At 35.6% G+C, this 57,671-nt stretch carries 52 protein-coding genes (1 of these 52 running past the window's edge); 29 read left to right on the forward strand and 23 right to left on the reverse strand.

Annotated elements, in window-relative coordinates:
* Positions 1 to 413 precede the first annotated feature (413 nt).
* A complete protein-coding gene (locus BAZ10_RS19110; protein WP_165690101.1) occupies positions 414 to 569 on the forward strand; it encodes a hypothetical protein in 156 nt (51 codons plus the stop codon).
* Positions 570 to 606: 37 nt separating this feature from the next.
* Here the strand turns inward: BAZ10_RS19110 and BAZ10_RS15805 are convergent, their stop codons facing one another.
* Both BAZ10_RS15805 and lipB read right to left on the reverse strand, forming a co-directional pair.
* Positions 607 to 1,923: a dihydrolipoamide acetyltransferase family protein gene (locus BAZ10_RS15805; RefSeq protein ID WP_078772853.1), complete on the reverse strand. Its 1,317-nt coding sequence runs from the start codon at positions 1,921 to 1,923 to the stop codon at positions 607 to 609.
* Positions 1,924 to 2,405: 482 nt separating this feature from the next.
* Positions 2,406 to 3,119, reverse strand: a complete 714-nt coding sequence (gene lipB, locus BAZ10_RS15810; protein WP_059322596.1) for a lipoyl(octanoyl) transferase LipB — start codon at positions 3,117 to 3,119, stop codon at positions 2,406 to 2,408.
* A gap of 161 nt (positions 3,120 to 3,280) precedes the next feature.
* On the opposite strand from lipB, the gene BAZ10_RS15815 reads away from it, so the two are divergent.
* The 5 genes from BAZ10_RS15815 to BAZ10_RS15835 all read left to right on the forward strand — a co-directional run bounded on the left by BAZ10_RS15815 (position 3,281) and on the right by BAZ10_RS15835 (position 10,867).
* Complete coding sequence (locus BAZ10_RS15815; RefSeq protein WP_078772854.1) at positions 3,281 to 3,961, forward strand: response regulator transcription factor; 681 nt, start codon at positions 3,281 to 3,283, stop codon at positions 3,959 to 3,961.
* Positions 3,958 to 5,328, forward strand: coding sequence for a sensor histidine kinase (locus BAZ10_RS15820; protein WP_078772855.1), 1,371 nt, complete (start codon positions 3,958 to 3,960; stop codon positions 5,326 to 5,328). The genes BAZ10_RS15815 and BAZ10_RS15820 overlap by 4 nt, the downstream gene beginning before the upstream one ends.
* 78 nt (positions 5,329 to 5,406) lie before the next feature.
* The gene (locus tag BAZ10_RS15825; protein WP_078772856.1) at positions 5,407 to 6,654 is read left to right on the forward strand and encodes a TolC family protein; all 1,248 of its coding nucleotides are present in this window, start codon (positions 5,407 to 5,409) and stop codon (positions 6,652 to 6,654) included.
* Between the two features lie 3 nt (positions 6,655 to 6,657).
* Entirely contained in the window at positions 6,658 to 7,743 is a 1,086-nt protein-coding gene (locus BAZ10_RS15830; RefSeq protein WP_078772857.1) for an efflux RND transporter periplasmic adaptor subunit, read from the forward strand.
* Positions 7,744 to 7,768: 25 nt separating this feature from the next.
* Positions 7,769 to 10,867, forward strand: coding sequence for an efflux RND transporter permease subunit (locus BAZ10_RS15835; RefSeq protein ID WP_078772858.1), 3,099 nt, complete (start codon positions 7,769 to 7,771; stop codon positions 10,865 to 10,867).
* A gap of 95 nt (positions 10,868 to 10,962) precedes the next feature.
* On the opposite strand, the gene BAZ10_RS15840 is transcribed toward BAZ10_RS15835, so the two are convergent.
* From BAZ10_RS15840 to BAZ10_RS15860, 5 genes are all read right to left on the reverse strand, one after another.
* Positions 10,963 to 12,480, reverse strand: coding sequence for a carbon-nitrogen hydrolase family protein (locus BAZ10_RS15840; protein WP_078772859.1), 1,518 nt, complete (start codon positions 12,478 to 12,480; stop codon positions 10,963 to 10,965).
* A gap of 48 nt (positions 12,481 to 12,528) precedes the next feature.
* The gene (locus BAZ10_RS15845; protein WP_078772860.1) at positions 12,529 to 12,876 is read right to left on the reverse strand and encodes a DUF4180 domain-containing protein; all 348 of its coding nucleotides are present in this window, start codon (positions 12,874 to 12,876) and stop codon (positions 12,529 to 12,531) included.
* A gap of 6 nt (positions 12,877 to 12,882) precedes the next feature.
* Positions 12,883 to 13,725, reverse strand: a complete 843-nt coding sequence (locus BAZ10_RS15850; RefSeq protein WP_245803843.1) for a hypothetical protein — start codon at positions 13,723 to 13,725, stop codon at positions 12,883 to 12,885.
* Positions 13,726 to 13,922: 197 nt separating this feature from the next.
* On the reverse strand, positions 13,923 to 15,284 hold the full coding sequence (locus BAZ10_RS15855; protein WP_059322588.1) for an MATE family efflux transporter: 1,362 nt from the start codon (positions 15,282 to 15,284) through the stop codon (positions 13,923 to 13,925).
* A 3-nt stretch (positions 15,285 to 15,287) separates the two neighbouring features.
* Positions 15,288 to 16,472 carry a sigma-54-dependent transcriptional regulator gene (locus BAZ10_RS15860; protein WP_078772862.1) on the reverse strand — a complete coding sequence of 395 codons (1,185 nt, stop codon included), beginning with the start codon at positions 16,470 to 16,472 and terminating at the stop codon, positions 15,288 to 15,290.
* 143 nt (positions 16,473 to 16,615) lie between these two features.
* On the opposite strand from BAZ10_RS15860, the gene BAZ10_RS15865 reads away from it, so the two are divergent.
* From BAZ10_RS15865 to BAZ10_RS15880, 4 genes are all read left to right on the forward strand, one after another.
* Positions 16,616 to 18,601, forward strand: a complete 1,986-nt coding sequence (locus BAZ10_RS15865; protein ID WP_078772863.1) for an ATP-binding protein — start codon at positions 16,616 to 16,618, stop codon at positions 18,599 to 18,601.
* A 1-nt stretch (position 18,602) separates the two neighbouring features.
* Positions 18,603 to 19,235 carry a response regulator transcription factor gene (locus tag BAZ10_RS15870; protein WP_165689710.1) on the forward strand — a complete coding sequence of 211 codons (633 nt, stop codon included), beginning with the start codon at positions 18,603 to 18,605 and terminating at the stop codon, positions 19,233 to 19,235.
* Positions 19,236 to 19,370: 135 nt separating this feature from the next.
* Positions 19,371 to 19,820, forward strand: a complete 450-nt coding sequence (locus tag BAZ10_RS15875; RefSeq protein ID WP_059322584.1) for a hypothetical protein — start codon at positions 19,371 to 19,373, stop codon at positions 19,818 to 19,820.
* Positions 19,821 to 19,837: 17 nt separating this feature from the next.
* On the forward strand, positions 19,838 to 20,269 hold the full coding sequence (locus BAZ10_RS15880; protein WP_078772865.1) for a hypothetical protein: 432 nt from the start codon (positions 19,838 to 19,840) through the stop codon (positions 20,267 to 20,269).
* Positions 20,270 to 20,391: 122 nt separating this feature from the next.
* Here the strand turns inward: BAZ10_RS15880 and BAZ10_RS15885 are convergent, their stop codons facing one another.
* The 9 genes from BAZ10_RS15885 to BAZ10_RS15925 all read right to left on the reverse strand — a co-directional run bounded on the left by BAZ10_RS15885 (position 20,392) and on the right by BAZ10_RS15925 (position 28,816).
* Positions 20,392 to 20,862: a YdeI/OmpD-associated family protein gene (locus tag BAZ10_RS15885; protein ID WP_078772866.1), complete on the reverse strand. Its 471-nt coding sequence runs from the start codon at positions 20,860 to 20,862 to the stop codon at positions 20,392 to 20,394.
* A gap of 64 nt (positions 20,863 to 20,926) precedes the next feature.
* Positions 20,927 to 21,964, reverse strand: a complete 1,038-nt coding sequence (locus tag BAZ10_RS15890) for a DUF4303 domain-containing protein (RefSeq protein WP_078772867.1) — start codon at positions 21,962 to 21,964, stop codon at positions 20,927 to 20,929.
* A 153-nt stretch (positions 21,965 to 22,117) separates the two neighbouring features.
* Positions 22,118 to 22,534, reverse strand: coding sequence for a VOC family protein (locus tag BAZ10_RS15895; RefSeq protein WP_078772868.1), 417 nt, complete (start codon positions 22,532 to 22,534; stop codon positions 22,118 to 22,120).
* Positions 22,535 to 22,601: 67 nt separating this feature from the next.
* A complete protein-coding gene (locus BAZ10_RS15900) occupies positions 22,602 to 23,174 on the reverse strand; it encodes a Crp/Fnr family transcriptional regulator (RefSeq protein ID WP_078772869.1) in 573 nt (190 codons plus the stop codon).
* Positions 23,175 to 23,376: 202 nt separating this feature from the next.
* Positions 23,377 to 24,036 carry a YggS family pyridoxal phosphate-dependent enzyme gene (locus BAZ10_RS15905; protein ID WP_078772870.1) on the reverse strand — a complete coding sequence of 220 codons (660 nt, stop codon included), beginning with the start codon at positions 24,034 to 24,036 and terminating at the stop codon, positions 23,377 to 23,379.
* Positions 24,037 to 24,045: 9 nt separating this feature from the next.
* Entirely contained in the window at positions 24,046 to 24,399 is a 354-nt protein-coding gene (locus BAZ10_RS15910; RefSeq protein ID WP_078772871.1) for an MmcQ/YjbR family DNA-binding protein, read from the reverse strand.
* 315 nt (positions 24,400 to 24,714) lie between these two features.
* A complete protein-coding gene (locus BAZ10_RS15915) occupies positions 24,715 to 25,395 on the reverse strand; it encodes an SIR2 family NAD-dependent protein deacylase (protein WP_078772872.1) in 681 nt (226 codons plus the stop codon).
* Positions 25,396 to 25,430: 35 nt separating this feature from the next.
* Positions 25,431 to 26,993: a glycoside hydrolase family 16 protein gene (locus tag BAZ10_RS15920; RefSeq protein WP_078772873.1), complete on the reverse strand. Its 1,563-nt coding sequence runs from the start codon at positions 26,991 to 26,993 to the stop codon at positions 25,431 to 25,433.
* Between the two features lie 56 nt (positions 26,994 to 27,049).
* Positions 27,050 to 28,816, reverse strand: a complete 1,767-nt coding sequence (locus BAZ10_RS15925) for an AMP-dependent synthetase/ligase (RefSeq protein ID WP_078772874.1) — start codon at positions 28,814 to 28,816, stop codon at positions 27,050 to 27,052.
* Positions 28,817 to 28,936: 120 nt separating this feature from the next.
* Between BAZ10_RS15925 and BAZ10_RS15930 the strand changes: the two genes are divergently transcribed.
* Both BAZ10_RS15930 and BAZ10_RS15935 read left to right on the forward strand, forming a co-directional pair.
* Complete coding sequence (locus BAZ10_RS15930; RefSeq protein WP_009088054.1) at positions 28,937 to 30,076, forward strand: acyl-CoA dehydrogenase; 1,140 nt, start codon at positions 28,937 to 28,939, stop codon at positions 30,074 to 30,076.
* Between the two features lie 27 nt (positions 30,077 to 30,103).
* Positions 30,104 to 30,508, forward strand: coding sequence for a hypothetical protein (locus BAZ10_RS15935; protein ID WP_078772875.1), 405 nt, complete (start codon positions 30,104 to 30,106; stop codon positions 30,506 to 30,508).
* 49 nt (positions 30,509 to 30,557) lie between these two features.
* Here the strand turns inward: BAZ10_RS15935 and BAZ10_RS15940 are convergent, their stop codons facing one another.
* Positions 30,558 to 30,986 carry a hypothetical protein gene (locus BAZ10_RS15940; protein ID WP_078772876.1) on the reverse strand — a complete coding sequence of 143 codons (429 nt, stop codon included), beginning with the start codon at positions 30,984 to 30,986 and terminating at the stop codon, positions 30,558 to 30,560.
* 272 nt (positions 30,987 to 31,258) lie between these two features.
* Here BAZ10_RS15940 and BAZ10_RS15945 point away from each other — a divergent pair, with 272 nt between their 5' ends.
* From BAZ10_RS15945 to BAZ10_RS15970, 6 genes are all read left to right on the forward strand, one after another.
* Entirely contained in the window at positions 31,259 to 32,989 is a 1,731-nt protein-coding gene (locus tag BAZ10_RS15945; RefSeq protein ID WP_078772877.1) for a cellulase family glycosylhydrolase, read from the forward strand.
* A gap of 122 nt (positions 32,990 to 33,111) precedes the next feature.
* On the forward strand, positions 33,112 to 33,942 hold the full coding sequence (locus BAZ10_RS15950; protein WP_078772878.1) for a helix-turn-helix domain-containing protein: 831 nt from the start codon (positions 33,112 to 33,114) through the stop codon (positions 33,940 to 33,942).
* A gap of 117 nt (positions 33,943 to 34,059) precedes the next feature.
* A complete protein-coding gene (locus BAZ10_RS15955) occupies positions 34,060 to 35,370 on the forward strand; it encodes a TolC family protein (protein ID WP_078772879.1) in 1,311 nt (436 codons plus the stop codon).
* A gap of 52 nt (positions 35,371 to 35,422) precedes the next feature.
* On the forward strand, positions 35,423 to 36,556 hold the full coding sequence (locus BAZ10_RS15960; RefSeq protein WP_078772880.1) for an HlyD family secretion protein: 1,134 nt from the start codon (positions 35,423 to 35,425) through the stop codon (positions 36,554 to 36,556).
* 79 nt (positions 36,557 to 36,635) lie between these two features.
* Positions 36,636 to 38,249, forward strand: coding sequence for an MFS transporter (locus BAZ10_RS15965; protein WP_185116414.1), 1,614 nt, complete (start codon positions 36,636 to 36,638; stop codon positions 38,247 to 38,249).
* A gap of 100 nt (positions 38,250 to 38,349) precedes the next feature.
* Positions 38,350 to 39,051: a class I SAM-dependent methyltransferase gene (locus BAZ10_RS15970; protein WP_078772882.1), complete on the forward strand. Its 702-nt coding sequence runs from the start codon at positions 38,350 to 38,352 to the stop codon at positions 39,049 to 39,051.
* 19 nt (positions 39,052 to 39,070) lie between these two features.
* Here BAZ10_RS15970 and BAZ10_RS15975 read toward each other — a convergent pair whose 3' ends face one another.
* The 6 genes from BAZ10_RS15975 to aroB form a co-directional block, all read right to left on the reverse strand.
* On the reverse strand, positions 39,071 to 39,736 hold the full coding sequence (locus tag BAZ10_RS15975) for a hypothetical protein (protein WP_245803844.1): 666 nt from the start codon (positions 39,734 to 39,736) through the stop codon (positions 39,071 to 39,073).
* Positions 39,737 to 39,788: 52 nt separating this feature from the next.
* Complete coding sequence (gene metG, locus BAZ10_RS15980; RefSeq protein ID WP_078772884.1) at positions 39,789 to 41,822, reverse strand: methionine--tRNA ligase; 2,034 nt, start codon at positions 41,820 to 41,822, stop codon at positions 39,789 to 39,791.
* Between the two features lie 91 nt (positions 41,823 to 41,913).
* Positions 41,914 to 42,537: a porin family protein gene (locus tag BAZ10_RS15985; protein WP_045179223.1), complete on the reverse strand. Its 624-nt coding sequence runs from the start codon at positions 42,535 to 42,537 to the stop codon at positions 41,914 to 41,916.
* Positions 42,538 to 42,671: 134 nt separating this feature from the next.
* Entirely contained in the window at positions 42,672 to 43,304 is a 633-nt protein-coding gene (locus BAZ10_RS15990; RefSeq protein WP_009088080.1) for a porin family protein, read from the reverse strand.
* A 411-nt stretch (positions 43,305 to 43,715) separates the two neighbouring features.
* Positions 43,716 to 44,309, reverse strand: coding sequence for a porin family protein (locus tag BAZ10_RS15995; protein WP_078772897.1), 594 nt, complete (start codon positions 44,307 to 44,309; stop codon positions 43,716 to 43,718).
* A gap of 199 nt (positions 44,310 to 44,508) precedes the next feature.
* Positions 44,509 to 45,552, reverse strand: coding sequence for a 3-dehydroquinate synthase (gene aroB / locus BAZ10_RS16000; protein WP_078772885.1), 1,044 nt, complete (start codon positions 45,550 to 45,552; stop codon positions 44,509 to 44,511).
* A gap of 311 nt (positions 45,553 to 45,863) precedes the next feature.
* On the opposite strand from aroB, the gene BAZ10_RS16005 reads away from it, so the two are divergent.
* From BAZ10_RS16005 to BAZ10_RS16055, 11 genes are all read left to right on the forward strand, one after another.
* The gene (locus BAZ10_RS16005) at positions 45,864 to 47,033 is read left to right on the forward strand and encodes a proline dehydrogenase family protein (protein WP_078772886.1); all 1,170 of its coding nucleotides are present in this window, start codon (positions 45,864 to 45,866) and stop codon (positions 47,031 to 47,033) included.
* A gap of 91 nt (positions 47,034 to 47,124) precedes the next feature.
* Positions 47,125 to 49,566 carry a replication restart helicase PriA gene (gene priA / locus BAZ10_RS16010; RefSeq protein ID WP_078772887.1) on the forward strand — a complete coding sequence of 814 codons (2,442 nt, stop codon included), beginning with the start codon at positions 47,125 to 47,127 and terminating at the stop codon, positions 49,564 to 49,566.
* A gap of 147 nt (positions 49,567 to 49,713) precedes the next feature.
* Positions 49,714 to 51,180 carry a D-alanyl-D-alanine carboxypeptidase/D-alanyl-D-alanine endopeptidase gene (gene dacB / locus BAZ10_RS16015; protein ID WP_078772888.1) on the forward strand — a complete coding sequence of 489 codons (1,467 nt, stop codon included), beginning with the start codon at positions 49,714 to 49,716 and terminating at the stop codon, positions 51,178 to 51,180.
* A gap of 75 nt (positions 51,181 to 51,255) precedes the next feature.
* Positions 51,256 to 52,449: a glycine C-acetyltransferase gene (locus BAZ10_RS16020; RefSeq protein WP_078772889.1), complete on the forward strand. Its 1,194-nt coding sequence runs from the start codon at positions 51,256 to 51,258 to the stop codon at positions 52,447 to 52,449.
* Between the two features lie 113 nt (positions 52,450 to 52,562).
* Positions 52,563 to 53,018 carry a hypothetical protein gene (locus BAZ10_RS16025; RefSeq protein WP_078772890.1) on the forward strand — a complete coding sequence of 152 codons (456 nt, stop codon included), beginning with the start codon at positions 52,563 to 52,565 and terminating at the stop codon, positions 53,016 to 53,018.
* Between the two features lie 10 nt (positions 53,019 to 53,028).
* The gene (locus BAZ10_RS16030; protein WP_078772891.1) at positions 53,029 to 53,520 is read left to right on the forward strand and encodes a toxin-antitoxin system YwqK family antitoxin; all 492 of its coding nucleotides are present in this window, start codon (positions 53,029 to 53,031) and stop codon (positions 53,518 to 53,520) included.
* Entirely contained in the window at positions 53,504 to 53,995 is a 492-nt protein-coding gene (locus tag BAZ10_RS16035; protein WP_078772892.1) for a DNA-deoxyinosine glycosylase, read from the forward strand. The genes BAZ10_RS16030 and BAZ10_RS16035 overlap by 17 nt, the downstream gene beginning before the upstream one ends.
* A gap of 258 nt (positions 53,996 to 54,253) precedes the next feature.
* Positions 54,254 to 55,303: a tRNA preQ1(34) S-adenosylmethionine ribosyltransferase-isomerase QueA gene (gene queA, locus BAZ10_RS16040; protein ID WP_078772893.1), complete on the forward strand. Its 1,050-nt coding sequence runs from the start codon at positions 54,254 to 54,256 to the stop codon at positions 55,301 to 55,303.
* A 96-nt stretch (positions 55,304 to 55,399) separates the two neighbouring features.
* A complete protein-coding gene (rlmN, locus tag BAZ10_RS16045) occupies positions 55,400 to 56,443 on the forward strand; it encodes a 23S rRNA (adenine(2503)-C(2))-methyltransferase RlmN (RefSeq protein ID WP_078772894.1) in 1,044 nt (347 codons plus the stop codon).
* Positions 56,433 to 57,308 carry a hypothetical protein gene (locus BAZ10_RS16050; RefSeq protein ID WP_078772895.1) on the forward strand — a complete coding sequence of 292 codons (876 nt, stop codon included), beginning with the start codon at positions 56,433 to 56,435 and terminating at the stop codon, positions 57,306 to 57,308. The genes rlmN and BAZ10_RS16050 overlap by 11 nt, the downstream gene beginning before the upstream one ends.
* A 52-nt stretch (positions 57,309 to 57,360) precedes the next feature.
* Positions 57,361 to 57,671, forward strand: partial view of a polyprenyl synthetase family protein gene (locus BAZ10_RS16055; RefSeq protein ID WP_078772896.1) — the 5' portion only. It continues 667 nt past the right edge of the window; only the first 311 of its 978 coding nucleotides appear in the window; it begins with the start codon at positions 57,361 to 57,363; its stop codon lies beyond the right edge, outside the window.

Below are 57,671 nucleotides of genomic sequence, written 5' to 3' on the forward strand. Positions count from 1 at the left end.
ATCCAAAATAACTCAACTCAACTCAAATCTAACTATTAACCAACCAGAAGGTTATAATGGTTATGTAAGTTATGCAGGTTATAAGAGTTATAAGATTCACGGATGTTATAGAGGTTATAATACGGTTACAAAAGTTATGAGGCTTAAGGTCATAAAACTCTAATAATCTTAAACCTATAGACCTTAAAGGCTTATAACTTTTTGATTATAAGTAATATATAACTGAGAATAAGTAATGTAATTCTAATCCGTGAGAATCGAGTATGCTGATATAGGATAAGAAAACTTATTTTTATAGGATTCTCAGAGATTAATTATACAGCTAAATATTATTACTTGTTTATGGTTATCCTCAAAATAATAGAATAATGTTGCCATACTTTTGATTGTACAACAAATTCAATTTTAAAGTTATGACTACAAAATTTATTAAACCCGGACCTAAGCCTAATAAGCCAGACGGAACTCCGGATAGAAGAAGGAGGGTAACACCAGAAGTAAAATCCAAGCATCCAGAATTAAAACCACATAAACATAAAACCTGGAGCATAAATAAAAATCCCCGATAATCTTATCGGGGATTTTTTATAATGTATTGTGTTGATTTTAAACTTCTGTATTCAGATCCCAATTTTGAAGATAGTCATGAACATGCTTTAGGAACATCCCACCTAAAGAACCATCTACTACACGGTGATCGTAAGAGTGACTCATGAACATAAGATTTCTGATTGCGATAACATCTCCATCCGGAGTTTCCAATACAGCAGGTTTTTTAACAATAGCACCAACAGCTAAAATTGCAACCTGTGGCTGAGGAATAATAGGAGTACCCATTAAATTTCCAAAGCTTCCTACATTAGAGATAGTATAAGTTGCACCTTGTGTATCTTCAGGTCTCAATTTTTTATTTCTTGCTCGGTAAGCCAGGTCATTAATTGCCTTTGCTAAACCAGAAAGAGAAAGCTGATCTGCATTTTTAATTACCGGAACAATAAGATTACCATCAGGAAGGGCAGTAGCCATACCAATATTGATGTTTTTCTTTTTAATGATTTTATCACCATCAACAGAAACGTTGATTAACGGGAAATCCTGAATAGCTTTAACAACAGCTTTTATGAAAATTGGCATGAAAGTTAGTTTTTCACCTTCACGTTTTTCGAAAGCAGCTTTATGTTTGTTTCTCCATTTTACAACATTGGTAACATCAGTTTCAATAAATGAAGTTACGTGTGGAGCGATCTGCTTAGCTTTCACCATGTTTTCTGCGATAATTTTTCGCATTCTGTCCATTGGAACAATCTCATCTCCTGCAGCAACAGGGACTGTAGATGTCGGAGCAGATACCGGAGTGCTTTTCGCAGTTGGAGCAGCTGGTGTACTTGTTGTAGTATTTGCTGCATTACCTCTGTTTGGAAGGTATGCTAAGATATCTTCTTTTGTAATTCTGCCTTCAAGGCCGGAACCTTTGATAGACTTAAGTTCATCTTCAGTAATATTTTCCTGTTGTGCAATAGATTTCACAAGAGGAGAAAGATATAAATCTGTACCAGATAATGAATCTGTAGCTACAGTTTGTGCAGCAATAGGTTGCATTAGTTCTTTCTCTACTTCTGGCTCAATAACAGTTGCAGTTGCAGCAACCGAAGCTTCTGCAGTAATATCAGCATTTCCTTCCCCGGCAATTTCCAAAATAGCGATAGCCTCACCAACTTTTGCTACTTCGTCTTTTTGTTTTAAAATCTTTACAATTTTACCGGAAACAGGAGTCGGAACATCAGAATCAACTTTATCGGTTGCAATTTCTACAACGGAGTCGTCTTCACTTACAGTGTCGCCTTCGTTATACAACCATGTGATAATTGTCGCTTCCATCACGCCTTCTCCCATTGAAGGAAGTAATAATTTATATTCTGCCATAATTACTTTTTCTATATTTTACAAATATAATCAAAAAAACAGTTGTTGCAAATAATTTAATTTAGAGAGCTTTTTTTTGAAAAAAATATAATTAAAAATTCTAAATAAATAGTTCAAGTATTTGCAAAATAATTATTAATCAGGGGAGTATAAAACTATAATCTAAAAAGAATAAAAGAATTAGAAATGAAATAAATAATGGTATTTAATATTATTATATCTTCATTAAATAGTAAATCTATAGCTTTCAAAATTACAGTTTATAGCAGATGTCCTTTTTTATATTTACTGGTATTATGGGGTTTAACCTCTTTTTTTACTAAATGAATGTATAAGGATAAATGTTATTTTCTGATGATTCTTGAAACTGAATATTCTTAGATCAATATATTCCCCAAAAATTACGCTTACATTTACAATTAGGTCTAAAATTCCAAAAGTCATAATTTTCAGAAACAGGAATTCCTACATTTATATAGAGATTAAATCCATTCAGTTTGGAAGACTTCCTGAAAATGTTTTTTGATTTTTAATTTTACTTCTTCAATATCTACCTCCCTTTCAAGTTCTCTCTTAAGAGATGTTACTTGTTTGTCTTTTATACCACAAGGAATAATATATTCGAAATAACGAAGATCTGTATTTACATTTAATGCAAAGCCATGGATTGTAACCCAACGACTGGCTTTCACACCCATTGCACAAATCTTTCTGGCATATGGTTTACCAACATCCAGCCAAACACCTGTTTCTCCTGGAGAACGTTCTCCTTTTAGCCCATATTCGGCAATAGTCCGGATGATAATTTCTTCCAGCTCCCTCATATAACGGTGAATATCTGTATAGAAATTTTCAAGATCCAAAACAGGGTAGCCTACAATCTGGCCATAGCCATGATAAGTAATGTCTCCGCCACGGTTTGTTTTTACATAAGTTGCATCAATTTCTTTCAGCATATCATTATTAGCAAGCATATTTTCTTCGTGCCCGCTTTTCCCCAATGTATAAACGTGCGGATGTTCAACAAAAAGCAGATGGTTTTCTGTTTCTGTTGTGTCTTCCGGCTGAAGTTGTCTGTTATTTATTTTTATATCTATATTACTCTTCAGAAGCTTTTCCTGGTAGTCCCATGCAGACTGGTAATCTAATACACCAAGTTCCTGAAAAATAACATTATGATTAATTTTAGAATTCATTTTTCGTAAAAATTTCTATACAAATTTAAAGGTTTTGTAAAGGGAAAGCAAGTATATTCATTGGGAAAAACTATCTCTGTATTCGATAGCTTATTTTGTATAATTTTACAAAATAGGAATAGTAACAATGTTATTTTATAAATTTGTAAAAAAGACTTTCAATGCGAGTATTACTTTTGGAGGATGATTTAGTATTATCATCAGAGATTTCAACTTTCTTAGCGTCTAATGATATTCTGTGTGAGACATCATCTGATGGAGAGGAATTTCTGACGAAAACTACCGGGGCAGCTTATGATATCTATCTTCTGGATATTAATGTACCTAAGATAAACGGATTGGAGGCTACACAAATTGTAAGAGATACAGATCCTAATACTCCGATTATTATTATTTCTGCATATGATGATATTTCAGATAAAAAGGAAGCTTTTTTACGTAAAGCAGATGATTATCTTGTAAAACCTTTTTTACTTGAAGAACTCCTGTTGAGGATAAATTCTTTGCTAAGAAGAAGAGAGGTGCCTAAAAAAGAAGATGAAAAGATTATAATTGATGATCTTGAAATACTTCCTGCTGATGGAAAAGTTTACAGAGCAGGGAATGAAATTAACCTTACAGTAAGAGAATTCCAACTATTAAAGCTTTTGGCTGATGCCAATGGAAGAACTTTGTCCAAGCAACATATATCTGATCAGGTATGGCAGAATCATTTCCAGACAACCAATAATACTATTGAGGTTTACATTAATTTTCTAAGAAAGAAAATAGATAAAGATTTTAAGCATAAGCTAATTCATACCCGCCCAGGTTTCGGATATTATCTTGCCAGTCTGAAATGACTTTAAAGCGTAAAATAGCATTTAACTTTAGTATTGCATATTCTCTGATTTTTGCAATAGTAATGGTTATTATTTATTATACCAGTTATGATTTCAGGAAAGAAAAGTTTCTGGAAAGGATGCATAATAAACTGGAATTTACAATACAGCTTATTTTAAAAAATGAAAATGTTGATGTTAAGGGAGCTAATTTCGAAGTCGATGAAATTGAAGATGAACTGTTTCATGATGAAACACTAATTTTTAACAGCAACAAGAAACTTATATACAGCACTGTCAAAGACGAAAATATTACGTGGGATGAAGGTTTGCTGTATCAATTAGACCAGACGAGTGAAGTCCACACTCAGAATAAAGACCAGGAGTTACTGGGGACTCATGTAAAAATAAGGGATAAAGTCTATTATATTCTGGTAACTGCACGTGACCGCACAGGGCAACTTAAATTGGATTTCTTAAAATATGTATTGGTTATAACATATCTTATTACGACTGTATTTGTCTGGATTTTCAGTTATAATTTTGTAAAAAAACTTTTAACCCCCTTAGACAAATTTACTCAGCAAATTACAGAAATTACAGCTCACAAACTTACTACTAAACTGGAAGAAAATAAATCTGAAGACGAGATTAGTGTTCTTGCAAGAGCTTTTAATACAATGATGATTCGTATTAACGATGTTTTTCAGGCACAGAAAGAGTTTACAGCAAGTGCATCACATGAAATCCGGACACCATTAACGAGAATTACATTTCAATTAGAAAATCTGAGTAATAAAAGCGATATTCAGCCTGAGACTAAAACTACATTACAGAACGTTACAAAAGATATTCATCAGTTATCTGATTTGACAAGCTCACTTATTCTGCTTACAAAATTTGACAGAGAAAATATTCAGCAAATTTTTAAAGAAGAGCGTATTGATGAAATAATTTTTGATGCCTATGAAGTTGTTCTAAAGACTTATCCTCAGCTATATCTTGATTTTAAAATTAATGAAAATGAGGAGCTGACTTTAGCTGTCAGAGGAATAAGATCACTGCTTGAAATAGTCTTTATCAACCTGTTCAAAAATGCTGTTTTATACAGTGATAACGCAGAAGTATCTGTTTCTATACATGAAAACGATAATGAGCTCCGCGTTATTATGGAAAATAGTGGGCCTGTTATTTCTGATGAAGACCGTAATAAATTGTTTGAGGCTTTTATAAGAGGTAAAAATTCACAGAATATCAATGGTTCGGGTCTGGGATTAAAAATAGTACAACGTATATTAGAATATCACCAGGCAAATATTTATTATTCTGTGGATTCAAATAAGAATATTTTTACTTTAATATTTCCTACACGTTCGATAAATAAGTAATTTTAAGCATATTTTAAGGTGAAATTAAGATTGTTTTAAAATTGTAATGACACTTTTGTAATGTTTAAAAAGTATAACATGAAAAAATGTATTCCGTTTTTTCTAATGACATCCGTTTTTGTATACAGTCAGCAGCGGATGACATTGGAAGAATGCGAAGAGTCCTTTCAGAAGAATAATCTGCAATTACTTGCCGCTCAATATAATATTAGCGAAGCAGAAGCAGATATTATTCAGGCAAAAATATGGGATCTCCCTAATTTGTCCGTCGAACTTAACGCAATAGATCCTGAAAATAAAAAGATTTTCCATATCGGCAGCACCGGAGCTAAAGAAGTGGGAATAGAACAACTTTTTGTATTAGGAAGAAAAAGAAAAAATGAAGTCGCTTTTGCCAGATCGAATAAAGAAATTGCAGAAATGCAATTTCAGGGATTGCTTGTAGATCTTCGTTCCCAACTTAGAAGTACCTTTTATAATATTCTTTTTGAACAAAAAAAAGAAGAAAGTCTGGATGTTCAGTTGAAGTATTTTACAGATTTGTTGAATGCTTATAAAGTTCAGACACAAAAAGGAAATGTATCTCTGAAAGATATGGTAAGGCTTCAGGCATTGGTTATCAATGTACAGAACGATAAAATAGAGGTTAGTAATAATATTATTCAGCAAAAGCAGACCCTGAAATTATTAACAGGTAGCGATACAGAAGTTCTCCCGGAACTTTCTGATGAGAATATGAATCAGCAGCTGGAGAAGCAGCCGCTGATAAGTATTTCCGAATTGCAGCAAAAAGCATTGGAAAATAACGCCGATTATCTGACTGCTAAAAAAATCACACAGAGTAGTGAACTCAATTTAAAATGGCAGAAATCACTTAGTGTACCGGACCTTACTATAGGTACCCGTTGGACACAAAGAGGGGCTGCTTTCGATAATCAGTTAGCACTTAGCTTTGGTATTCCAATTCCTTTGTGGAATAAGAATAAAGGAAATCAGATGAAAGCAGAATATCAGATTCAGGAAAACAAAAAGACTGAAGAAAGGCTGAGACAGGAACTTGTCTCACAAGTAGATACTGCATATCAGACATGGAAGAATCAATATCAGCAATATTTTTCCTTGAAACCTCAGGACTTGCAGGATATGGAAACTGTATATAATGGAATTCTTAAGAATTTCAGAAAAGGGAATATAAGTCTTATAGAGTTCACAGATTTTATGGAGAGCTACAAGCAAAGTATTTTGCAGATCTATGAAATCCAGAAACATATTATAACATCCGCTGAAGAAATCAATCGTTTAACACAATCCAAAATCTTTTACTAAAATATGAAGCAGATAATTACAGGCTTATTGGCAATCTCAATACTTGCTGCATGCAGCAAGGAAGAGCCTCAGAAAAAAGAGAGTATTGTAAAAGGCTTTGAAATAAGCAAGGAAATGATGCAGACTACGACCCTGGCTGAAGCCCGGAAAGAGCAGATTAAAGAACAAATGAGCTTCTTTGGTAAAATCTCCGCAGACAGAAACAGCTATATCGATATTTATCCTTTGGTAGGAGGTAATGTACTGACGGTAAATGCCGAATTGGGAGATTATGTACATAAAGGCCAGGTACTGGCTACAATAAGAAGTACAGAAGTGGCAGGTTTTCAGAAAGACCTTAGTGATGCTAAAACAGATTTGGCAGAGGCAAAAAATAAGCTAAGAGTGGCACAAGAACTTTATGAAGGAAAATTGAATACCAAAAATGAAGTTTTAACAGCCAAAAGCGAACTTACAAAGGCGCAGGACCAGCTAAAACGTGCAGAAGCTGTTAGTACAATTTATAACGTAAAGAATGGTAATATTTACTCTGTAGTATCACCAATCAATGGTTACATCGTACAGAAGAACATCAATAAAGATATGCAGCTTAGAAGTGACCGTTCGGACAATATTTTCGACGTTGCCAATACAAAAGATGTTTGGGCATTAGTTAACATCAATGAAACCGATATTGACAGGATAGATCTTGGGATGAAGGCAGAGATTACGACACTAAGTTATCCTGATAAAGTTTTCCACGGCAGAATTGACAAGATATTTAAAATTATAGATCCGCAAACCAATGCTATGCAGGCGAGAGTGGTTTTGGACAATTCGGAAGGACTTCTGGTGCCGGATAGTAAAGCAACTATTAAAGTAAATAATACGCTGAATGAAACTGCAGTAGCGATACCTACTTCTGCGGTAATCTTCGACGATAACAGATACTTTGTTGTGTTATTTGCCTCCCAGAGTAATATAAAAGTTCGTGAAATAAAAATACTGAGACAGACCGGAGATACAACTTATGTAGCTGAAGGGGTGAATGAAGGAGATAAGGTTATAACCAATAATCAGTTACTTATTTACAGATCATTAAAAGAGTAAATAAGAAATATTAAATCTGAATTGAATGAATAAGTTCATTAAAAATATAATAGCATTCTCTATCAAGAACAAGGCTTTCACTTTTATCTGGGTAGGGATTTTGGCTATCGCCGGTATTGTAAGTTTCAGGAATATGCCAATTGAAGCTTTTCCTGATGTTACCAATACCCAGATAACGATCATTACACAATGGAATGGCAGAAGTGCCGAAGAAGTGGAGCGTTTTGTAACAACACCTATAGAGCTTGCAATGAGTCCGGTGCAGAAGAAAACCAGTGTACGAAGTACCACCATGTTTGGATTGTCCATTGTCAAAATTATTTTCGATGACGGTGTAGATGATACCTTCGCCAGAAATCAGGTCAACAACCAGTTAAGAACATTAAGTTTTCCGGATGATGTCGCACCCGAAGTACAACCACCTTACGGGCCGACAGGAGAAATATTCCGTTATACATTGGAAAGTTCGAAAAGAGATTCCCGGGAATTACTTACCTTACAGACCTGGGTTGTAGACCGTGCATTGCGTGGCGTTCCGGGGGTAGCGGATATCAATGTATTTGGGGGACAGGATAAAGTTTACGAACTGAGTATTGATCCGGTAAAACTGGAAAAATACAGTCTTACTCCTTTACAGGTTTATGATGCTGTAACCAAGAGTAATCTGAACGTAGGAGGAGATGTTATAGAAAAAAGCGGCCAATCTTACGTAGTACGAGGAATAGGCCTTGTAAAAACAATAGAAGATATAGGCAATATTACGATTGAAACTAATAACGGAAACCCTGTATTGGTAAAGAATATTGCTGAAGTAAAAGAGAGCTCTATGCCACGTGTAGGACAGGCCGGACTAAACAAAAAAGACGATGTGGTAGCTGGTACTGTGGTTATGAGAAAAGGAGAAAATCCACGTGAAGTTCTTGTAGCATTGAAAGCGAAAATTGCTGAACTGAATAACAAAACCTTGCCGAAAGATGTAAAGTTAGTCACCTTTTATGATCGTGATAATCTGATGGACTTTACGACCCGTACAGTAATGCACAACCTTATTGAAGGAATTATACTGGTTACGGTAATGGTATTGATCTTTATGGCAGATTGGCGTACAACTGTTATCGTATCTATTATTATTCCGTTATCATTGCTGTTCGCATTCCTATGTCTTAAAATAGCAGGAATGAGTGCAAACCTTCTTTCATTGGGAGCTGTAGACTTTGGTATTATTATCGATGGTGCTGTCGTCATGGTGGAAGGTGTTTTTGTAATGTTAGATCACAAAGCCAAAAGATATGGAATGGAGCGCTTTAATAAGTTGGCAAAAGGAGGTTGGATCAAGCAAACCGGAACAGGTTTGGGGAAAGCAATTTTCTTCTCGAAGCTTATTATTATCACCTCGCTAATTCCTATTTTCTCCTTCCAGAAGGTAGAAGGCAAAATGTTCTCTCCATTGGCTTACACTCTTGGGTTTGCATTATTGGGAGCACTGTTATTTACATTGACATTGGTTCCGGTACTTATGCATATTTTATTGAATAAGAATGTGCGTGAAAAGCATAATCCGTTTGTATCTTTCTGGGACAAGATTGTAGAAAAAGGATTTACATTTGCATTTAGAAATAAAAAAATAAGCCTTATTGCAGCGATTTCCTTAATGGTGGTAACTATTTTCTCAGGAAAATTCCTAGGAACAGAATTCCTGCCAACCCTTAATGAAGGATCACTATGGGTAACAGCAGAGTTACCGATGAGTACATCACTGAAAGAGTCGATGAAAAAGACTAATGAACTGAAAAAAGTTATTGCTTCATTTCCTGAAGTTACAGGAGTTCTTTCCCAGACAGGACGAAGTAATGATGGTACAGATCCTAATGGTTTTGGTTTCGTACAATTTGCTGTTGCATTACAGCCTCGTGAAGAATGGAAACGTAAGATTACTTACGATGAGCTCATCAATGAGATGAATACTAAACTAAAGAAATTCCAGGGAATTACATATAACTATTCGCAGCCTATTTCAGATAATGTTGCAGAAGCAGTAGCAGGTTTCAAAGCCGAAAACGGGATTAAGATTTATGGTGATAATCTGGAAACCTTAGATCGTTTGGCCAAAGAAGTTTATAAAGAGATCCGTAAAGTGAATGGTGTAAGAGAACCGGGAATTATCAAAAATATAGGGCAGCCAGAAGTAAGCGTTGTATTGGACAGACATAAGATGGCAGAATATGGTGTAATGCCGGCTGACGCACAATCTGTTTTAGAAATGGCTTTTGGAGGTAAAACAGCTTCACAAATTTATGAAGGAGAGCGTAAATTTGACATCAGACTTCGTTACGCTTCGGAATACCGTAAGTCGGAAGAAGATATTGCCAAACTGATGGTACCTTGTCAGGATGGGACGCTTATTCCTATGAAGGCTATTAGTGATATTATTAAAGATAACGGAGCTGCCTTTATTTACAGGGATAATATCAAACGTTATATTGGAATCAAATTTTCGATTAGAGATCGTGATTTAGGAAGCACAATAGCTGATGCACAGAAAAAAGTAGCTTCTATAAAACTTCCGGATGGCTATTCTATCGGCTGGACCGGACAATTCGAAAACCAACAACGTGCATCTAAACGTTTAGGACAAGTTGTGCCGATTAGTATTGTGATGATTTTCTTCCTTTTATTTATCCTTTTTGGAAATATGAAGGATTCATTACTTGTACTGGCTAACGTACCATTTGCCCTTATAGGAGGTATCATCGCACTTCATGTAACAGGTATGAATTTCGGTATTTCTGCAGGGGTAGGAATGATAGCACTTTTTGGAATTTGTATTCAGAATGGTGTAATTCTTATTTCCGAATTCCATAGTAATGTGAAGAAAGGTTTCCATATAGATAAGGCTATTCTGGAAGGGGTGAAGGTAAGAACCCGTCCTGTAGTTATGACAGCTCTAATGGCTTCTATAGGACTAATGCCGGCAGCAATGTCTACAGGTATTGGTTCTGAATCTCAGAAGCCACTGGCGATTGTAATTATCGGAGGTTTGGTTTCTGCAACTGTACTTACATTGCTTATTTTCCCAATTATTTTTTGGATCTTTAACAGAACCAAAAAAAGAGAAATTAATTAAACTCGTTTAATATTAAATATAAGCCCTGTCAGAAACTACTGACAGGGCTTTTTATATAATATGACTTTTTACCAGCGTGATAAATACACTTTAAACTATAAATTTTCTTTCTCTTTTATAGTAACATCATAAAGATCTAATCTTCTGTCTTTTAGTATTTGTACAGCGCCATTATGGTGAAGCTCTTTTAACAGATTAAGATCTACATCAACGATTAATGTCATTTCGGTATTCGGAGTGGCTTCTCCTTTTACAGCATTGGAAGGAAAGGCAAAATCTGAAGGCGTAAATACTGCAGCCTGTCCGAATTGTATATCCATATTACTTACACCAGGAAGGTTTCCTACACAACCTGCAATGGCAACATAGCATTCATTTTCTATTGCTCTGGCAGCAGCACAGGCTCTTACACGTGTGTAAGCATTTTGAGTATCGGTAAGATAAGGAACGAATAATATCTTCATACCCTGATCTGCAAGGATTCTGGAGAGTTCCGGAAATTCTACATCATAGCATACCATTATTCCAATTTTACCACAATCGGTATCGAAGGCTTTTACTTCATTCCCGCCCAGCATACCGTAGTATTTTCGTTCATTAGGAGTAATGTGTATTTTTCGGTATTCGTCGCGCTTTCCGTCACGATGGAGAAGATAACTAGTGTTATAGAGATTACCATTTTCAAGTATTGGCATACTGCCTGATATGATATTGACGTTATAGCTTACGGCAAGTTCCGCAATTTTATCTACAATCTCTGCCGTCAGCTTTGAAAGTTCTTCCATGGATTCCCTTTCATTCAGGTGATTATATGCCGCCAGAAGGGGAGTGTTGAACAACTCCGGGAAAACGCAAAAGTCGGATTCATAATTGCTGATTACATCCACAAAGAATTCTACCTGCTGATAAAATGCCTCAATATCTCTGAATTGTCGCATTTGCCATTGCACGAGACCAATACGGATGACGCTATCCAGCATTGTATTTTGCTTCTGCGTGTAATAGATATTATTCCATTGTAGCAAAACAGCATATTCTTCGGATTCAGTATCACCTTTCAGATAACCTTTCAGTATTTTAATAGGAGAGAAGTTATTGGAAAGCTGGAAAGACAAAACCGGATCATAAATTTCCTTTTTACGGACTTTATTAATGTACTGACGTGGTGTTAGCTCCTTACTGTGCGTGTGATAATTTGGAATCCTGCCGCCAATAATAATTGATTTCAGGTTTTTAATCTCACACAATTCTTTTCTGGCGTCATACAATCTGCGTCCTAATCGCAGAGATCGAAACTCAGGATGGACAAATACCTCTATACCATAAAGAACATTACCATTGTTGCTATGGGTATTGAAGGTTCCGTTTCCTGTAATCTCATCGTAAGTATGCTGATCTCCGAATAATTCGTATTGCACCATTATAGATAATGCAGCAGCAGCTAATTTGCCATCTACGGTAATACACAATTGCCCCTCAGGGAATATAGAAGTTAATTTTTGGATATTTCTTTTCGCCCAGGTATTATCCTCTATATCGGGATAAGCCTCTTGCATGGACTCTACAAGTTCATCATAATCATCTAAGCTTAATTTTCGGATATCTACTTGCATAATGCTGTATTTTGTTTGAATATAACCATCCGAAAATCTTTGTATGTTTTATACTAAAGCTTCGGACAGTGTCTTAACGAAGTTAACTAATTTACCTTTATTACACTCATAAATAAAATCTTTCAGGCTCTTGCTTTCATAGCTGAAACTGCCAATAATAGCAAGTCTCATTTTATAATTGGAAAACTTCTGAAGAATATCTCCTGCCATTTTGTTTTTTAAATCAAAAAAATCGGGTGTAATATTCTGTTCACTGATAATAATTTTATCGAAGCCCTGATAATAAAGATCTGCCAACAAATCCAATCCATCCTGCATTTGCTGAATTAGCACTTTGTCGGAGTTCAGTTCTGCAACTTTTATTCCATTAACGGTATGTTCCTGTAGAGTATACATTTTGATTTATTTATTAACTGGTTCAGCATAAACTTTATAATCAACATTTGATGAAAATGTTGTGTACTCCATCAATGCGACATTAGAAGTAGGGGTTATCCATATTGCTAATGGTTTTTCTCCATTTAGCTTTGCTGAAAAATGATCACCGAATCTTTTATCTAAAGAACCATCTGCTTCAATAGTATATATAGGTTTTGAATATAGTTTGGTAATATAATTCTTTAAAATGTTTTTATTTTGCTTTGTATAAAGCGGATTATCCGAACTATTCGGAATATCCCAGCGATTATAAAGTATGATGGACGGAGTATTATCCGTTTTTTGTTTACGGATAGAAAATGAGTGGGGTTTGGTTATATTGGAATATCCTGTATTTATTGCTTCCGGATTAAAGTCTTTCCAGTTTGTATTCAGGAAGTTTTTGCTATTCTTTATAGCTACCTTTACAGAATCTTTTAAAACAATTTTATTGCCTTTATAGCCATACAAATATGTAGTACTGGTTTCAGGAAGGTAATAATAATTGGACCATGTTAGTATCATTTTCAAAGAGTTCTCCTTGGCATTCAGAACAACAACTCCTTTATTTTCACCTTTTGTTTTTACAACTATTGAATCATAAGACATTCTCAGGTCATATATAGACACATTCTGATCTTTTACGGTTGGTTCAAGATAGAAGTTAACAACGTCAAAAATATTAGCTTCTGATTCCTTTGTCTTTAGACTAAGTTTAGCAAAGGGAGGTTTTGATTCTTCTTTGTTTTCAGATATTCCTTCTGTTGTTCTGTCAGAACAAGCGATAATAGAAATAAGAAAGGAAATAGATAATATATTTTTCTTCATTTTATAATACATAGGGTTTGTTACAAATATACTGCATTCATCGTGGTAACAAGCAATTTTTTAATTTAATTCCCTAACTGTAGACTTTTTAATAAAATTATCTAATCGTATTTGTAAAAATTGGATGTAATGTCATATAAATAAATAAGGCTGCCTAAACAGGCAACCTTATGAAAATCTATATATTGTAGCAATATTTATTTTGCAGCTAGTATTTTTCTGTTCGTTAATCTAAGGAATCTGGCAACCAGGAATAGGGCAGATATAGTAAGTCCTAAGCCTAGTGCAATCCACATTCCGAATGCTCCCATTTTAAGGGTATAACACAAGAAATATCCTAACGGAATTGTAATGATCCAATATGCAACAAAAGTAATAGCACTTGGAACTTTTACATCCTGAATACCTCTAAGACAGCCTAAACATGTTACCTGGATACCATCCGAAAGCTGGAAAAGAGCAGCAATAATAAGAAGCTTGGAAGCCAATGTCATTACATTGATATCATCGTTCTGTACGAAGAAATGCGGAAGTATATTTCTGCCCAGGATAAAGGCTAGTCCGCAAACAATCATAAACAAGAATGAAATTTTTATATTATTGATTCCTACATTTCGAAGGCCTACAAAGTCTCTTTCTCCCAATTTTCTTCCTACCATTACTGTAGAGGCAACACTAAATCCAACACACAGGTTGAAGGTAAAAGATGCCATTGATAATGCAATCTGATGAGCAGCAATATCAGTTGAACTAACTAGCCCACAAACAAAAGCCGCACCTGCAAAAGCACTTACTTCAAAGAATAACTGTAAAGCTGTCGGGAAACCTATTTTCAGCATTGTGCTGAATACACTTTTAGAAAATCCTGCAATTTTAAGATGGAAAGCTTTGATGTACTGAGAAGTTCTTGGATCTCTGTATAATACAATGTATAAGAATACCACCATGAATATTCTGGCAATAAGTGTTGCCAGAGCTGACCCTCTTACTCCCATTGCAGGTAAGCCAAGTTTCCCCTCAATCAGGATATAATTCAGAACAATATTCAGGATATTGGCAATAATTGTTGCCTTGGTTACTCCTAAAGTAAAAGATAAACCTTCTGAAACTTCTCTGAATGTCTGGAATACCATGAATGGAATCATACTAAACGCCATAATCGTTAAGAAATGTATGGTATCCGGAATAATTTCTGCTGGCTGGTCCATATGATAGAGCAATGGCATACCAAACAGAATAACAAGCATCATAAGAAGTCCTACAGCCAGGTTAATGATAAAACCATGACGAAATACACTATTGATTTTATCGTGGTCTAGTCTGGAGTGTGCTTCGGATACCAATGGAGGTATTGCATAAGAGAATCCCATCGCAAATACGAAGAACGAAAAAAAGGTGGCATTACCCAAAGATACAGAGGCTAACGCCTGTGCACCAAGGAGTTTACCTACAATCATATTGTCGAACAAGTTCACCGAAACTTGTCCGAGCTGTGTGATCATAACAGGTAACGCGAGCTTCAGAGAATCCCGCGTATATTTTTGATTTAAAAATTTCATAAATTATTTTTTTACAAATTTGGAGACGTCGTCTGCCGTAACGGGGCTTTGGCCTAAGATTATTAATCTTTCAACAACGTTCCTTAACTCACGGATATTTCCGGTCCAGCTAAAGTTTTGTAATGCTTTAATAGACTCATCACTGAAATTCTTTTTAGCAGTGCCTTGTTCGTCTGCAATGATCTTGGAAAAATGTTCCACCAAAAGAGGAATGTCATCTTTACGGTCATCAAGCTTAGGAACACGAATTTCAATTACAGAAAGTCTGTGATAAAGATCCTCACGGAATTTTCCTTTTTCTATTTCTTCCTGAAGATTCTTATTGGTAGCTGCAATTACACGTACATCTACTTTTATTTCTTTATCACTTCCGACAGGGGAGATTTTACTTTCCTGCAATGCACGAAGAACCTTAGCTTGTGCAACAAGGCTCATATCACCAATCTCATCAAGGAATATAGTCCCGGTATTAGCCAGTTCGAATTTACCTTGCTTGTCTTTTATAGCTCCGGTAAAAGATCCTTTTACGTGCCCGAAAAGTTCAGATTCAATAAGTTCAGACGGAATAGCAGCACAGTTAACCTCAATCATAGGACCTTTTGCACGCTCAGAAAGATCGTGAACTGCATGTGCTACTAATTCTTTTCCGGCTCCGTTTGGTCCGGTAATCAGTACACGTGCATCGGAAGGTGCTACTTTTTCAATCATTTCCTGAATGTGCTTCAAAGCTTCAGAGTCACCAATCATCTGATATTTCTTGGTAATTCTTCTTTTAAGCTGTTTGTTTTCAGTAAGCAAAACATTCTTCTGGTGTTGAAGTACTTTTCTGTCCAGGGCATTTCTTACACTGGTAATCAGTCTGTTGATGTCAATAGGTTTGGAGATAAAATCATAAGCCCCATCTTTCAAACATTTTACAGCAGTATCGATGTCTGCGTGGCCGGATATCATAACAAATGTAGTGTCAGGCTTTATTTCCAAAGCTTTCACTAATAGTTCATTACCCGCCATTTTCGGCATTTTAATATCCGAAATAACTAAGGCAAAATCGTCCTTCTCGATTAGTTTGAATCCCTCCAAACCATCTTCAGCAACTACGATATCATAACCTTTGCATTCATCTTCAAGAATGCTGGATAAAACGCCAGAAATAGCCTTTTCATCCTCAACAATAAGAATTTTTTGCATAGTAGCAAAGATACGGAATGCTTTTGAGTTGGGAAAGTAGGGCTATTAAATAATTTTGTATCTGATTATTACATTTTACCCTCCTAATTTTAGGTATTTTTAGTCTCATATGTTTTTGAGAAATTTGAATAACGACAATTTTTATGAAAATCATAAAATATAAATGGAATAGTATAGTAGAAAGGGGCATAATCTTTATCCTTTTCACTTTCTTGCAGACAAATATCTCCGGACAATATTATAAAAAAGCAGATAGTTTACTACGGGTTCTGAAAGTTGCTAAAAGTGATACCTCCAGAATTGTTCTTATGGGAAAACTGTCCAAAGGATATTTTTTGCAGAATGATTCTGCAAAAGCTTTTGAATATGCTTATAAAGCACGTGCATTAGCCCACCGAAGCTCTTTTATACTTTATAAAGCTTATGCTGACCAAACTATTAATTATTTGCATACAGGGCTTATGCATAAAGACAGTACATTTTTTTACAGCAATAAAGTGCTTGCACAACTAAAAGGTAATAATTCTTCACAGGCTATAAAGCTTATTGTTCCGGCAACCAATAGTTTGGCAGTTATGTATTCTGCCAGTGGGGCTATAAAGAAGTCTACGGAATTACTCATCTCTAATTTACCCAGATTAGAAAAAATAAAAGATTATAAACTACTAAGTACTATGCTACATAATATTGCCCATAGTTTTCTGGACATGGGAGAATATGAAAAAGCATATTATTATTTACAAAGAAGTCTCAATTTACTTGAAAAATATAACGGAGAACCAGGCTTAAAAGCACATTTTTATTTAACCGGAGCTACTGTATTGTACAATATGGATAGCATTAACAGAATGGGAGAATATCTTGATAAGGCAAAAGTAAATATGGATAAGATAGATATCCCAATGATTAGTTTTGGAAGATATTATGCTTACAGAGCTAAATATTATGCTAAAAAAAATCGAATTAAAGAAGCAGAGTTAATGTTGAATAAAGCCTTTATAGAATATCGTAAATTCAATACAAAGTATCATTATTACGATGTATACTGGGCTAAGGAGGAAATAGCAGTTGCAAAAGGAGATTATGTACAAGCCAGAGAAATTGCAAAAGATATTCATCAAAAAGCTATTGCGGAGAAATATGATGAATCGGCTTTAGCTGCTGCTAAGAAGGTTTCCGAATATTCAAGACGTTTGGGAGATTATAAAACAGCCTATCAGTATCTGAAAAAATATACGGTATATGAAGACAGTATCAAGCGTGAGAAGACTATAGTTGAAGTACACGATTTGGAAACTAAATACAAAACTTCTGAAAAAGAAAAACAGATAGCAATGCTTCAGTCGGAAAAAAAACAGACTCTTTTACAGAATAAGAATCAACAATTATTGAATTGGCTCTTAGGTATAGGATCTGTTATATTTCTTCTCATCATTGTATTCTTAATTTATTTAGTTAAAAATAATAAAAAGAATAATGCACAAAAGCTGAAGGAAGTGGAAAATCAACAACAGCTTAAAATGGCTCAGGCAATGTTGGAAGGCGAGGAACGCGAACGGGAGCGGGTAGCTCGTGATCTGCATGATGGATTAGGAGGCGCTTTATCCGGAATTAAACTGAAGTTATCCGGACAGCAAAAAAAGGAAAGCATACCAGTAATAGACCATGTTATACTGCAGTTGGAAGACTCTATAAACGAACTTAGAAATATCTCGCGGAACCTGATGCCGGAAGCATTACTAAGATCGGGACTGGAAGTTGCATTACACGATTTATGTATTTCTATGACAAGAGAAGATATGTTGATAGAGTTTCAGTCAGCCGGTATTCAAAAAATAAATCCGCTTAGCAGTCAAGTTAATATTTATCGTATTATTCAGGAACTCTTATCCAATGCCATCCGACATAGTGGGGCAAATAAGATTATTTTACAATGCATTCAGGAAGACAAACGCTTTTATATCACAATAGAGGATAATGGTTGTGGATTCGATTCCGGTAATATCCAAAATGCAAAAGGTTTAGGGTGGAGCAATATCCAAAACCGGGTAAACTATATGAAAGGAAAGATGGATGTAGATTCTATTATTCATCAGGGAACCACAATTAACATAGAACTTAATATTTGATATGAAAAGTATTATAGCAGTTGTAGACGATCATCCTATTGTTACAGAAGGAGTAAGATCGCTTTTGGAGGAAAATAAAGCTGGTAAACATATTATAAGTTTTACAAAAGGAAGGGATTTGCTTGTTTATCTACAACAAAATACCATAGATATTATATTACTGGACATCATATTACCCGATCTGGATGGAATGGATCTCTGCAAAGTAATAAAAGAAATCGCTCCACAGACAATTGTTGTGGGATTTAGTAACCAGGCTGAAAGAAGTATTATTTTACAACTCTTACAAAACGGAGCTTCGGGCTATTTGTTAAAAAGTGCTTCTGCTGATGAATTGCTGAATGGAATAAAGCAGGTGCAGCAAGGTGAAATTGTACTGTGCAATGAAGCTAAAAAAGTAATGGCAGCGGCACAATTTCCGGAACATAAAAGAAAGGTACTGCCTTCTATCACCCGTCGGGAGAAACAGCTTCTTCAGTTATTGGCAGAAGGAAAGACTACTGTAACTATAGCTGATGAATTATTTCTTAGCCGCTTTACAGTAGATACCTACCGTAAAAATCTCTTGCAAAAATTCGAGGTGAAAAATACCACAGAGCTTTTAATGCTGCTGGTACAGGAAAAACTCATTTGATTTCTCAATACCCCCCCCCCTAATGTTAGGAGGTGTAAAAAGCCGATAAATAGGTATTGTATCCCCACTTATGGGGATATAATTTTGTTATGACCAATCGTAAGAACCCGGGAACTAAATAACAAAATTATCGAGATGAAAAAAACACTTTTTTTGAGTATCGCTCTTACTATAATAGGCGTCTCTATAACACAGGCACAAAGTCTGTTAGATAAAATAGACAATATAGCCAATCAGGTGAATCGTGCTGCAAATACTACTGAAGGTGCTGCCAAAACCGGAGGGGGAATCCTTTCCTTATTTGGTAAAAAAGGTAAAAGTAAAACGGCAGGTAATCAAACCAATATTCTGATTACAGGAGGAAACCTTGCTTATGTCAAAAAGCTAAATACTCTTATACAGGGTATAGATGGAGTAACTGAAAGTCAAATGAAATTTAATGCTGAACAATCTGCTATAGCATTATTGTATAGTGGTTCAACAGAAGACTTGCTGGCTAAAATTCAAGAAAAAAGCAAGGACATAGTTAAAGATGAATATGTGACAGGAATAGAACAGGGCACATTAAATATTAAACTAAAATAAAAATAAAATTTACAATTATGAAAAAAAATGGAATGAAGAAACTAATGCTTGGGGCAGTATTAGTATTGAGCACAGGAATGTTCTTTATCGGCTGTAAAAGCAGTAATGATTCGGATAATAATCCCTCTGGTAGTATAGATCCTGTTGTCGGAACTTTTAAAGGAACTATTGAAGATGGTGAAAATCCTGACATAAAATATTATAATGCTTTTATTATAGTTAGTAAGGTAGATGATTCCCGTGTAAAGGTAACACCAAAATCAGGTGAAGCTTATTCCGGTTATACAGCAAAAACCATAAAAGTTACTAACCCTGTAGGGGCAAGTGTTGTAGGTTTAGACGAGCAAGGGAGTGTATCATATCTTATTGATACAAAATCTCTTAATGTAGGTACTGAGAAAAACTCAGCACAGGATAAAATTTACATTTTTAATGGTTCAAAGCAATAAAATTTAAGATCATATCATAAATTGAATTACATAACAAAACAAACGATGGATCAGATTCTTGTATGATGAAAAAGATTTGTTCATCAGAGAGACTTTGAAAAGTTTCTGAAAGTATCCCCGGCTTAGTACCGGGGATTTTTATCGATAATATCATTAATCATTTTTGCAATTCGGTCTGCTTTAGTCTGCTCAGATTTCGCAGCATATATCCATTCTGTGATTGTTTTCTTTTCACCATCAGTATAAGCCCTAAATTGGTCATACACATAAGGTTCCTCGAGAAGGCAAAGCTTTAGTTCCTCGGGGATTTCAAAAGGATTATGATCTTCATACAATACAATATGTACATAGTCTCCTTCCTGTTTTTTTATTCTTTTTCTGATTTCAGCTTTTATTGGAAGGAACAAACGGCCGTTTCCCATTGGTTGCAGATTATAATTTTTAATCTCATAGTCGTCAATTGTTCCATATACTTTTACCCAACCAAACGGCGTATTCTGACCTGGTGGTATTTCAGGGAGTCTTACAAAAGTCCATCCACCTTTTCCGCTGAATTTTTCCAGAAGATATATTTTATCTGTTAGAGGAATCATACTTAGTTTTATGTCTGCAAAAATAATGTAGCAAAAAGACAACAGTATGTCAGGAATTACCAGATTAACTGTGATCCTGTAAAAATATATTCTGATGCACCCATAGCGCTTCGTCTTCCGGAGTTACTTTGTCTGTTGTACTGTCTGTTCTGCTAAAAGTTGCAACAGGATAGTCGTATGGTAAACTTTCGTTGTAATAAGGTCCTACCACACCAAGCATCCAGCCATTTTCAGCAGCCCAGTGAGGTTCATTTATTCTGTATCTGAAAACTTCATAATGAAAAGCATCATCGTCCTCATCCGAATCGATACTTACCCGTTGCAGGTGTTCCAATTCGTCAGGAAATGCATTAAGTTCGGTAGGATAGACCAGCCAATTTACCAGATTAGATTCGGCTGCTTTTTCAATGGTGTAAAACTCCTTTGGAAACAAATCTGTCTTATTGTATTCATCCAGAAGCTGATAGGTAAGCTCTCGGGTAGAAGGTTTAACGGCAAAAGGGTACACGTCCTGTTCGGTAATCGTTTTATCACTATCCAAAAAATTCTGAAGATCCTGTATTGGTTTGTAGGTTCCCCAGGATTTCATCCACTGATAAAATTCTGCTTTATAATGATTATCGTTTAATCGTGAAATCAGATTTCTGATGTATTTGCTGTTAATCTCATAATCAGAAATTGTAAATGTTAGGAATACTTCTTTCCCGGTAATCTGAGTGAAGAAGCTTTCCTGTTTTAATTTTTCCAATACTTCAATACAGGTTTCATAAAGCTTGTCCTGAAAATCTAAAAACCAATCGTCGTCGTCACTATGTTTGTCCAGTTCTTCTCTCAATAAGTTACTTATTTCGTTAAACTCTTGATCTGCACCCTGCATTTCATATTTCCATTCTGCTGGTTCAAATTTGTAGTAGGTGATATCGTTTGTAGGAGTCTTTTCCAGATGTTTTAGGGTATTGGAAGAGGGACAAACGGTCATAGCACCTTCATCGCTATATAGAGCAAAGGCATAAAGACCTTCCGATCCAGCTTTTTCATATATTTCTAAGAATGCTTTTTTAGTTGCAGTTTCTATTTTATGTTTTAATGTTTCAAAATTCATATTGATGTTTTGTAGGTAACTAAAATACAAAAAATTCAATGTGATAAAGGCAGACAAAGGATTAATAAATAAAAGCCCTGCCAAAGATTTAAAACTCTGACAAGGCTATATACCAATACCAAAGCATTGGTGTAACATAAATTGAACTTTTGATTATATTTCCGAATGAAGACCTATTTTATTTCCTTCAGAATCAAGTATAAATGCGATAAGCCCGGCTTTAATATTTATAACAGGGGAGATTAATTCTCCGCCTGCAGGCTGGACTTTATCCAGAACAGATTGAAGATTGGGACTTGCATTAATGTATACTACTGTTCCGTTGGCAGACGGCGAGCTGTTTTCAGATTCTGTCAGCACTCCCGTTACTCTTCCCGATGTAGCTTGTATTACCTCCGGATCATAAGGGAAGAAGGTAAGGGTTTCTTTAGTTTCTTCAATAAATTGAGAGGTCATCTCAATGTCCAGAATTGTTTCGTAAAATTTTTTCGCGCGTTGTGTATTATTTACAGGGATTTCGAACCAAGTGATGATATTCGTTTCAGAACTGATCTTTTGTAATCTTTGCATAATGTCTTTTTGTAGAGACAAATGTCAAAAATATTGAGAAGTATAACCTGTGACAATTGTCACAAAATTAGCCGGTGGTTCTCCGTTTGCGTATTCTGCTGAGGGTTTCTCTTGCAACGCCTAAAAAAGATGCGAGTTGGAAGAGTGAAATTCTCTGCATCATTTCAGGATGCTTTTGTTCAATATATTCCAGGCGCTCCTGTGCAGAATACAGCTTGAATAGGGTAGCAAATTTTTCCTGCTTGGTAGCAATTAGCCGGACGCAATGTCTTCCCAGATTTTCTATTTCCCGACATTCCTGTGCTGCCTGATAAAGTTTGGCTTTATCAAAGACAATAACCGTTAGCGACTCTCCTGCAATAATATTATATGCTGATATCTGACCATTGCCAAAACTGTCAATATTGGTTGCAATCTCGTTTTCAAAGAAAAATTCGGTGTTTTTGTCTACACCGTTGATGTCATAAAAACTTCTGCAATAGCCTTTCTCAATATAGAATAATGAAGTACAGGTTTGTCCTTCCTGTAATAATAATTCGTTTTTATGGAATTTTTTTGCCGTTAGTGCTGGTTGGAGTATCTTCCAGCTTTCATCTGAAAATTCGGTAAGGGAGCGGATAAATTCCAAAAGACTATTCATGTTTCAGACTTTTCTTAGTACAAGGCTTATATTTCACTCTTATCTTTTAGTGTATTTTCTCATAAAATATTTTTTATGAGAAAATACACTTTATATATTAAGAGTCTGTTTAAGTTTTATAATTGATATTCTTCAATAGTTAGCAAGGCTGAGCTTAGTTTATTAGTTTATAGGAAAGCATGACGAATTATCGAAGCAGGTCCTAAATATTATAATCTCTTGCTCCGAAAATAGAAGAACCTATTCTTACAGAAGTAGAGCCACATTCAATAGCCAACTGATAATCACCACTCATTCCCATAGAAAGAGTTTCCAGTTTTTTCTGAATAGAAAGCTGGTCGAAAAGTCTTTTCAGAAATAGAAATTCTCTTTTAGTTTGTTCTGTATCATCTGTAAAAGTCCCGATTCCCATAAGGCCAGTGATTTCTATATTTTCAAAATGCCCTTGGATATATTTCAGAAAAAGCTCTTTCGTTTCCGAAACTTCCATTCCGGTTTTAGAGTCTTCTTCTGCTATTTTCACCTGAAGAAGAACTTTGATTTTACGATTGTGCTTTGCTGCCTGCTTATTAATTTCTTCCAAAAGTTTTTCAGAATCTACACTTTCAATAGTATCTACGAACTCTGCAACGTACTTTACTTTATTGCTTTGCAAATGTCCGATCAGGTGCCATTGGATATCATTAGGAAGTACAGGTTGTTTAGCGACCATTTCCTGAACTTTGTTTTCTCCGAAAACCCTTTGTCCAAGATTATAAACCTCCTGAATAGCTTCAGCAGGATGGGTTTTGGATACTGCAACCAGTTTCACATTTGCGGGTAAAGATTGTATAATTTCTTCGTAGTTTTTCTGTATAGACATGTTGGGTATTTATAATGAAAATTCTTCTCTTTTTTTCTTAGGTAAACCTTTTACTACCTGGTCGTAGGAATGCTGAATAAGTTCTTTTAGAAATTTTTCAGGAAGTTTTCCTTCAAAATTCACAGTATTCCAATGGTTTTTATTCATGTGATAACCAGGCTGGATATCATCATACTCTTCCCGAAGATCGATGATAAGTTCCGAGTCATATTTAAGATTAACAGTGAAATTGGGACGGTCTAATCCACATAAAGCAAATACCTTATCAGCTACCTTAAATACAAGCGTTTCCGGGCCGAAAGGAAAGTCTTCAGTCACTGCTTTCATCTGCAGACAATATTCTCTAAAAGTTTCTATATCCATGCGAAAGAGATTTGATAATCAAAATTACCGAAATATAAAGGTATAAAGCAAATTGAATCTGAATACTCTTAAAATCTTAATGCTAAAAAAATAGACCATTAAGAGCATATTTAAATCTTATAATCAATGCTCTTCGATAGTTCGTCAAGCTCTCTATACACTTAGCTCAGAGTGATATTTCTCATCCAAAATACTTTCCTTTATAGGTGTCAGACTGAGCTTGCCGAAGTCTAATATTATTTTAATTAAAGTTTAAACAAGCTCTCAGGGATTTAGTTTCTTAAGAAGAAATATAAAAGCGTTGCTGTATTTTATTTATCTTCGGTATATAGCTTCCCGGAATAATTTCATGCCCTCTGTAGCTGAGGTTTTAAAGAAATTTTTCTCATTAGTAACATTCTGACTAAGGTGAGGATCAATTACAAATATTTCACAGCCTGTCGGGACATAGTGGAGTAGTGATGCTGCAGGATATACCTGTAAGCTTGTACCTATTACCAGTAGAATATCGGCCGTAGAAGCTATGCTTGCTGCATTTTCCATTTCCGGAACCATCTCACCAAACCATACAATATGTGGACGAAGCTGAATTCCGTTTTCATCCAGGTCGCCAAGGTTCAGATCATTTTCCCACGGAATAATACTTTCCTCATCATTTACAGGTCTTGCTTTCTTTAGTTCTCCATGTAGATGAATAATGTTTTTGGATCCGGCTCTTTCGTGCAGGTCATCTACATTCTGCGTGATAATATGTACATCAAAATCCTGTTGGAGTTCAGCCAGGATATTATGAGCCTCGTTTGGCTGAACTTCATTAAGCTGGCGCCTGCGCAAATTGTAGAACTCCAATACCAGTTCCGGATTTCGGACAAAACCTTCCGGGCTTGCTACATCTTCAATTTTATGATTTTCCCAAAGCCCGTTAGAATCTCTGAAAGTTTTGATACCACTTTCAGCGCTAATGCCGGCACCGGAGAGAATAACTATTTTTTTCATTGGAAATTTTAAAAGTCTGTGAAATTTAGTTATAATTATTTGATTTTTTTAACCGTGATATCATCTAGGAATACAGCTGAATTACCTGTATTTTTTACAGAAATACGTATTGTTTTCATATTATAGGCCTGGTCCTTTCCTGTAATGAATTTCAGATGTTTTTTAGAATAACTGTTTTGTCCCGTAAACTCCAGAGTTTTAATAGGGGACAATGCTCCAGTAACAGGTGCTACATCCTCTACACTAATGATCCCTTTATTTTTTGAGGAGAACTCTAATCGATAAGTAGTTTCTGGCGTTAAATAAACATATTGTTCAATATTTTCTCCAGGATTTAGTAAAGCTGCCGTACTGTTTTTAATACCTTTTTGTGGAGCCAAAGTAGCATTACCTTCCCATGGGAGAAGACTTCCGCTATCTTCAAAACCAGGATTCGGGAGTTCATTACCTTTTTCCAATGGCCAGTTGTATGCCCGGATATAGTCAATATCCATATTTACATTTCCTTTGGAGCCGTAACTTCCCAGAAACACATTCATAAAATGGTTAGGTGAGTAGACCTGATGTTTGTCTGTGTATGCTTTAATAAGCTTGCCGTTAATATAATGTTTAATACTTGTAGGTGTCCATAGGATGCCATGTGTTACCCATTTATTTATATGATCAATTCCTTCTGCGATATGAGTAGCCAGATTGCGCTGAAAAACTCCTTTTTGGTCTACATGACCGTGTAAAACAAACTGAGCATTAAGATACTCGAATACATCTATCTCGAATAATTGCCCTTTAGGCCTTATACCTTTTGTACCGTTCAGATTAGTTCCCTCCTCCAGATAGTATCGTAAATCCGGACCCGGAGAGTCGAACCAGAATGCCGTATTAATTCCTTCCGGATTTCCACTACTGTTTCGCCTTACTTTTACTTCAAAGTAACCACCGCGGCTATTATCCAGAAGGTTTTCATTTTTTTTCCAATCGTAGGTTTGTATCGAAGAAATCTTTTGGCCCCCGTTTGGGCTATAAGACCGCTTTGGAAGAGAATCGCTGACATATAAATTGATAAACTTGCCATTGAGAGTATATGCAGGCTGTTGAAGCCGATCGGCCAGCATTTCCTGTTTAGAAGCTTCGGAAGTATAATTGAGAGACGAAAAGTAATTTGTAGTCCATTTATTTTTATTCAATAACTTATCGTTGAATTCATCCTGCCAGAAAATTTTCATGCCCTGGGGAACTGCTTCGGAACTAGGGTTGCTCTTTAATTCATTCAACTCCGAATTATCCAATGCCCATTGTCGTGAAGTTTTTACAATTTGCTTTTGCAATCCCTGTGACGTTTCTGCCCATACATAATAGGTAGTTTCTGGTTTTACATTTTGGATATAGAAAACTTCGCTGTTATTGATTGTAGCGTTGGGTGAGGTTGGTTTTGTATTCTCTGTTGACCAGAAAAGTCTATAGCTCGTATACTGCTGCATCGGGAGGTTTACCCGTATCCAACTTCTTGTTCCGAGTAACTGCAAAGTATTTCCCGATTTTGCAGACTGAGCAAATATGCTTCCGGTTGAGAAGCAGAATAATAAGATCGTTTTTTTCATGGTATAGTTTTGATAAAATAAAAGCCGAAAAATTTTTCGGCTTTTATTTTGTTTATTTAATGCTCATAGATTTTGTTATATAAATCTATGAACTTTTCTTTAATTATTTTACGTTTCAGTTTTAGAGTTGGCGTTAGCAGGCCTTCATCTATACTCCATACAATTGGAGTGAGTTCAAATTTCTTAATCTGTTCCCATTTTCCAAGATGTTTGTTTAGAGCCTCTATTTCCTGTCCGATGCGCTGTTTCACTTCTTCATTAGCTGCAATTTCTTCATTAGTAGAACCTATGTTCAGTCCTTTTCTCTCAGCCCATGCTTTTACGAACTGAAAATCTGGCTGAATAAAGGCTGCCGGCATTTTTTCACCATCGCCAATAACCATAATCTGTTCGATAAATTTAGATGCTTTCGCACTGTTCTCTATAACCTGAGGTGCAATATATTTACCACCCGAAGTTTTGAACATTTCTTTTTTACGGTCGGTAATTTTTAGAAATCCTTCATCGTCAATAAATCCGATATCACCAGTTTTAAAGTATCCGTCCTCGGTAAAAGCTTCCTTAGTTTTTTCTTCATCCATGTAATAACCTTTGAATACAGAGGTTCCTTTTACCAGGATTTCTCCATCCTCAGCAATTTTTACCTCGGCATTTTCAATAGGCCAGCCTACAGTACCAAATTTTCTGTGTTTGAAACTGTTTACTGCAATTACAGGTGATGTTTCTGTTAATCCGTAACCCTCCAGAATCGGAATACCCGCACCGTGGAAAATTCGGTTTAATCTAGGTGACAAAGCTGCAGAACCAGAAACCAGGGCTACGATGTTACCACCAAGACCTTCTCTCCATTTTGAGAAAACAAGTTTGTCTGCAATCCATCCCTTTATACCAAGGTTTTTTCCAAGATCATAATCTTCAACAAGTGATAAAGCCCAAAGAAAGATTTTGGTTTTCATACCACCGGCAGAGGCACCAGTATTGTAGATTTTATCATATACTTTTTCTACCAAACGCGGAACAACCGTCATAAACTGAGGTTTTACCTCCTTTAGGTTATCACCGACTTTATCAATGCTTTCGGCAAAGTAAATAGAGTAGCCGTTATGCTGATAAAGGTATAATAGCATTCTTTCGAAAACGTGGCATAATGGTAAGAAGCTAAGACAACGCATTTCTTTGTAATCGATTTTAACTTCAGGAATACGAGGGTTAGAATTTATTACATTAGATACAATATTTTCATGAGTAAGTGCTACGCCTTTCGGACGGCCTGTAGTACCGGATGTATAGATCAATGTAGCAATATCATCTGCTTTAATGGTATTGGCTATATCTTCAATTTCAGATTGTGTACTGTCGTCTTCACCCAGATCCAGAATTTCCTTCCAGTTTGGTGCCCCCTTTACATCATCAAATGCAAATACCCCCATCAGACTGGATATTTTTGGCTGCACAGAAATCAGTTTATTATATAACTCTTTATCGGAAACAAAACAGTATTTTATTTCAGCATTATTAAAGATATATTCATAATCATCTTCACTGATAGTAGGGTATACAGGTACACTGATTACACCTATCTGGGACATTCCGATGTCCATTACAGCCCACTCTGTACGGTTATTGTGAGAAATAAGTCCAATCTTGTCTCCGGGTTTAATACCCAGTTTAATTAGACCTCTTGATATTTTGTTTGCCTGAGTGATATATTGTAATGTAGAGGTTTTTACCCATTCGCCATTTTTTTTAGTGGCAAAGGCATCCTCTTTTGGATATTTTTCTAATGCTTTATGGGCAAAATCGAAAATTCTTTTTGCGGACATATGAAATTACTTTAAGGTGAGTTTCGTAAAGATAAAATATTTATTCTTTCTATCAAAAATAAAAATCTTTTTCGGATTTTTAAAAAATTGTATTTTTACGAAAAATAACTCAATAATAATATGGACTTTAATTTATCAGAAGAGCAACTGATGATTCAGCAGGCAGCAAGGGATTTTGCACAGAACGAACTTTTACCAGGAGTAATCGAGAGAGATGATCAGCAAAAGTTTCCGGCCGAGCAAGTGAAGAAAATGGGGGAAATGGGTTTCCTGGGTATGATGGTAGACCCTAAGTACGGTGGCGCCGGAATGGATAGTGTTTCTTATGTATTGGCAATGGAGGAGATCTCTAAGGTCGATGCTTCTGCAGCTGTTGTAATGTCGGTAAACAACTCTTTGGTATGCGCAGGATTAGAGCGTTTTGCAAGTGAAGAACAAAAAGTAAAATACCTTACACCTTTAGCAAAAGGAGAGGTTATTGGTGCTTTTGCTTTATCTGAGCCTGAAGCGGGATCTGACGCTACATCACAAAGTACAACCGCAGAAGATAAAGGGGACTACTACTTACTGAATGGTACTAAAAACTGGATTACCAATGGTAATAATGCTACTTATTACATTGTAATAGCACAAACTCATCCGGAAAAAGGACATAAAGGTATTAATGCTTTTATCGTAGAAAAAGGATGGGAAGGTTTTATCGTAGGTAAAAAAGAAGATAAATTAGGAATTAGAGGAAGTGATACGCATTCTTTGATGTTTACCGATGTAAAGGTACCTAAAGAAAACAGAATTGGTGAAGACGGATTCGGTTTCAAATTCGCAATGGCAGTACTGAATGGCGGTAGAATTGGTATTGCTTCTCAGGCTTTAGGTATTGCTTCCGGAGCTTACGAACTGGCTTTGAAGTATGCTAAAGAAAGAAAAGCTTTTGGAACTGAAATTATCAATCACCAGGCGGTTGCTTTCAAATTGGCAGATATGCATGTGAATATTACTGCTGCAAGAATGTTATGCTTTAAGGCTGCAGTTGAAAAAGACGCTGGAAAAGATATTTCTGAAAGTGGTGCTATGGCAAAGTTGTTTGCGTCTAAAACAGCAATGGATACTACAATTGAAGCAGTACAGATTCATGGTGGATACGGATACGTAAAAGAATACCACGTAGAACGTATGATGCGTGATGCTAAAATCACCCAGATCTATGAAGGAACTTCCGAAATTCAGAAAATCGTAATTTCCAGAGCGATTGCTAAATAATTAAATAAAACACTAAATTCTACTATTATGTCTGAAACAATCTATGAAAAAAAGAAAAGCGGCTTCGGAAAAATTATTTTCTGGGTTGTCCTGGTTTTACTTTTGGTTTTCGGAGGCTGGTTTTACTACAAATACTATTTTGTTTTTGGAGAAGGAGTAAAATCCGGAACTCTTAACTATGTGGTTAGGAAAGGGAATGTCTTTAAAACCTATGAAGGAAAAATTATTCAGGATGGTTTCGGACGGGCAAAAACCGGAAACGGAATCAGTAGTTATGAATTTGAATTTTCAATAGAAGATGAAGCTATATTCAAACAATTGGAAACCAATAGTGGAAAATACTTTGACCTGCATTATAAAGAATATCACGGTGTTCTTCCCTGGAGAGGAAATACGGTGTATATAGTTGATAAAGTTGTTAGTATGAAGTAAGTAAGAAGCTCCCGAAATTTCGGGAGCTTTTTGTTTATAATTCTATTCATTAAGGTTTATTACATTGCGAATAATCTACATCGAAGGTGTAATTTTTGTCACTTAATTTTTTAATATTAGGATTATTATTATGATCAGGCTTATAAGAGGCACCAGTACCAAGATCCACACCAATACCTATGATTCCCCATCCGAGAACAGTTAATATAAAGTTTCCTGTTCTGAATGCTTTGTCAAATGTCTGGGTTTTAGGTTCACAATCATTTTGCTTTACTTCCACTACTAATGGTTTGTTTCGGGGGAATAATTTTGTTGCCTGACCGGTGCCCAGTTTATTACCGCTCACATAAATATCAGCATTTGGATGATCTTTTACATTGATTGTACCAGAGTACTTACTACCGCCAAAGATAACGCCGCAACTGTTTAAGGAAAATACTGTTATTACAGTAATTGCTAAAAAAATAATTTTCTTCATTTTAGTTTAGTTTAAAAATTTCGTAATAAATATATAAAATATATTAATATTTGTATTATTAATTTTATTTTAAAGTAAATAATGTATAATTATATATGTTTTAGGTGTAATTTATAATTTTTAATAAAAAAAGTATAAAATCATTATTGATATTAAAAGAACATATGTATTCTGAAATTTTTCAGAAAGTTTTTATTTTTATTTAATATCTTTGGTTAGATAATAATTCGATTTCTAAAAAATAATCATCAAACTTTAAAAATATTTCCGCTATGAAAAGAGTAATACTTGCGTCCTGTTTTTTATTGTCTCAATTTGGGACATCTCAGTTACTAAAGATTGAAGGCCAGAAAATAGTAAATGATAAAGGAGAGAACGTTTTACTAAGAGGTTTAGGTTTAGGAGGATGGATGTTACAGGAAGGCTATATGCTGAAGACAGCAGATTTTGCAGGTCCACAGTACCAGATTAAGAATAAAATAGCAGAGCTTACAGGAGAGGAAGGCATGCATGCTTTTTATAAAAAGTATCTGGAAAACGGAATTACTAAAAAAGATATAGATGCACTGAAATCCTGGGGATTCAATTCTGTAAGATTGCCAATGCATTACAATCTTTATACTTTGCCTATTGAGAAAGAAAAGGTGAAAGGACAGGACACTTGGTTGGAAGAAGGTTTTCGTATGACCGATGATCTGTTGAAGTGGTGTACAGAAAACAAGATGTATCTTTTTCTGGATATGCATGCTTTACCTGGAGGGCAGGGAAATGATGTAAATATATCGGATAATGACAAGGCGAAACCTTCTCTATGGGAAAGTGAAGAAAACAGAAGAAAGTCTGTTGCACTATGGAAGAAACTTGCAGAACGTTACAAGGACAGTCCGTGGATTGGTGGATATGATATTATCAATGAACCTAACTATGGATTTACAGGAAAGAATCTTAATGGATGCGACGAAGAGTCTAATGCACCACTAAGAAAATTTATGGTAGATGTAACCAAAGCTATCCGTGAAGTGGATCAGAAACACGTGATTATAATAGAGGGTAACTGTTGGGGAAATAACTACAAAGGAATCTTCCCGCTATGGGACAACAATATGGTACTGAGCTTTCATAAATACTGGAATAAAAATGACCAGAACTCTATTAAGCAAATGCTGGATTACCGTAATCAGTACAATGTACCTATTTGGTTAGGAGAGAGTGGTGAAAATTCCAATGTATGGTTTACGGAAGCCATAAGCCTTATGGAAAATAATAATATAGGATGGGCTTTCTGGCCAATGAAAAAAATCGATAATATTGCCGGAGTAGCCAATGTTAAAATAACACCGGAGTATGAAAAATTATTACAATACTGGAAAAATGGTGGTGAGAAACCTTCTAAGGAATTTGCATCTAAAGCATTGATGAAGATAGCAGACAATTACAAATTCGAAAATACAGAAGTTAAAAAAGATGTAATAGATGCGATGTTCCGACAGGTAAATAGCAATGAGGTGCTTCCGTTTGCAGTGCATAAAATACCGGGAAGAATCTTTGCTACCGAATATGATCTGGGAAGAATTGGTGCTGCTTATTATGACAAAGACGCCATTAATTATCGTATAGATACCGGTGAGCAGATCAACTGGAACTCCGGAGATAAGATGAGAAATGATGGTGTAGATATATATAGCAATAAAGATAAAATTTCTAATGGCTATTATGTAGGAAAGATTGAAGATGGAGAATGGTTAGGCTTTACTTTACAAAGTGCGAAAGCAGGTATCTATAATCTGGAAATACGTTATGCCAATGCCGGTACAACAGGTATAATATCCATAATTGATGCTAAAGGACAAAAAATAACAGAAGCACAATTACCGGGAACAGGAGGAGACCAGGTTTGGAAAACTGCAATTATAAAAAATGTAAAAATTTCTAAAGGAACCGACAGAATAAAACTTCAGTTTGATAAAGGCGGGTTTAATCTGAATTATATAGATTTTAAATAGAAATACAGACCACTATCTATATCCATTTATACCGACCACAAGAGAATTATTTCTTTTGTGGTTATTTTTTATTTATAAAAAATAGCGGATCATAATTTCTTATTTTTGCTAAAAACAAGATAATGGAATTTAATGCCTTAAAGATCTTCACAGAACAGAATCTTCATGACAGTCTGACGATGGGGCATCCATACCATCCCAATAACCCATTGTTTTTGTTTTTGAAGAAAGGTAAAATGGTAATCAAAGAACAGATTAATGTATTTGAAATTATTGAAAATACCATTATTCTTATAGATTCCCGTTCAGTATATGAGATTATGGAAGTAAGTGAAGAGCTTGAAGTGAAAGTTCTTACTTATCAGCGTTCATTTATCAGTAAAATAGGATTGAAATTCAACAGACTGAATATATATCACAATATAAGAATGGAGCTCAGGAGAGGCTATACATTTACCGACAGAGAATTTGAGGTTTTCTGGGATATATTAAAAGGTATTGACTATTTTCTGGATGAAATAGATGATCTTGAATATGCTGTTGAAAGTATTGAAAGTCTTTTTAGTGCATTTATTTATAATGTGTCCAGTTTTGTTATGCGTAATCGGAAGAATACCAAAGGTATGATGACGCGTAATCAGGAAATTGTTCTGGATTTTATAGGTTTGGTAGGTGAGAATTATCTTAGCCAGAAAAGCGTAGAGTTCTATGCACAGACTATGATGCTTTCTACACGCCATCTATCTTCAGTTATTAAAGCAGAAACTGGTAAAACAGCCGGGCAAATGATTAATGAATTCATAATAAATGAAGCAAAAGCTTTATTAGCCTCTACTTTAAAGCCTGTTAATGAGATTGCTAACCGACTAAATTTTAGCGATCAATATTCTTTCAGTCATTTCTTTAAAAAGCATCAGGGGGTAAGTCCTACTGAGTATCGAAACCAGTTTTAGATAGGTAATCTTACTTTTGAACATCTTTATCTTTTCTTTAAGCATTACCTTGGGCATAATTTCAGCGTAAATTTGCATTGTAAATCTGATTTCTGAGATTTACGAAAAGCAAGGAAAATGAAAAACAAAGTTATAAACTATGCAATGGCAGCAATGCTTTTGTGCGGAAGCCTTATTGCCGCACAAGAAGTAAGAAGCATGACTGCAGATGAGGTGATGGCTCTGGCATTACAGAATCATCAACAACTTAGATTATCCGAAAAAAACATTGATATCTCAAAACAACAGACTGAGGTTAGCAAATTACAGAAGTTACCTACAATTACAGCATCTACAAGTCAGTTTTATTTAGGAAATGCCCTTATTATAGACAAGGATTTTTCTAATTCTACTAATGTTGCTATGCCGCATTATGGCAGTTCTTATGGCGTACAGGCTAGTCAGCTTATCTTTAAAGGTGGACTTGTAAAGAAGTCTATTGAAATGGCAGGTTTGCGTGAGCAGCTCGCAGCGCTGGATCTGGAAAAGAATCAACAGGATGTGAAATTTCTGGTTTTATCAAATTATCTGGATGTTTACAAATTAAAAAATCAGGAACAGATTTTTCAGAATAATAAAAAACTTGCTCAGGAGAGATTAAAGAATATTCAGAAGTTCAACCAGCAGGGAATGGTAACCAGAAATGAGGTGATCCGTGGTGAACTGGCAATAAAAAGTTTGGATCAGGGGATTCTTACGCTGACCAATAATAAAAAGATACTTAATTATAATCTGGATATTGCATTGGGACTCCCACAGGAAACAGAGATCAATCCAACTGAAAGCCTTGATGGTAAAGAGTTGGCACGTGGAGCAGACTATTATATAGAAATGGCATATCAGAACAATCCTCAATTAAAATCTGCCAATACCAATATTGCTGTGGCACAAAAGAATATTGAGATTATCAGTACCGATAAGATGCCTACACTGTCAGGATTTGGGGGCTATAATATGCAGAGACCTATTACAACAAGAACACCAGTTCTGGACATGTATTCCAATACTTGGCAGGCGGGAATTTCATTAAGCTATAACATCGATAATCTTTATAAAACCAAGGAGCGCCTGAAAGTTGGTGAATTACAAAAAGCACAGGCACAGGACGCACTAACGCTTACCAGACAGAGCATAGATATGATGGTAAATGCCGCTTATGTAAAGTACCAGGAATCTATAGATCAGGCAAAGCTAATGGATGATGCACAAAAGTTAGCTGAGGAAAACTATAAAATTACAGAAGCTAAATATCTTAATCAGTTGGCAGTACAGGCAGAAATGATAGATGCGCAAAATCAGAAACTACAGGCAGAACTAGATTTTGTAACGGCAGAGATCAACGTATTGTACCAATACTACAATCTTCTGAAATCTACAGGAAGTTTATAACTGAACTTTTTCTCAATCAATAACTAATAAAGAATAACACAAGGATACATATATGGAAAGCAAGAATAATGTACAACAAGAACAACCTACTCAGGTGACAGGGGCAAAAGTGCAAATGTCAACAAGGGTAGAGGAGAAAAAAAAAGCTAATAAAAAAAATAAAATAAGAAGCATTATTGCAAACTCAATTGTATTTATAATTCTTATTGCTGGTTTTTATTGGCTGGTTAGAGAATATTTTCATATCGGCGACAAAGATTATACTGAAGCTGCTCAGGTTGAAGAATTCATTAACCCTGTAAATACACGTGTTGCGGGATATATTAAAGAAATTAAATTCATAGAGCACCAACAGGTAAAAAAAGGTGATACGCTACTCATCCTCGATGACAGAGAAATACAGACACAATTGGGACAAGCTGAAGCAGCATATCAGAATGCTTTAGCGCAAAGAAACGCCACAAGCTCTTCGGTAAATACAGTTTCTAATAATGTAAATGTAATGGAGTCTAATATTGCAGGAGCAAAAGCACGACTATGGAATGCTGAACAAAACCTGAACAGATACAAAAATTTGCTGGCTGCAGAAGCTGTAACCAGACAACAGTATGATCAGGTAAAAACTGAATATGATGCACAAAAAGCAGCATACGAAACCTTGGTAAACCAGAAGCAGTCTGCAAATCTTTCTACAACAGAAGTGAAATCCAAATTAGGGATCAACGATGCAGAGATTAAAAGAACAAAGTCTGCTCTGGATATGGCTAAACTAAATCTTAGTTATACAGTGATTACAGCACCTTATGACGGTGTTATGGGGAGAAGAGTAATCTCAGACGGACAATTGGTACAGGCTGGCCAACAGATTGCAACAATTGTGTTGAATGGTCAGAAATGGGTAACTGCAAACTTTCTGGAAAGTCAAATGCCTAAAATTGCTGTAGGAAAGAAAATAATGATGTCGGCAGATGCACTGAGGGGGCAACAATTTGAGGGAGAGGTTACAGCCATCTCGGCAGCTACAGGTTCCAGATATTCCAGTGTACCTACAGATAACTCTACGGGTAACTTTATCAAAGTTCAGCAGAGAATACCAGTAAGAATAGAATTTACTTCGGGCAATGATAAGCAAAAGCTTAGTCAGCTCCGTGCCGGGATGAACATGATTATTAAACTGAAAGATTAATCTTATTACAAAGGTGAAATGCGAGGTGTAGAGTCTGATATGAAAACTACTTATTCCCTGCATTCACGATTTATATAAAATGTATAACAAAGGACTATTTGCCAATTGGGTTCCAAAACCGCTACAGTTACTTCTTATAGCGATATTTTCTACATTCACGATGTCGTTGTCGGGAGTGAACACAGGGAATATTACCTACATGTACAGTAGCATGGGGAGTATGTCGGAATACTTCTCCATGGCCAATTATGCAACAACAATCGGAATGGGAGCTGTAATGCCGCTGGTTATGCGGTTTAAATTCCGTTTTAAGATTAGAGATAAATTAACATTTGCATTTGTTTTTATTGCTGCGTTAAGCCTGCTGAGCGCAACAACCAATCAGCCGGAACTTATCGTATTTACAGCTTTTCTCGTGGGATTTATGAAAATGTTTATCATGATAGAATTTTTTCTGCCACTAATGATGATTCTGAGTCCGGACGGTAACAGAGGGAAATTCTATTCTGTTTTCTATCCGTTTGCTATTATTGTCAGTCAGGTTATCAACTATATTTCCGTAGATATTTCTGTACGCTATAATTGGGAACATTTTTATATACTGACAGCTATAGGGGCTTTGCTTATGGCATTATTATGCTGGATATTCATGCACAACCAGTATTTTTCTGTAAAGATGCCATTGTATTATATCGACTGGTTGAGTGTATTATTGTTCGCAGCAACTTTTCTGTTTTCCGCTTATGTATTTACATTTGGGAAACAGCAGGACTGGCTAAATTCACCGAAAATAATAGATGCCAGCATTGCTGCATTCGTATGTTTTGTAATGCTGGCCTTCAGACAGACAAGATTGAAAAGACCCTATATATCTTTTAAAATTTTTAAAAGAAAAAATGTTTACAGCGGATTATTGATGTTATTAATGCTCGGTATGTTCCTGGCTACCGGAACAGTACAGAATATATTTGCTGTAAGTATACTGGGATATGACCTTGTAACGAATGCGGAACTGAATCTGTGGATGATTCCCGGAATGGTAGCTTCAGGTGTAATGGGTATGATGTGGTTCCGACAGAATATAAATATTAAATTCTTTGTATTATCAGGCTTTGCAGCATTAATAGCTTATAGTATCATCATGTATTTCTCAATGGTTCCGGAGATGAACTTTGAAAGATGGTACCTGCCAATGATTTTAAAAGGTTATGGTATGTGCAGCCTGTATATTACGGTCTGGTTTTACATGATGGATAAACTGGACATTAATGATATGATGGCGGCTATCGGATTGGCACTTGTATGGCGGTCCTTTATCGCAGTAGCTGTTTTTAGTGCTTTGTTCTATTGGTTTCAGTACGATTTTCAGGTAACAAGCCTTGGAGATATGGCAGTATATCTGGATGGTATTAATCTGAGCCAGCCTGCAGCCATGCAAAACCTGAAAGTATTTCAAATCAATGCTATTTTAGCCGCTAATAAAAAGCTTTTTGGATATATTATTATCGCCGGAATAGGAATTATGATCTATGTATTGCAACATGGTTTTGGCAAAGAAAGATTTACTTCATACAACCGTTATGTACGCCTGATTAAAGGAAGAGGACTCATAGCACAACGAAGAAGAAGAGAACAGCTTATTCTGGAAAGAAGTGCTGAAGGTATAAAAGATGCAGCCGGATCTGCATTTTAGAAAAAAATTCCTTGTTTTTCATGTGAATCCCCAATGCTTCATTGCTGCGGGGATTCTTTTTTTGTAGTTTTGAAGTCTGAACTGATATTAGCTTAAAAGCATGAAAGATTTGATGGGAAAGGCAATCTGGGATTATTTTCATAATCAGAATCCTGAAGATTTGCAGACAGAAACCTCTATTTCCGAATTAGATGACTTACCAGTTGCTTATTTGTTTCGTGATTTTGATGAAATGAATGATCTGGAGCAGGCAGCTCTGGAACTTGCAACAGGAAAAATACTGGATGTAGGAGCCGGAGCCGGCTCACATAGTTTATATCTTCAGGACGAAAAGAGAATGAATGTGACAGCACTGGATATTTCACCAAAATCTGTTGAGATTTGCAAAGAAAGAGGTATCAGTAAAGCTGTATGCAAATCTGTTCTGGATTTCTCAGATGAAAAATTTGATACCATCTTATTGCTGATGAATGGTACCGGAATTTTTGAAAGTCTTACAAAGATTGATATCTATCTTCAAAAGCTGAAAACTTTGCTTAATGATGGCGGGCAAATCCTAATTGACAGTACCGACATTTTGTATATGTTCGACAGAGATGAAGATGGCGGTGTTTACATTCCGGCTGGAGGTTATTATGGAGAATTAGGTTATACGGTTCATTATAAAGGAGAGTCCGAAGAGCCTATTACATGGCTATATTTGGATTTCAATACCCTTAAAAATGCTGCAGAGCACAATGGCTTTTCTATAGAAAAAGTTTTGCAAGATGAAGATTCTTTCCTGGCAAGATTGACATTATAAATTACGAAGTAATATTATGTTAAGATGCTATTATCTTAGATAACAGATAATGCGAAAATAAGTTTTGCGGATTCATATAGATAAGTAATGCCATTGCAAATGCCAATAAGGCTGGTAATAGTAATGATTCGGCTCTGTAAGGAAGCTTTTTAGGCATTACTAATGCAGAAATTATATATAAACTTAAGCCTCCTGATGTCATGATAAATGTTTCAGGGCTATAGCGTGAATACATTTTATTCTCATTAAGTGTTGAAATTGCACCCAGTAAATAATCTTGAACAAAAGGATAAATAAACCCAAATAACAGAACAAAGATTACCGGAGTATATTTCTTTACTTTAATAAAATTTAAAGCTAATAATATAGCTCCCGGAATAGTACCAAATAATATACTTAATACAACAATATAAGTTAATGGGTAAAGCTTGACAGCATTGGGATCATCCGTGATATGGTCTTCCCAAATTTCATTTTCTTCAGTAGCTTCAGCTATTTCCGCTTCTTTTTTGTCCTGAACAATTTTCTGAACTAAAGTTTCTTGCTGATTAGAAAATTGATGTCCTCTTTCCTTAAGAATTTCAAGAGCCATTTGCACAGCTTCTGGAGTGAAGCGACTTTCTGGTGCTATATATATTTTCAGTTCTTGATCCGAAAGCTTTTCTAAAGTACTTTTCTTAACCATACTCATAAAAAATGGGCACCTAGTGCCCATTATATATAATTGTAATCAGAAATTATTTAATCTCAATTCCGTTTTCTACAGGTTCATCCGGAGTTACAAAAGATAATTTTCCGTCTGGTTTTGTTGTCAGAAGGAACATCCCCTGAGATTCAATACCACGGATTTTTCTTGGTGCAAGATTCAAAAGAATCATTACCTGCTTCCCGATTAATTCTTCAGGATTAAAGCTTTCAGCTACACCCGAAACTACAGTTCTGATATCTACACCTGTATCCACTTTGAATTTTAAAAGCTTGTCTGCTTTTTCTACTTTCTCAGCTTCAAGGATTGTTGCTGTTCTTAAATCGATTTTTCCAAAGTCATCAAAAGTGATTTCTTCTTTCATAGGATTAGCGTTAGGGTTGGTCTTTTTATTATCTTGTTTTGTCTGTTCCAGTTTTTGGATTTGTGCTTCAATCACATCATCTTCAATTTTTGAGAAAAGAAGAGATGCTTCATTGATCTGGTGTCCGCTGGCAATAAGAACATTATTATTTTCTAAATCTGCCCAGTCTGTTTTAGTAACGTTGAACATATTCAACAACTTCTCAGAACTGAATGGCATAAACGGTTCAGATAGCTGTGCTAAAGCAACCGCTAATTGAGCACCTACAAAAAGAGAATGTGCTGCTTTTTCCGGATTATCTTTAATGGTCTTCCAAGGTTCTTCTGTTTGCAGGTATTGGTTACCAAAACGAGCAAGATTCATCAATGCCGATAAAGCATTTCTAAATTCAAATTTATCTAAGAACTCAGCAATTTCTTTTGCAGCCTTGTTTATTTCAGCTAGTTCAGGTGCATTAACATCTCCCTGAGGAATAACACCATCATAGTATTTATGAATTAATACCGCAACTCTGTTGATGAAGTTTCCGAAAATACCCACTAACTCTGAATTGTTCTTTGTCTGGAAGTCTTTCCATGTAAAATTGTTATCCTTAGTTTCTGGTGCAGAAGATAGCAGAGCATAACGCAATACATCCTGTTGTCCCGGGAATTCTTCTACATATTCATGTGCCCATACCGCCCAGTTTCTGGAAGTAGAAATTTTATCATTTTCCAGATTCAGGAATTCGAATGCAGGTACATTTTTAGGCATAATATAATCACCATGAGCCTTCATCATAGCAGGGAAAATAATACAATGGAATACAATATTATCTTTTCCGATGAAATGGATCAGATTGCTGTCTTCATTTTGCCAGTAATCTTTCCAGTCCTTACCATTTTTCTCAGCCCATTCTTTGGTAAAAGAAATATAACCGATAGGAGCGTCAAACCATACATACAATACTTTTCCTTCAGCACCCGGTAACGGAACCGGAACTCCCCAGTTCAGGTCTCTCGTCATTGCACGAGGTTTCAACCCGTCATTTAGCCATGATTTTACCTGTCCGTATACATTTGGTTTCCAGTCATCCTTATGACCTTCAATAATCCATTCGTTCAGGAAATTTTCATAATCGTTTAATGGAAGATACCAGTTCTTTGTTTCCTTTAGAACCGGAACATTTCCACTTAACATAGATTTAGGATTGATAAGCTCGGAAGGAGAAAGGGTAGAGCCACATTTCTCACACTGGTCACCATAAGCATTTTCGTTGCCACAATTAGGGCATGTTCCAACGATATAACGGTCAGCAAGAAATTCTCCTGCCTGCTCGTCAAAGTATTGTTCAGAAACTTCTTCAGTGAACTTTTCTTTATCGTAAAGTGTTTTAAAGAAATCTTGTGAAGTTTCATAATGTTTTTTAGAAGTCGTTCTGGAATACTCATCAAATGAGATTCCAAGATCTGCAAAAGACTTCTTAATAATCTCGTGATATTTGTCTACTATATCCTGAGGTGTTACACCTTCTTTTTTAGCACGTATAGTAATTGGGATTCCGTGTTCGTCGGAACCACAGATAAAAGCAACATCTTTTCCTAATCTTCTCTGAAATCTCGCATAGACATCTGCAGGAATATAAACACCTGCTAAATGCCCAATATGAACCGGTCCGTTTGCATAAGGCAAAGCTGCCGTAATCATCTTTCTTGTAGACATTATTTTCTAGTTTTTTGCAAATATACGGATAATGCTAAAGAAAAAGGCCAAGCATTATACCTGACCTTTACTGTATTTAAATAATAAGTGATTAGAATGCTAAACCTAAGCCTACCTGGAATACATTATTTTTCGATTTGCTATAACTGTATCCGATAGGATTGTCCGTTTTACCAATATTCGTTAAACCTGCTACATAACGGGCATTGATTCCTAGATTTGGTGTAATATTGAAACCAAGACCTACTCCTAAACCAAAGTTGAATGTATTCAAATTATCTGTAGCTGTTTTTGTCCAGTCATCTACAGAAACATTACCGTTCCCGTCTTTTAGTTTATTTTTAGCACTTACCAGAAAACTGAATTCCGGACCTGCTTCTAAATAAAATTGCTGAGTGGCATTGAACTGAAACATAACCGGTACAGAGATATAACCTAAATTGGTGCTGTAAGAATTCTGATTGTCTCTTCCGAAAGTAACCTTAGAGCCTAAATCGTTGTAAATAACCTCCGGTTGAATGCTGAAATTAGAAGAAAGGGGAGCGTTTAAGAAAACACCGGCGTTGAAGCCTATCTTAGACTTTGTGTCGCTAAGGCCTCCGTTTTCAGAAATTGAAGAAACGTTCATACCCGCCTTAATACCGAATTTCGGACCTACTTGTGAAAAGGCAAAAGTTCCTGCCAGTAATCCCAGTCCTAAAAATAGTTTTTTCATAAATCAAATTTTACTTCCCGAAAACCTACAAACCAAATGCCAAAAAATAAGTCCATGTTTCTGGAAATAAAGAAAGCCCGATTTAATCGGGCTTTTCTTATTGAAATCAATAATTGATGTTTTTTCTTTTCTGATTAGAAAGTGTAGCTTAATCCTAACTGGATGTTTTCATTTCTAGAATCGTTGAAGTACTGACCTCTAGGAGTATCATTCTTACCGATTTTAGTGAATCCTGTAGTATATCTAGCGTTAATACCCCAGTTATCAGTAATTCTGTAACCTAAACCGATAGCACCTGCAGCGTTAAATCTTTTAAGATCATCTAAAGCTTTGCTATCCCAGCTGTTAGTTACAGTTTGGCTACCGCTTTTTAATTTGTTGTTAGCATTTACTAAATAACTGAATTCAGGACCAGCTTCTACATAGAATTTAGGAGTTACATTGAACTGAACCATTAATGGAACAGAGATGTATCCCAGGTTAGTTTCGCTCTTTATTTTTTCACCATTTACATCTGCTGTAGATTTTGAACCCATGTAGTTGTAAATAACCTCTGGCTGGAAGTTAAATTTGTCAGACATTGGTACATTCATAAATACACCTCCGTTAAAACCAAATTTATGCTCAGTATCGCTGAAGTTTCCTTCTGTAATTCTAGAAAGGTTACCACCACCTTTGATACCAAATCTGATTCCACCATTATTCGTAGTTTGGGCAAAAGCCATCGTACCTAGAACAATACCTAGGCCTAAAAATACCTTTTTCATAATTTTAAATTTTACTTTACTTTGAGGTGATAACAATAACAAACAAAGTGCCAAAGAGGGTTTTTATGGTATATAAAAGACCCTAAATATGACGAAAGTCATGTTTTTAGACATTTTAAATTATAGATTCAATATCTTTTTAAGAGAAATTATAATATTATGATAAATAGCCCTAGCAAATTGATACAGAGCAGAAAAAATAAATATCACAGAATAAAATCTAGGCTATCTGAAAGAGAAAAATAACCCAATCAGAGTTTTTTGAATTATACTTTCAATTTATATTGGAAAAGATAAAATATCTCAGGCTTCAAAATTAATAACAAACTATAGATTAAAAAGATTACCGAATAGTGGAAAAAAAGGACTGTCAACTGACAGTCCTTTTATAATAATTGATGTTGTTTTTTCTTAGAAAGTATAACCTAATCCTAATTGGAAGTTATTGTTCTTAACAGAATCTCCGTCGTTATTTTTGATTGTATTAGTGAATCCTGCTGTATAACGAGCATTGATGCTTAAGTTTGGTGTAAATCTGTAACCAGCACCTAGACCCATACCAAAGTTGAAAGTATTGTAACCGTCAGTACCACTAGTGTTCATACTTACTCCACTTACTGTTCTTTTATTTTGTGCATCCACTAAGAATCCAAATTCAGGACCAGCTTCAAGATAGAAATCCGGAGTTGCATTATACTGAACCATTACTGGTACGTTAATATATCCTAGATTTAGTTTTCTGTCTGTTACATTACCCATATCTTTGAATTTAGCACCTTGCTGGCTGTATACAACCTCTGGCTGAATGCTGAATTCAGATGAAATAGGAGCGTTCATAAATACACCTGCGTAGAATCCTATCTTAGATTTTTCACCTATTGAATTCAAGTTAGTTAAGTCTGAAAGGTTACCACCAGCTTTAATACCGAATCTTGGACCAGCTGTAGATTGTGCGAATGCCATTGTACCTAATACAATACCTAATCCTAAAAATACCTTTTTCATAATTTTAAATTTTACTTTTTTTAATAATTTTAAACTTAATCTCTTTTTTGATGCTAGCATTATTTCAAATGGAATGCCAAACTTTATTTCTTTTGACAAAAATGTCAAATTACTTTTATAGTTAACATTTAAAACATTGGTAATTACAATGTTTATGTTTTAATTTGGAATAAGTTTAAATAATTGTATAAAGCTTAAATTATGCCTTATAGGCTTCTCGGTAGTACTGAATGGCAGTCTCAGTCTGACTTTTTGTAACCTCATAATCGTACAGACAATGACCTATCTTATCTATAATTGAGAACTTTATAATACCATTGCTGTTCTTTTTGTCATTCAGCATCAGATTGTAAATGTCCTCGTGGCTAAAGTCATCAATAGAAAGGTATGGATATATTGCAATAATGGCGTTAGTAATTTCTGCAAGAGTGGCTTCATCTATCAATTGGTTAGAGTAGGACAGATGTGCTTCCATAATCATTCCTGCTGCTACAGCCTCACCGTGTGGAACGGGAGCTTCCTGCTGAAGGAAAAGGCTTTCTATAGCATGTCCTATTGTATGTCCGAAGTTAAGAGTCTTACGAATATTCTGTTCTTTGAAGTCCTGTTCTACTACATATTGCTTAATATTCATAGAATCTACCACAAATGGTTCTACGTTCTCTGGTGTTAATTCCAGTTGCTTTAGATTGTTCCAGTGTTGGTCGGAAGCGATCAGTCCGTGTTTCAGCATTTCTGCGAAACCACTTCTTAGTTCAGTAAATGGTAAGGTCTGAAGAAATTTAGGATAAGCAAAAATTTTCTCAGGTAAAGCAAATGTACCAATGATATTTTTATAATATTGATGATCTATTCCCGTTTTACCTCCAATGGAAGCATCTACCATAGACAGCAGAGTTGTTGGGATATTGATGAATTTAATACCTCTTTTATATGTAGAAGCAACAAAGCCACCCATATCAGTAATAACACCACCACCAATATTAATCATTAAGGCATTTCTGTCCGTACCGAATTCCGAAAGGATTTCCCATAGCTGAGCAGCAGTTCCTATATTTTTTCCTTCTTCTCCGGCCTCAATTTCAATAATCTCAAACGGAATAGTGGTTTCCAGATTTGCCAATACTGCTGGAAGGCAATATTCATGAGTGTTTTCGTCTACCAGTAATAATAGCAGACTTGGGTTGGTTCTATCAATATATTCGTTAAGCTGGCTGAAGCTGTCGTCTAAAAAGCTGATCATTCTGATTACTAATTTTTATATCATGCAAAAATACCGTTTTTGAATTGAAAAAAGTACTTAAAAGATAGTGTATTATTTAGTCTACTATGAATTTATATGGATCTTCATAGCAATATTATATGCTCTTTAGTGATCTGTAGCAATATGGTAATTTATATTCCAAAGCATTATGTTAAATGACCTGATAACATCTGATAAAAATTAGATATAAGAGTATGTTTACTTATAAGGTGTTATTTTTTTCAATATTTTGAAGTTTAGAAAGGTACTTTATACTAAATTTGCGAATCATAAATTTAATAGAAATAGAGATGAGTATTTTTGATAATACACAGATTGCATTTGCAGATAAAACAACAGACCAGTTGAGAAAAGCATACTGGATGTTCAAAGGTATTGAAAACCCTACACTAACGAATATGGGCGTTTCTATGCTGAACTTTACCGTAAAGAACAACTTTCCTTTCGTAGATGGAATTGTAAAGAAAACTTTATTCGAACAATTCTGTGGTGGTGAAACCCGTGAAGAAAGTATACAAGCGGTGAACAAACTATGGAAAAGAGGAGTAGGAAGTATTTTCGATTATTCTGTAGAAGGTAAAGAAGACGAAGAAAGCTTTGACAAAATCTGTAATGAAATTAAAGATATTATCAAATTCTCTAAAGGTAATCCGGCTATTCCTTTTGTAGTATTCAAGCCAACAGCTTTCGGAAGAATAGACCTTTACGAGGAAGTAGGCAAGGGAAGAGAGCTTACAACAAGCGAAAAGGAAGAGTGGGAGCGTGTAAGAACCCGTTTCGATGAAGTTTGTAAACTGTGCCATGAAAATAACATTAAAGTAATGGTAGATGCTGAAGAATCCTGGATGCAGGATGCAGCTGATCACCTTACTGAAGAAATGATGGAAAAATACAACAAGGAAACTCCTATTGTATGGAATACCATCCAGATGTACAGAACTTTCAGATTGGAATATATGGAAGGTCACTTGCAAAGAGCTCGTGAAAAAGGTTATTTCATTGGTTATAAAATTGTTCGTGGTGCCTATATGGAAAAAGAGCGCGACAGAGCCATAAGAATGGGATACCCTTCACCAATTCAGCCTACTAAGCAAGCTACAGATGATAACTATAATGCAGGCATCGACTTTATTATGGGACATCAGGATATTGTTTCAGCATTCTTCGGAACTCACAACGAGAAGAGTACCGAGCTGATAATGGATAAAATGAAAGCTGCAGGATTGGCAAACGATTCATCTCATGTATATTTCGGACAGTTGTACGGAATGTCCGATAATATTACATTCTACCTTTCCAGCTTACATTATAATGTAGCTAAATATTTGCCTTATGGTCCGGTGAAAGACGTAGTGCCATATCTAACACGTCGTGCGCAGGAAAATACTTCTGTGGCGGGACAGACAGGAAGAGAACTTTCTTTGATTCAGAAAGAAATCAAGAGAAGAAAGAAAAAATAAATAATCTGAAAATCTGAGATTGAGAAAATTTCCTGCTATAGAATTATAGAAGAAATACTCACTCTCAGATTTTTTATATTTTTAAATAAAAATGATGTTTGCTCAGATCATTTTACCATTAAATATTAAAGGAACTTATACCTATAAAGTTCCTGTTTTTTTATATGGTAAACTGGCGATCGGAATGCGTGTTGTAGTTCCTTTTGGCGGAAAAAAACTTTATACGGGGATTGTTGCTGAAATTCATGACAGAGAACCGGAAGCATTTTTACCAAAAGAAATTATTTCCGCTCTGGATAATGAAGCTATCCTACCGGAGGAGCAACTGAAATTCTGGCAATGGGTTTCGGATTACTATTTGTGTAATGTAGGCGAAGTATACCGTTTTGCATTTCCTTCCTCTTTAAAACTGGAGAGTGAGACTTATGTAAAGAGGAATCCGGATGTAGAAGTTAATTATGAGGTGCTGGATGTCCACGAGATACATCTGATGCAGGCACTGGAGGTAAAATCCGTGATTAATCTGCAGGAGCTTGAAGCATTTATTCCCAGAAAAGAGGTAATGAAGACGCTTAACAGTCTGATCAACGAGCGTCTGATTGTGATTGATGAAAAAATTAGCGAAAAGTATAAAGCTAAAGAAGTTTCTTATATCAGGCTAAAAGAAGGATTACTGGAAAGCGTAGCGCTTCATGAAATCCTTTCAATACTGAATAAAGCACCGAAACAGAAAGATCTTTTTCTGGCAATTCTGGATAAGGCAACCTCCGAAGATCCGTTTGTAAAAAAATCAGAACTTTTTGAAGATAAATTTTTCAGCAGTCAGCAGCTAAAAGCACTTGTTGACAAAGGCTATGTAGAAGAATTTTATTTACAAAAAGATCGTATAGATTCTTATGACGGGGATTTGGAACAAATAGAGCAGCTTACAGATCTTCAGCAAAAAGCTTTGTGGGAAATTGTAAAGCAGTACGAAGAGAAAGATGTCGTATTGCTACATGGTGTTACAGGATCTGGCAAAACACACCTGTATATTTCCAAAATAGAAGAAACAGTAGCTTCCGGAAAGAATGTATTAATGCTTTTCCCTGAAGTAGCATTGACCAAACAGATTACCCAAAGATTAGAGAAAAAATACGGACAATTACTTGGCTTTTATCATTCCAAATTAACCGATTTCGAGAAGGTCGAAATTTGGAGAAAAGTAAAGAATAACCAGCTGAAAATTGTTCTGGGAACCCGGAATGCACTTTTTTTACCGTTTCAGAATCTGGGAATGGTAATCGTAGATGAGGAACATGATTCCCAATATAAAACGACAACTGTTCAGCCCTTTTTCAATGCAAAAGATGCAGCAATTGTTTTAGGAAAGTTTTACGATGCTAAAGTTCTGCTGGGGAGTGCAACACCTTCTGTAGAATCTTATTATTCGGCTCTAACGAATAAAATTGGACTGGTAAAATTGGATGAACGTTTTGGCGAAAGCAAAGTTCCTAAGATAAGCCTGATCGATTTTAAAGAAGCACAAAACCTGAAAACAACCAATGGTAGCTTTACTATCCAAATGATTATGGAGATCAGAGAGCAGCTGGAGCAGAAGAAGCAGGTTATTATCCTTCATAACCGCCGTGGATATGCCAATGTAATAGAATGCGAAAGTTGTGGCTATACGCAGTATTGCAGCAATTGCGATGTTGTGATGACTTATCATAAAGTATCCAACGAACTGAAGTGTCATTATTGTGGACAAAGATCAGCAGTGCCTAAGCAATGTCCGTCCTGTAATTCCGAAAATCTTACAACAAAAGGTTTGGGAATCCAGCAACTGGAAGAAGAAGTTCAACGTCTGTTTCCGGAAGCGGAAGTTGGCCGAATGGATTTGGATGCTATGCGGACTAAATTTGCTTACGAAAAGTTCTTTGAGAGGGTAGAAAATCAGGAACTGGATATTATTGTTGGTACTCAGATGATTTCTAAAGGACTGGATTTTGATCATGTAGATCTTGTTGTGGTTCCGAAATCTGATGCTATGCTGCATATTCAGGACTTCCGGGCAGAAGAAAGAGCATATCAGCTCTTTACTCAGATGGCCGGGCGCGCCGGAAGAACTTCGCAACACGGAAGAATGTTGCTTCAGACTTATAATCCTTACCAAACCATTTTTGAGAAATTGTCAAAGGATCCGGATCACATATACGAATACTTTATTCAGGAAAGAAACAGATTCCTATATCCGCCTTTTGTGAAATTAATTTTCATAGAATTAAAACACCGCCGGGAAGATAAAGTAGAAAGAGCATCCCAGTTTCTAGGCTCTGTTCTAAGAAAATATTTACCGGAAGAATGTATACTGGGACCTGAAAAATCACAGATTTTCAGGATTAATAATTTATACCAGTATCAGATTTTACTAAAACTTCCTAAAGGAAAAAAATATAATCTCTTCAAACAATTTGTCTCTACTTCAATAGATGAATTCAATGAAATTTCGGGTTACAAAAGTGTAAAATTGAATCTCTATGTCGATTTTTAACTTTTTTTAACAAAAGTTATGAAGCTTTAGTACTGCTCACTCATTGATTCGGTATAATAATTAGTATTTTTATTTCGTTATAAGATGTGGAATATTTATATTTTTTAAATATTCAGCCTTTTACATGTTTTTATAAATATTTAATAAATGAATCTAGAGAAACTTATCTCAGGGAACCTAATCCTCTTCACTTCATTTCTTTTAGCACAAACCTCTGCTCAACCATCTGTACAAACATATTATCCGCAGGTATATGCGGAGCAGCAGCTTGTGGGAAAAGAAATGACGGCTGAGAAATCCCTGTTGAGTCCTAAAATTCAGTTGGATACTGAATTGAACAGAGTTCAGAGTGATCCTGTCTTGCGATATGCAACATGGGGATTTGCGGTTTATGATCCGCAAACTAATAAGATGATTACCTGCTACAACGAGAATGTACCATTAGTTCCGGCTTCTACAACGAAGTTGTTGACTACAGATACTGCATATTCTCTTTTTGGAAAAAAATTCCAGTGGGTAACTCAGTTGGAATATTCCGGAGAAATTACACCGGAAGGAGCTTTGAATGGCAATCTGTATATCATAGGTAGTGGAGATCCAAGCCTCGGGACCAATCAGGCCGGAGCAGACTCTTACTGGACAGTTATTGCTAATTTTAAAGATGCTTTAAACAGAGCAGGAATCAAAAGAATTAATGGTGGAATTGTAATAGAATCAGGGATTTTTAAAACATCCGAAACAATTCTCCCACCTAATATTGTATGGTTAGAGCATAATAACTATTACTTGCCTGTAGGGAATACCCAGAATATAAATCCTCAGAACGAAAAGATGGTGGTTAAAGCAAAGAGACCATCATCCGGAGAGAAAAGCTACTTCTATATTTCGCCATATAGCAAGCAGTTGGTTTATGCAGATAAATTTGAAGGGAATACTTATTTACAAGGTAAATTACCCGATGCCCCTGCCTATTTAGCGAATAATCTGAAATCTTCTTTAATAAAAAGCGGTATACCTGTAACTGGGGCAGTAACTACGCGTAGTGTGGATGCTAGTCCGGAAGAAAGAGTCTTTTTAGCAGAACAAAAATCCCCAACACTGGAGGATATAGTGTATTTTACCAATCAGAATAGTAATAACAGGTTTGCAGAAGCGCTGATGCGTATTTCCGGATTTTATGCCAATGGAGATCTTTCTTTGGAATCTGGTAAAAGTGCTGTCGTTAGTCATTTAGGAGCTGTAGGTTTTGATTTTGCAGGCTTAAACTATGCAGACGGAAGCGGACTTTCCAAGAGCAATACCGTAACTCCTCTGGCACATGTAAAGTTTCTGGCACAGCTTATGAAGCAGCCTTACTTCAAAAATTATTTTGATTCATTGCCTATTGCCGGAAATTCGGGGACATTGAAAAAAATGTTCTTGTACAATGAAGCCAATGGACAAATTTTTGCTAAAACGGGAACACTGAACAGAGTTAAAGCTCTGGCTGGCTATATTAAAACAAGAACAGGAAAAACACTTACATTCTCATTACTCATTAACAACTATAGTGGTTCAGTCGATCAGGTGAAGCGAAAAATGGAGCAATTGCTGGAGCCGACATTACAATTATAAAATTTTCTTAAATACATATGAAAGCCTTCTTTACTGGAGGCTTTTTTTATAAATTAGCGTCTCAAATTTAATAATATGATTAGCCCAAAATTTTTAGAGAATCTTCAAAACGAATTGGCACAGATTGATGCTGACGGACTATACAAAAGAGAAAGGATTATTACCTCTTCGCAGGACGCCGAAATAGTAGTGAATAACAAAACTTTGTTAAACTTCTGCGCAAACAATTATTTAGGATTAGCTAATAATCCGGAAGTTGTAAAAGCTTCTCAGGTTGCTATGGATACTCATGGGTACGGAATGGCTTCAGTAAGATTTATTTGCGGTACACAAGATATTCACAAAAATCTGGAACAGAAGATTTCTGAATTTTTAGGAACAGAAGATACAATACTTTATGCAGCATGTTTTGATGCTAATGGAGGGGTTTTCGAGCCTTTATTTACAGAACAGGATGCTATTATTTCGGACGAATTAAATCATGCCTCTATTATCGACGGTGTCAGATTATGTAAAGCTGCGCGTTACAGATATAAAAACAATAATATGGAAGATCTGGAAGCACAATTAATAGCCGCTTCTGAAAAAAATCACAGATTCAAAATTATTGTAACTGACGGTGTTTTCTCTATGGATGGTATTGTTGCTGACCTGAAAGGAGTTTGTGACCTTGCTGACAAGTATGATGCATTGGTAATGGTGGATGATTCTCATGCAACAGGTTTTATTGGCAAAACAGGCCGTGGAACTCATGAAGCGAATGATGTAATCGGAAGAGTAGACATCATTACATCTACATTAGGTAAAGCTTTAGGCGGAGCGCTTGGAGGTTTCACATCCGGTAAAAAAGAAATTATTGATATGCTGCGTCAGCGCTCAAGACCATATTTATTCTCTAATTCACTGGCACCTGGTATTGTAGGAGCTGCAACTAAGGTATTGGAATTAATTTCTGATGATACTTCCAGAAGAGACAGAGTAATGGAAAATGCACAGTATTTCCGTACCAAAATGCATGAAGCTGGTTTTGATATTCCTGAAGGCGATGCGGCTATTGTACCGGTTATGTTATATGATGCTAAACTTTCTCAGCAAATGGCTGATAAATTATTGGATGAAGGTATTTATGTAATTGGCTTCTTCTATCCGGTAGTACCAAAAGGAAAAGCCAGAATCAGAGTACAATTATCTGCTGCGCATACACGTGAACATCTGGATAAAGCAATTGCTGCTTTTACTAAAATTGGTAAAGAACTAAGAGTGATCTAATCTAAATCAGTTTTCAATATATCGATCCCCGCAGAAATGTTGGGGATTTTTTTATTCTATTGTTGTAGAATAAAATTATTTTCTTATTTTTATTCTATTCAAGTAGAACATAAATGAATAAGCTTTTTTCTTCATTGATTATGTTAATTTTATTGTTCTCCTGTGGGATCAACAAAAGAGATCGTGCAAAACAAAGACATGGTTATTGGAATGAAACAAAACCTGTGTCTGACGGAATGTTAACCAGTAAAGGAAGATACAAGCATGGTGAGCAAAAAGGGAAGTGGATTTATTCTTTTGGAGATACTTTGTATCAGAGGGATAAGATCAAAAAGAATATTATTATGACAACTTATTATTATCCTGATAAATTATTGATGGCCAAAGGTCAGTCCAGATTGGATATAACAAAAGACGGGAAAAGGCATTGGTATAAATTTGGACCATGGTATGAATATGACTCAAAAGGTAATCTACTTTGGATTAAATATTACAAAGAGGGTCATTTATACCAGTACAAGGAAGGAGGTATAATGAAATACGATATGAAAAAATTTTACGGACACTAAATCTATTAATATGAATATTAAAGTTTTACTATTATTGACTGTTTTAACTATGGCAAGTTGTTCTACTAAGTATAATCAATATGATACCAGACACCAGCGACATGGAAAGTGGAAAGAAACATTGCATACGGGTGATGGAGATATGTTGGCAACAGGTAAATATAGAAATGGTGAAAAAATAGGAAAATGGACTTACAAATATGGTAATAAGCTATATGAAACAGAAAAGTTTAATAAAGAAACATCAGTAACCAAATCCTATCATCCAAATGGTAGATTATCTGCTATAGGCATGTCCAGAACTAATGTTACTGATCAGTACCGGAATTGGTATAAATATGGAGTATGGAAATATTATAATGAAAATGGTAAATTAGCTAAAGAAATAGACTTTAGTAAGAATGCCAAAGAAACAACTAAAGAAGTTGATCAGGCGGGGAGTAAAGAACTGCAGGATAATATGAAAAAGATAAATAAAGCATTGAATGGAGGATCGAATTAATTCATTTCCACCTTTTATCGATAAAGACTCTAAAATTTTGATTTTAGGATCCGTACCCGGAGTAAAATCTCTGGAGATGCAGCAATATTATGCACATCCGCAAAATCATTTCTGGAAGATTATGTTTCATTTGCTGGCTGAACCTGCAACTTCGGATTATGAAGAAAAAGTAGCTATGCTTCAGCGTAATGGAATTGCAATATGGGATACAATAGAAAGCTGTGTAAGAAAGGGAAGTAAGGATACTGATATAAAAAATGAAGAAGCAAACGATATTGCAAAACTTTTAAAAGAGTTTCCGAGCATAAAGGCTGTTTTCTGCAACGGACAGAAATCATTCAAAAATCTTAGCAAACAGCTTAAAAATAAAGAAGTGTATATTGATTTTTATGGATTACCCAGTACAAGTCCGCTTCATACAGTTGGATTCGAAAAGAAACTTCCGGAATGGGAACAGATTCTTAGTTATCTGTAAATTTTGGAGTTTTATATGTGAATTTGGACCTTTTAAACCTTATAGGTTTGGGAAACCTACAAGGTTTTTTTAGAGTTATTAATTCTTGTATTCTCCATTTTTAAAAATAAAATATTAAGCTTAATTCGGGAATATCCTTGTTATACGCTATCAGAGGCGTTATAAAATCTTTAATTCTCAAAGACTTGACAAAGGGGTATTCGATGTCGTATATTTGCAGTCTGAAATTTTTTAACTGTAACATACGATTTTATATAAATGAAAACTTCTGATTTTAATTTTAACCTACCTGATCATCTTTTAGCTGAACACCCATCCGAAAACCGTGATGAGGCAAAATTGATGGTTTTAGACCGTAAAACTCAAACAATCGAGCACAAGCTTTTTAAAGATGTAATCGATTATTTTAACGAAGACGATTTATTTATCTTCAACAATACTAAAGTATTCCCGGCTCGTCTTTATGGAAATAAAGAAAAGACAGGTGCTAAAATTGAAGTATTCTTACTTCGTGAATTAGATCGTGAAGCTCGTGTATGGGATGTATTAGTAGATCCGGCAAGAAAGATAAGAATTGGTAACAAACTTTTCTTTACAGAAGACGAAAGCTTAGTTGCTGAAGTTATCGATAATACAACTTCAAGAGGTAGAACACTTCGTTTCTTATTCGATGGAAGCTACGAAGAGTTCAGAGCTAAATTAACTGAACTTGGAGAAACTCCACTTCCTAAATACATCAAAAGAGATGTAGAACCAGAAGATGCTGAGCGTTACCAAACAATTTATGCAGAAATAGAAGGAGCTGTAGCAGCACCAACTGCAGGACTTCACTTCTCTAAGCATTTGATGAAGAGAATGGAGATCAAAGGAATCAATTTTGCAAATGTAACATTGCACGTTGGTTTAGGAACTTTCAACCCAATTGAGGTAGAAGACCTTTCTAAACACAAAATGGAATGTGAGCAGGCTATCATTACTCAGGATAACGCAGATACCATCAATAAAGCAATCGAAGAAAACCGTAGAGTATGTGCTGTAGGAACAACTACAATGCGTGCTATTGAGACTTCGGTTTCTACAAACAGAAGACTTAGTGCTTATGAAGGATGGACTAACAAATTTATCTATCCTCCTTACGATTTTGGTATTGCAAATGCAATGATTACCAATTTCCACACACCAAAGTCTACATTAATTATGATGATCGCTGCCTTTGCAGGTAGAGATTTTGTAATGCATGCATATGAAGAAGCTATTAAGAATGACTACAAGTTCTATTCTTATGGTGATGCAATGCTTATTCTTTAATAAAGACTAAAATAAACAGTTGGCAGTAGCAGTATTTTACTGTGTGTTGCCAACTGTTTGCTTTTTTATACTATACAACTGACAACCGTCAACTCAATGAAAGACATCCGCACACTTACCCTGGACCAACTAAAAGAATACTTTGTATCGCTTGGAGAGAAGCCTTTCCGCGCGAAACAGGTTTATGACTGGTTATGGTCCAAAAACCTGCACTCTATAGACGAAATGACCAATCTCTCTAAACCTTTGAGAGAAAGAATTGCACTGGAGTATACGATTAATCCGGTATCTGTAGATCTAATGCAGAAAAGTACAGACGGAACTATTAAAAACGGAGTAAAGCTTCACGATAACCTGATGGTAGAAAGTGTACTTATTCCTACAGAAACCAGAACTACTGCTTGTGTGTCTTCACAGGTTGGTTGTTCATTGAACTGTGAATTTTGTGCTACAGCGAAACTGAAACGTATGCGTAATCTTGAGGTTGCCGAGATTGTAGATCAGGTAGCTTTAATAGACAGACAAAGCCGTTTATATTTCGACAGACCGCTTTCTAATATTGTATTTATGGGAATGGGAGAGCCTATGATGAATTATAAAAACGTTGTAGAAGCTATTCATAAAATTACCAAGCCTGAAGGTTTGGGTATGTCACCGAGAAGAATTACCGTTTCTACATCCGGTATTCCGAAGATGATCAAGATGCTGACGGATGAAGAGCTAAAAGTAAAATTAGCACTTTCCCTTCATTCAGCTATCGAGCATAAGCGTAATGAGATTATGCCATTCTCGGATAAGTTTCCTCTAACCGATATTATGGACGCTTTGCAATATTGGTATCAGAAAACAGGATCCGTAATTACCTTTGAATACTGTGTATGGAAAGGGATTAATGATGGTGATGAAGATATCAAAGCACTGATTAAATACTGCCGTCAGGTACCATCTAAAGTCAATCTTATTCAATACAATCCGATTGGTGAAGGTAAATACGATCACAGAAGCATTGCTGCTGAAGAAAAGTATGTTCGGGAATTGGAAAAAGCAGGTATAACTGTAATGGTAAGAAAAAGCCGTGGTGGTGATATCGATGCAGCTTGTGGCCAGCTAGCCAACAAAACAACTGAAAGTGAAATTTAAATACCTTTTCATAGCTTTGGTAATGGCTCAGGTTTCCTTTGCACAGGAAGTCCGGACCTTGAAGCTAAAGCCTTTTGAAAAGACTGTTATTTCTGATACACTAAAAGAAAGTTCGGGTTTAAGCATTATAAAAGGAAAGTTGTTAAGCTTTAATGATAGTGGTAATCCTGCTGAAATCTATGAACTGAATCCAAATAACGGAAGCATTGGCAAAACCTATAAAACCAATACTGTAAACATAGATTGGGAAGCAATAACCAATGACGGCGAAAATATCTATGTAGGTGATTTTGGCAATAATCTGGGAAACAGGAAGGATCTCACTATTTATAAGATTCCTTTCAGCCCGGAAGCTGAAAACCTGACATATACTTCCAAAATTAATTTCTTCTATCCGGAACAACAAGATTTTTCTTCCCAAAACAGGAATAATGATTTCGATGCAGAAGCCATGATTTTCCTGAATGGAAAGATCCATCTGTTCACCAAAGAGTGGAAGAGCAAATCAGTATCTCATTATATTATAGATCCAACCACCGAAACCCTGCAACCTGCACAAAAAACTGAATCTTATCAATCAGATTTTGTAGTGACAGATGCTACTTACTATCAGGGAAAACTATACCTTATTGGCTATACCAAAGGAGCTAACGTTTATTTGTTATCATGTGAAGAAACAGCACCGGGGGTATTCTTTAGTGGTAAAATACAGAAGTACTTTTTGGGGATGGCCACACGCTTTGGACAAATAGAAGGCCTTACGGCTACAGAAGAGGGATTGTATATTTCCGGAGAGCAATTCAAATTTAAAATCATTAATGCCAGACAACGTTTATATTTCTTACCGTTTAAAGAACTTAATTGATTATATTTGTGTTTCGAAAATTTAACATCATCCAGATTTAACCAGCGATCCAGTGGCTAATATTGTAGAGGAAATCAAAAGTCCGATAAAAGAAAACATGAAACTTTTTGAAAAGAAGTTTTATGAATCTATGAAAAGTAATGTTTCATTATTGGATAAAGTGACGCAGTTTATTGTAACCACCAAAGGAAAACAAATGCGTCCTATGTTTGTATTTCTGTGTGCTAATCTGGTAGGAGAGGTAAACGAGAAAACCTACCGTGGAGCTTCCATGATAGAGCTTATTCACACCGCAACTCTGGTACACGATGATGTGGTGGATGAATCTTTCAAACGCCGTAATTTTTTCTCTATCAATGCACT

This window comes from Elizabethkingia occulta (assembly GCF_002023715.1).
GTDB lineage: Bacteria > Bacteroidota > Bacteroidia > Flavobacteriales > Weeksellaceae > Elizabethkingia > Elizabethkingia occulta.

Bases quoted from the DNA above. Each gene is read 5' to 3' on its own strand.
- BAZ10_RS19110 (WP_165690101.1), top strand. From the start codon at position 414: ATGACTACAAAATTTATTAAACCCGGACCTAAGCCTAATAAGCCAGAC.
- BAZ10_RS15805 (WP_078772853.1), bottom strand. From the start codon at position 1,923: ATGGCAGAATATAAATTATTACTTCCTTCAATGGGAGAAGGCGTGATG.
- lipB (WP_059322596.1), bottom strand. From the start codon at position 3,119: ATGAATTCTAAAATTAATCATAATGTTATTTTTCAGGAACTTGGTGTA.
- BAZ10_RS15815 (WP_078772854.1), top strand. From the start codon at position 3,281: ATGCGAGTATTACTTTTGGAGGATGATTTAGTATTATCATCAGAGATT.
- BAZ10_RS15820 (WP_078772855.1), top strand. From the start codon at position 3,958: ATGACTTTAAAGCGTAAAATAGCATTTAACTTTAGTATTGCATATTCT.
- BAZ10_RS15825 (WP_078772856.1), top strand. From the start codon at position 5,407: ATGAAAAAATGTATTCCGTTTTTTCTAATGACATCCGTTTTTGTATAC.
- BAZ10_RS15830 (WP_078772857.1), top strand. From the start codon at position 6,658: ATGAAGCAGATAATTACAGGCTTATTGGCAATCTCAATACTTGCTGCA.
- BAZ10_RS15835 (WP_078772858.1), top strand. From the start codon at position 7,769: ATGAATAAGTTCATTAAAAATATAATAGCATTCTCTATCAAGAACAAG.
- BAZ10_RS15840 (WP_078772859.1), bottom strand. From the start codon at position 12,480: ATGCAAGTAGATATCCGAAAATTAAGCTTAGATGATTATGATGAACTT.
- BAZ10_RS15845 (WP_078772860.1), bottom strand. From the start codon at position 12,876: ATGTATACTCTACAGGAACATACCGTTAATGGAATAAAAGTTGCAGAA.
- BAZ10_RS15850 (WP_245803843.1), bottom strand. From the start codon at position 13,725: ATGAAGAAAAATATATTATCTATTTCCTTTCTTATTTCTATTATCGCT.
- BAZ10_RS15855 (WP_059322588.1), bottom strand. From the start codon at position 15,284: ATGAAATTTTTAAATCAAAAATATACGCGGGATTCTCTGAAGCTCGCG.
- BAZ10_RS15860 (WP_078772862.1), bottom strand. From the start codon at position 16,472: ATGCAAAAAATTCTTATTGTTGAGGATGAAAAGGCTATTTCTGGCGTT.
- BAZ10_RS15865 (WP_078772863.1), top strand. From the start codon at position 16,616: ATGAAAATCATAAAATATAAATGGAATAGTATAGTAGAAAGGGGCATA.
- BAZ10_RS15870 (WP_165689710.1), top strand. From the start codon at position 18,603: ATGAAAAGTATTATAGCAGTTGTAGACGATCATCCTATTGTTACAGAA.
- BAZ10_RS15875 (WP_059322584.1), top strand. From the start codon at position 19,371: ATGAAAAAAACACTTTTTTTGAGTATCGCTCTTACTATAATAGGCGTC.
- BAZ10_RS15880 (WP_078772865.1), top strand. From the start codon at position 19,838: ATGAAAAAAAATGGAATGAAGAAACTAATGCTTGGGGCAGTATTAGTA.
- BAZ10_RS15885 (WP_078772866.1), bottom strand. From the start codon at position 20,862: ATGATTCCTCTAACAGATAAAATATATCTTCTGGAAAAATTCAGCGGA.
- BAZ10_RS15890 (WP_078772867.1), bottom strand. From the start codon at position 21,964: ATGAATTTTGAAACATTAAAACATAAAATAGAAACTGCAACTAAAAAA.
- BAZ10_RS15895 (WP_078772868.1), bottom strand. From the start codon at position 22,534: ATGCAAAGATTACAAAAGATCAGTTCTGAAACGAATATCATCACTTGG.
- BAZ10_RS15900 (WP_078772869.1), bottom strand. From the start codon at position 23,174: ATGAATAGTCTTTTGGAATTTATCCGCTCCCTTACCGAATTTTCAGAT.
- BAZ10_RS15905 (WP_078772870.1), bottom strand. From the start codon at position 24,036: ATGTCTATACAGAAAAACTACGAAGAAATTATACAATCTTTACCCGCA.
- BAZ10_RS15910 (WP_078772871.1), bottom strand. From the start codon at position 24,399: ATGGATATAGAAACTTTTAGAGAATATTGTCTGCAGATGAAAGCAGTG.
- BAZ10_RS15915 (WP_078772872.1), bottom strand. From the start codon at position 25,395: ATGAAAAAAATAGTTATTCTCTCCGGTGCCGGCATTAGCGCTGAAAGT.
- BAZ10_RS15920 (WP_078772873.1), bottom strand. From the start codon at position 26,993: ATGAAAAAAACGATCTTATTATTCTGCTTCTCAACCGGAAGCATATTT.
- BAZ10_RS15925 (WP_078772874.1), bottom strand. From the start codon at position 28,816: ATGTCCGCAAAAAGAATTTTCGATTTTGCCCATAAAGCATTAGAAAAA.
- BAZ10_RS15930 (WP_009088054.1), top strand. From the start codon at position 28,937: ATGGACTTTAATTTATCAGAAGAGCAACTGATGATTCAGCAGGCAGCA.
- BAZ10_RS15935 (WP_078772875.1), top strand. From the start codon at position 30,104: ATGTCTGAAACAATCTATGAAAAAAAGAAAAGCGGCTTCGGAAAAATT.
- BAZ10_RS15940 (WP_078772876.1), bottom strand. From the start codon at position 30,986: ATGAAGAAAATTATTTTTTTAGCAATTACTGTAATAACAGTATTTTCC.
- BAZ10_RS15945 (WP_078772877.1), top strand. From the start codon at position 31,259: ATGAAAAGAGTAATACTTGCGTCCTGTTTTTTATTGTCTCAATTTGGG.
- BAZ10_RS15950 (WP_078772878.1), top strand. From the start codon at position 33,112: ATGGAATTTAATGCCTTAAAGATCTTCACAGAACAGAATCTTCATGAC.
- BAZ10_RS15955 (WP_078772879.1), top strand. From the start codon at position 34,060: ATGAAAAACAAAGTTATAAACTATGCAATGGCAGCAATGCTTTTGTGC.
- BAZ10_RS15960 (WP_078772880.1), top strand. From the start codon at position 35,423: ATGGAAAGCAAGAATAATGTACAACAAGAACAACCTACTCAGGTGACA.
- BAZ10_RS15965 (WP_185116414.1), top strand. From the start codon at position 36,636: ATGTATAACAAAGGACTATTTGCCAATTGGGTTCCAAAACCGCTACAG.
- BAZ10_RS15970 (WP_078772882.1), top strand. From the start codon at position 38,350: ATGAAAGATTTGATGGGAAAGGCAATCTGGGATTATTTTCATAATCAG.
- BAZ10_RS15975 (WP_245803844.1), bottom strand. From the start codon at position 39,736: ATGGTTAAGAAAAGTACTTTAGAAAAGCTTTCGGATCAAGAACTGAAA.
- metG (WP_078772884.1), bottom strand. From the start codon at position 41,822: ATGTCTACAAGAAAGATGATTACGGCAGCTTTGCCTTATGCAAACGGA.
- BAZ10_RS15985 (WP_045179223.1), bottom strand. From the start codon at position 42,537: ATGAAAAAACTATTTTTAGGACTGGGATTACTGGCAGGAACTTTTGCC.
- BAZ10_RS15990 (WP_009088080.1), bottom strand. From the start codon at position 43,304: ATGAAAAAGGTATTTTTAGGCCTAGGTATTGTTCTAGGTACGATGGCT.
- BAZ10_RS15995 (WP_078772897.1), bottom strand. From the start codon at position 44,309: ATGAAAAAGGTATTTTTAGGATTAGGTATTGTATTAGGTACAATGGCA.
- aroB (WP_078772885.1), bottom strand. From the start codon at position 45,552: ATGATCAGCTTTTTAGACGACAGCTTCAGCCAGCTTAACGAATATATT.
- BAZ10_RS16005 (WP_078772886.1), top strand. From the start codon at position 45,864: ATGAGTATTTTTGATAATACACAGATTGCATTTGCAGATAAAACAACA.
- priA (WP_078772887.1), top strand. From the start codon at position 47,125: ATGATGTTTGCTCAGATCATTTTACCATTAAATATTAAAGGAACTTAT.
- dacB (WP_078772888.1), top strand. From the start codon at position 49,714: ATGAATCTAGAGAAACTTATCTCAGGGAACCTAATCCTCTTCACTTCA.
- BAZ10_RS16020 (WP_078772889.1), top strand. From the start codon at position 51,256: ATGATTAGCCCAAAATTTTTAGAGAATCTTCAAAACGAATTGGCACAG.
- BAZ10_RS16025 (WP_078772890.1), top strand. From the start codon at position 52,563: ATGAATAAGCTTTTTTCTTCATTGATTATGTTAATTTTATTGTTCTCC.
- BAZ10_RS16030 (WP_078772891.1), top strand. From the start codon at position 53,029: ATGAATATTAAAGTTTTACTATTATTGACTGTTTTAACTATGGCAAGT.
- BAZ10_RS16035 (WP_078772892.1), top strand. From the start codon at position 53,504: ATGGAGGATCGAATTAATTCATTTCCACCTTTTATCGATAAAGACTCT.
- queA (WP_078772893.1), top strand. From the start codon at position 54,254: ATGAAAACTTCTGATTTTAATTTTAACCTACCTGATCATCTTTTAGCT.
- rlmN (WP_078772894.1), top strand. From the start codon at position 55,400: ATGAAAGACATCCGCACACTTACCCTGGACCAACTAAAAGAATACTTT.